This window comes from Chengkuizengella axinellae, from assembly GCF_030730905.1.
Taxonomy (GTDB): Bacteria; Bacillota; Bacilli; order Paenibacillales; family KCTC-33759; genus Chengkuizengella; species Chengkuizengella axinellae.
In genome coordinates, this window is the sequence record NZ_JAVAMP010000004.1 from 230,687 (window position 1) to 287,225 (window position 56,539).

Annotated in this window: 51 protein-coding genes and 2 pseudogenes (1 of these 53 only partly in view); 15 read left to right on the forward strand and 38 right to left on the reverse strand. The window is 33.4% G+C overall.

Annotation, left to right across the window (positions count from 1 at the left end; translation table 11 throughout):
• The 7 genes from Q5Y73_RS11915 to Q5Y73_RS11945 form a co-directional block, all read right to left on the reverse strand.
• Nucleotides 1-1,366: the 5' end (the start) of an S-layer homology domain-containing protein gene (locus Q5Y73_RS11915; RefSeq protein ID WP_305992120.1), read on the reverse strand. 5,351 nt of this gene lie to the left of the window's left edge; 1,366 of the gene's 6,717 nt are visible here — the first part of the coding sequence; the start codon lies at nt 1,364-1,366; its stop codon lies beyond the left edge, outside the window.
• Nucleotides 1,367-1,606: 240 nt separating this feature from the next.
• The gene (locus Q5Y73_RS11920) at nt 1,607-3,166 is read right to left on the reverse strand and encodes a sulfatase family protein (protein WP_305992121.1); all 1,560 of its coding nucleotides are present in this window, start codon (nt 3,164-3,166) and stop codon (nt 1,607-1,609) included.
• 76 nt (nt 3,167-3,242) lie between these two features.
• Complete coding sequence (locus Q5Y73_RS11925) at nt 3,243-4,238, reverse strand: formylglycine-generating enzyme family protein (RefSeq protein ID WP_503366721.1); 996 nt, start codon at nt 4,236-4,238, stop codon at nt 3,243-3,245.
• Nucleotides 4,235-4,771, reverse strand: coding sequence for a chromate transporter (locus Q5Y73_RS11930; protein WP_305992176.1), 537 nt, complete (start codon nt 4,769-4,771; stop codon nt 4,235-4,237). Before Q5Y73_RS11930 ends, Q5Y73_RS11925 begins: the two co-directional genes overlap by 4 nt.
• A gap of 18 nt (nt 4,772-4,789) precedes the next feature.
• Complete coding sequence (locus Q5Y73_RS11935) at nt 4,790-5,425, reverse strand: chromate transporter (RefSeq protein WP_305992123.1); 636 nt, start codon at nt 5,423-5,425, stop codon at nt 4,790-4,792.
• Between the two features lie 54 nt (nt 5,426-5,479).
• Nucleotides 5,480-6,715, reverse strand: coding sequence for an anaerobic sulfatase maturase (locus tag Q5Y73_RS11940; protein WP_305992124.1), 1,236 nt, complete (start codon nt 6,713-6,715; stop codon nt 5,480-5,482).
• A 19-nt stretch (nt 6,716-6,734) separates the two neighbouring features.
• Nucleotides 6,735-7,853, reverse strand: a complete 1,119-nt coding sequence (locus Q5Y73_RS11945) for an ROK family protein (protein ID WP_305992125.1) — start codon at nt 7,851-7,853, stop codon at nt 6,735-6,737.
• 443 nt (nt 7,854-8,296) lie between these two features.
• On the opposite strand from Q5Y73_RS11945, the gene Q5Y73_RS11950 reads away from it, so the two are divergent.
• From Q5Y73_RS11950 to Q5Y73_RS11960, 3 genes and pseudogenes are all read left to right on the forward strand, one after another.
• Nucleotides 8,297-8,632, forward strand: a complete 336-nt coding sequence (locus Q5Y73_RS11950; RefSeq protein ID WP_305992126.1) for a PadR family transcriptional regulator — start codon at nt 8,297-8,299, stop codon at nt 8,630-8,632.
• A 125-nt stretch (nt 8,633-8,757) separates the two neighbouring features.
• Nucleotides 8,758-9,171: pseudogene (locus tag Q5Y73_RS11955) on the forward strand (permease); the annotation flags it as partial.
• Nucleotides 9,172-9,301: 130 nt separating this feature from the next.
• A complete protein-coding gene (locus Q5Y73_RS11960; RefSeq protein ID WP_305992127.1) occupies nt 9,302-9,664 on the forward strand; it encodes a nuclear transport factor 2-like protein in 363 nt (120 codons plus the stop codon).
• 104 nt (nt 9,665-9,768) lie between these two features.
• Here Q5Y73_RS11960 and Q5Y73_RS11965 read toward each other — a convergent pair whose 3' ends face one another.
• Nucleotides 9,769-10,842: a M42 family metallopeptidase gene (locus Q5Y73_RS11965; protein ID WP_305992128.1), complete on the reverse strand. Its 1,074-nt coding sequence runs from the start codon at nt 10,840-10,842 to the stop codon at nt 9,769-9,771.
• Between the two features lie 184 nt (nt 10,843-11,026).
• On the opposite strand from Q5Y73_RS11965, the gene Q5Y73_RS11970 reads away from it, so the two are divergent.
• From Q5Y73_RS11970 to Q5Y73_RS11985, 4 genes are all read left to right on the forward strand, one after another.
• On the forward strand, nt 11,027-11,602 hold the full coding sequence (locus tag Q5Y73_RS11970; protein WP_305992129.1) for a TetR/AcrR family transcriptional regulator: 576 nt from the start codon (nt 11,027-11,029) through the stop codon (nt 11,600-11,602).
• Between the two features lie 136 nt (nt 11,603-11,738).
• A complete protein-coding gene (locus tag Q5Y73_RS11975) occupies nt 11,739-12,734 on the forward strand; it encodes an aldo/keto reductase (protein ID WP_305992130.1) in 996 nt (331 codons plus the stop codon).
• A 143-nt stretch (nt 12,735-12,877) separates the two neighbouring features.
• The gene (locus tag Q5Y73_RS11980; protein ID WP_305992131.1) at nt 12,878-13,567 is read left to right on the forward strand and encodes a response regulator transcription factor; all 690 of its coding nucleotides are present in this window, start codon (nt 12,878-12,880) and stop codon (nt 13,565-13,567) included.
• A 261-nt stretch (nt 13,568-13,828) separates the two neighbouring features.
• Nucleotides 13,829-15,112: an L-lactate MFS transporter gene (locus Q5Y73_RS11985; RefSeq protein ID WP_305992132.1), complete on the forward strand. Its 1,284-nt coding sequence runs from the start codon at nt 13,829-13,831 to the stop codon at nt 15,110-15,112.
• An 85-nt stretch (nt 15,113-15,197) separates the two neighbouring features.
• Here Q5Y73_RS11985 and Q5Y73_RS11990 read toward each other — a convergent pair whose 3' ends face one another.
• Complete coding sequence (locus Q5Y73_RS11990) at nt 15,198-16,106, reverse strand: AraC family transcriptional regulator (protein ID WP_305992133.1); 909 nt, start codon at nt 16,104-16,106, stop codon at nt 15,198-15,200.
• 196 nt (nt 16,107-16,302) lie between these two features.
• Between Q5Y73_RS11990 and Q5Y73_RS11995 the strand changes: the two genes are divergently transcribed.
• The gene (locus tag Q5Y73_RS11995) at nt 16,303-17,148 is read left to right on the forward strand and encodes a sugar phosphate isomerase/epimerase family protein (protein WP_305992134.1); all 846 of its coding nucleotides are present in this window, start codon (nt 16,303-16,305) and stop codon (nt 17,146-17,148) included.
• A 34-nt stretch (nt 17,149-17,182) separates the two neighbouring features.
• The gene (locus Q5Y73_RS12000) at nt 17,183-18,205 is read left to right on the forward strand and encodes a Gfo/Idh/MocA family protein (protein ID WP_305992135.1); all 1,023 of its coding nucleotides are present in this window, start codon (nt 17,183-17,185) and stop codon (nt 18,203-18,205) included.
• Between the two features lie 124 nt (nt 18,206-18,329).
• Here the strand turns inward: Q5Y73_RS12000 and Q5Y73_RS12005 are convergent, their stop codons facing one another.
• The 4 genes from Q5Y73_RS12005 to Q5Y73_RS12020 form a co-directional block, all read right to left on the reverse strand.
• Nucleotides 18,330-19,040, reverse strand: a complete 711-nt coding sequence (locus Q5Y73_RS12005) for a GntR family transcriptional regulator (protein WP_305992136.1) — start codon at nt 19,038-19,040, stop codon at nt 18,330-18,332.
• A 60-nt stretch (nt 19,041-19,100) separates the two neighbouring features.
• Nucleotides 19,101-19,952: a Cof-type HAD-IIB family hydrolase gene (locus tag Q5Y73_RS12010; RefSeq protein WP_305992137.1), complete on the reverse strand. Its 852-nt coding sequence runs from the start codon at nt 19,950-19,952 to the stop codon at nt 19,101-19,103.
• Nucleotides 19,953-20,876 carry an MBL fold metallo-hydrolase gene (locus Q5Y73_RS12015; RefSeq protein ID WP_305992138.1) on the reverse strand — a complete coding sequence of 308 codons (924 nt, stop codon included), beginning with the start codon at nt 20,874-20,876 and terminating at the stop codon, nt 19,953-19,955. It abuts the gene before it with no gap.
• 761 nt (nt 20,877-21,637) lie between these two features.
• Complete coding sequence (locus tag Q5Y73_RS12020) at nt 21,638-22,183, reverse strand: hypothetical protein (protein WP_371320197.1); 546 nt, start codon at nt 22,181-22,183, stop codon at nt 21,638-21,640.
• Nucleotides 22,184-22,348: 165 nt separating this feature from the next.
• Between Q5Y73_RS12020 and Q5Y73_RS12025 the strand changes: the two genes are divergently transcribed.
• Nucleotides 22,349-23,869, forward strand: coding sequence for an AraC family transcriptional regulator (locus Q5Y73_RS12025; RefSeq protein ID WP_305992139.1), 1,521 nt, complete (start codon nt 22,349-22,351; stop codon nt 23,867-23,869).
• Nucleotides 23,870-24,306: 437 nt separating this feature from the next.
• Here Q5Y73_RS12025 and Q5Y73_RS12030 read toward each other — a convergent pair whose 3' ends face one another.
• The 24 genes and pseudogenes from Q5Y73_RS12030 to Q5Y73_RS12140 form a co-directional block, all read right to left on the reverse strand.
• Nucleotides 24,307-25,545 carry a tetratricopeptide repeat protein gene (locus Q5Y73_RS12030; RefSeq protein ID WP_305992140.1) on the reverse strand — a complete coding sequence of 413 codons (1,239 nt, stop codon included), beginning with the start codon at nt 25,543-25,545 and terminating at the stop codon, nt 24,307-24,309.
• A 224-nt stretch (nt 25,546-25,769) separates the two neighbouring features.
• On the reverse strand, nt 25,770-26,411 hold the full coding sequence (locus Q5Y73_RS12035) for a class I SAM-dependent methyltransferase (RefSeq protein WP_305992141.1): 642 nt from the start codon (nt 26,409-26,411) through the stop codon (nt 25,770-25,772).
• A gap of 128 nt (nt 26,412-26,539) precedes the next feature.
• Nucleotides 26,540-27,883: a hypothetical protein gene (locus tag Q5Y73_RS12040; RefSeq protein WP_305992142.1), complete on the reverse strand. Its 1,344-nt coding sequence runs from the start codon at nt 27,881-27,883 to the stop codon at nt 26,540-26,542.
• Nucleotides 27,883-28,692 carry a hypothetical protein gene (locus tag Q5Y73_RS12045; RefSeq protein WP_305992143.1) on the reverse strand — a complete coding sequence of 270 codons (810 nt, stop codon included), beginning with the start codon at nt 28,690-28,692 and terminating at the stop codon, nt 27,883-27,885. Before Q5Y73_RS12045 ends, Q5Y73_RS12040 begins: the two co-directional genes overlap by 1 nt.
• Nucleotides 28,673-29,455 carry a hypothetical protein gene (locus Q5Y73_RS12050; RefSeq protein ID WP_305992144.1) on the reverse strand — a complete coding sequence of 261 codons (783 nt, stop codon included), beginning with the start codon at nt 29,453-29,455 and terminating at the stop codon, nt 28,673-28,675. The genes Q5Y73_RS12045 and Q5Y73_RS12050 overlap by 20 nt, the downstream gene beginning before the upstream one ends.
• Nucleotide 29,456: 1 nt before the next feature.
• Nucleotides 29,457-30,203, reverse strand: a complete 747-nt coding sequence (locus Q5Y73_RS12055; protein ID WP_305992145.1) for an ATP-binding cassette domain-containing protein — start codon at nt 30,201-30,203, stop codon at nt 29,457-29,459.
• Between the two features lie 15 nt (nt 30,204-30,218).
• Nucleotides 30,219-32,033: a hypothetical protein gene (locus Q5Y73_RS12060; RefSeq protein WP_305992146.1), complete on the reverse strand. Its 1,815-nt coding sequence runs from the start codon at nt 32,031-32,033 to the stop codon at nt 30,219-30,221.
• A 698-nt stretch (nt 32,034-32,731) separates the two neighbouring features.
• Nucleotides 32,732-32,887: a hypothetical protein gene (locus tag Q5Y73_RS12065; protein ID WP_305992147.1), complete on the reverse strand. Its 156-nt coding sequence runs from the start codon at nt 32,885-32,887 to the stop codon at nt 32,732-32,734.
• A 36-nt stretch (nt 32,888-32,923) separates the two neighbouring features.
• A complete protein-coding gene (locus Q5Y73_RS12070; RefSeq protein WP_305992148.1) occupies nt 32,924-34,738 on the reverse strand; it encodes a WD40 repeat domain-containing protein in 1,815 nt (604 codons plus the stop codon).
• 5 nt (nt 34,739-34,743) lie between these two features.
• Nucleotides 34,744-35,364, reverse strand: coding sequence for an FAD-dependent oxidoreductase (locus Q5Y73_RS12075; protein WP_305992149.1), 621 nt, complete (start codon nt 35,362-35,364; stop codon nt 34,744-34,746).
• A 46-nt stretch (nt 35,365-35,410) separates the two neighbouring features.
• Nucleotides 35,411-36,184, reverse strand: a complete 774-nt coding sequence (locus tag Q5Y73_RS12080; RefSeq protein WP_305992150.1) for a formylglycine-generating enzyme family protein — start codon at nt 36,182-36,184, stop codon at nt 35,411-35,413.
• A 29-nt stretch (nt 36,185-36,213) separates the two neighbouring features.
• Nucleotides 36,214-36,936 (reverse strand): GTP cyclohydrolase II, encoded by a 723-nt coding sequence (locus tag Q5Y73_RS12085; RefSeq protein WP_305992151.1) that lies wholly within the window; start codon nt 36,934-36,936, stop codon nt 36,214-36,216.
• A gap of 44 nt (nt 36,937-36,980) precedes the next feature.
• Nucleotides 36,981-37,607, reverse strand: a complete 627-nt coding sequence (locus tag Q5Y73_RS12090; protein WP_305992152.1) for a hypothetical protein — start codon at nt 37,605-37,607, stop codon at nt 36,981-36,983.
• A gap of 361 nt (nt 37,608-37,968) precedes the next feature.
• Complete coding sequence (locus Q5Y73_RS12095; protein WP_305992153.1) at nt 37,969-39,171, reverse strand: ATP-grasp domain-containing protein; 1,203 nt, start codon at nt 39,169-39,171, stop codon at nt 37,969-37,971.
• Complete coding sequence (locus tag Q5Y73_RS12100; RefSeq protein WP_305992154.1) at nt 39,164-40,396, reverse strand: ATP-grasp domain-containing protein; 1,233 nt, start codon at nt 40,394-40,396, stop codon at nt 39,164-39,166. Before Q5Y73_RS12100 ends, Q5Y73_RS12095 begins: the two co-directional genes overlap by 8 nt.
• A 49-nt stretch (nt 40,397-40,445) precedes the next feature.
• Nucleotides 40,446-41,603 (reverse strand): MFS transporter, encoded by a 1,158-nt coding sequence (locus Q5Y73_RS12105; protein WP_305992155.1) that lies wholly within the window; start codon nt 41,601-41,603, stop codon nt 40,446-40,448.
• Nucleotides 41,596-42,654, reverse strand: a complete 1,059-nt coding sequence (locus Q5Y73_RS12110; RefSeq protein WP_305992156.1) for a threonine aldolase family protein — start codon at nt 42,652-42,654, stop codon at nt 41,596-41,598. Before Q5Y73_RS12110 ends, Q5Y73_RS12105 begins: the two co-directional genes overlap by 8 nt.
• Before the next feature lie 234 nt (nt 42,655-42,888).
• On the reverse strand, nt 42,889-43,878 hold the full coding sequence (locus Q5Y73_RS12115) for a tetratricopeptide repeat protein (protein ID WP_305992178.1): 990 nt from the start codon (nt 43,876-43,878) through the stop codon (nt 42,889-42,891).
• 123 nt (nt 43,879-44,001) lie between these two features.
• Nucleotides 44,002-44,184, reverse strand: a pseudogene (locus tag Q5Y73_RS24860) (helix-turn-helix domain-containing protein); the annotation flags it as partial.
• A 45-nt stretch (nt 44,185-44,229) separates the two neighbouring features.
• Nucleotides 44,230-45,360: a bifunctional diaminohydroxyphosphoribosylaminopyrimidine deaminase/5-amino-6-(5-phosphoribosylamino)uracil reductase RibD gene (ribD, locus tag Q5Y73_RS12120; RefSeq protein WP_371320198.1), complete on the reverse strand. Its 1,131-nt coding sequence runs from the start codon at nt 45,358-45,360 to the stop codon at nt 44,230-44,232.
• Nucleotides 45,361-45,374: 14 nt separating this feature from the next.
• The gene (locus Q5Y73_RS12125) at nt 45,375-46,502 is read right to left on the reverse strand and encodes an alanine/ornithine racemase family PLP-dependent enzyme (protein ID WP_305992157.1); all 1,128 of its coding nucleotides are present in this window, start codon (nt 46,500-46,502) and stop codon (nt 45,375-45,377) included.
• Nucleotides 46,453-47,022 carry a GNAT family N-acetyltransferase gene (locus Q5Y73_RS12130; protein WP_305992158.1) on the reverse strand — a complete coding sequence of 190 codons (570 nt, stop codon included), beginning with the start codon at nt 47,020-47,022 and terminating at the stop codon, nt 46,453-46,455. The genes Q5Y73_RS12125 and Q5Y73_RS12130 overlap by 50 nt, the downstream gene beginning before the upstream one ends.
• Before the next feature lie 28 nt (nt 47,023-47,050).
• Nucleotides 47,051-48,241: an ATP-grasp domain-containing protein gene (locus Q5Y73_RS12135; RefSeq protein ID WP_305992159.1), complete on the reverse strand. Its 1,191-nt coding sequence runs from the start codon at nt 48,239-48,241 to the stop codon at nt 47,051-47,053.
• The gene (locus tag Q5Y73_RS12140) at nt 48,238-49,461 is read right to left on the reverse strand and encodes an MFS transporter (protein WP_305992160.1); all 1,224 of its coding nucleotides are present in this window, start codon (nt 49,459-49,461) and stop codon (nt 48,238-48,240) included. Before Q5Y73_RS12140 ends, Q5Y73_RS12135 begins: the two co-directional genes overlap by 4 nt.
• Nucleotides 49,462-50,012: 551 nt before the next feature.
• Between Q5Y73_RS12140 and Q5Y73_RS12145 the strand changes: the two genes are divergently transcribed.
• The 5 genes from Q5Y73_RS12145 to Q5Y73_RS12165 are packed head-to-tail and all read left to right on the forward strand — an operon-like array spanning nt 50,013 to nt 55,548.
• Nucleotides 50,013-50,930 (forward strand): GHMP family kinase ATP-binding protein, encoded by a 918-nt coding sequence (locus Q5Y73_RS12145; RefSeq protein ID WP_305992161.1) that lies wholly within the window; start codon nt 50,013-50,015, stop codon nt 50,928-50,930.
• Nucleotides 50,920-51,984, forward strand: a complete 1,065-nt coding sequence (locus Q5Y73_RS12150) for a PLP-dependent cysteine synthase family protein (protein ID WP_305992162.1) — start codon at nt 50,920-50,922, stop codon at nt 51,982-51,984. Before Q5Y73_RS12145 ends, Q5Y73_RS12150 begins: the two co-directional genes overlap by 11 nt.
• A gap of 45 nt (nt 51,985-52,029) precedes the next feature.
• Nucleotides 52,030-53,031 carry an ATP-grasp domain-containing protein gene (locus tag Q5Y73_RS12155; RefSeq protein ID WP_305992163.1) on the forward strand — a complete coding sequence of 334 codons (1,002 nt, stop codon included), beginning with the start codon at nt 52,030-52,032 and terminating at the stop codon, nt 53,029-53,031.
• A gap of 29 nt (nt 53,032-53,060) precedes the next feature.
• Complete coding sequence (locus Q5Y73_RS12160; RefSeq protein ID WP_305992164.1) at nt 53,061-54,326, forward strand: ATP-grasp domain-containing protein; 1,266 nt, start codon at nt 53,061-53,063, stop codon at nt 54,324-54,326.
• Nucleotide 54,327: 1 nt separating this feature from the next.
• Entirely contained in the window at nt 54,328-55,548 is a 1,221-nt protein-coding gene (locus Q5Y73_RS12165; protein ID WP_305992165.1) for an ATP-grasp domain-containing protein, read from the forward strand.
• Nucleotides 55,549-55,605: 57 nt separating this feature from the next.
• On the opposite strand, the gene Q5Y73_RS12170 is transcribed toward Q5Y73_RS12165, so the two are convergent.
• Nucleotides 55,606-56,109 (reverse strand): GNAT family N-acetyltransferase, encoded by a 504-nt coding sequence (locus Q5Y73_RS12170; protein ID WP_305992166.1) that lies wholly within the window; start codon nt 56,107-56,109, stop codon nt 55,606-55,608.
• Nucleotides 56,110-56,539 lie beyond the last annotated feature (430 nt).

Below are 56,539 nucleotides of genomic sequence, written 5' to 3' on the forward strand. Positions count from 1 at the left end.
TCTCAGAGTTTTCTCCATACATATAATAAAAGTTATAATCAGTTTCAAGGTATCCATACTCCGTAGGGATAGCAAAATAAACAGATGGATCTGTATCCTCTAAATTGATTTGTGTCTGCATCTTTTTCACATTATCTGAGTAATCAATATTGTCTAAAGTCAATATTTCATTTCCAATTAAAACATCTGTAAAGTAATACGTAATAAATGATTCATCATTCGTGTTTTTGAGTTGAAGAAGCATATCTAAGTAGTAGGTTTCTTCACTCTGTAACCCATCTAAGTTTAATAAATCTTCAAAGGAGTAAATCAATTCGAAGATGTCATCATTGTTTGTTGATCCAACTGACCCCTTTATTAGTTGTACAAACTCGTATCCAACAGGTAATCCACGCACATATGACTCATTATCACCAATTTCAGATTCTTTAAGGTTTACAAGTAAAGTATCTTCAAAATTAAAGGTAATCATTTCAGGTTCATTAGGATCTAAGTCGTTTGCATTTACTTCACTCACAACATGAAAAGCTTGTCCTGCATCTTCATCTATGTAACCCTCATATATGAAGTGAAAACGCTGAATTTGATTGGATACCCAAAATTGCATTTCTGAGCTATCAACATCACCAATGAATGAAACATAATCAGTATCATCAGTAAAAGAGAGTTTACCATCTTCTCCAAATTCAGTATAAACTATTACTTTATTAACAGTAGATTCATATAAATTTATATACTCTATTACATGAGACTCAGACTCAGAAAAATCCTGTTTATACACATATATTATGCTATCTCCTGAATCGTTAATTAATTTAAAGGAAAGATTTAGCTGAAATGGTTCATTTGCAGCCCATTCTAAATCATTTAACTCTGAAAGTTCTATTTCATTCCATGCTGAAAGCCCAGACATTTTTATCATTCCATCAATAAAACTCACATCATAACCAACTGGAAATATAACTTCAATACCATCAATAATTTGACCCTGATATTCTTCTTTCTCACTTAATAATTCAAACTCTTCTGTACCAGGAGCATTTCCTTGTACTTCTTGATCTTCTTTACCATTCGGATCATCAACAATTTCTAATTCAGTTTCTACTATCTCTTTTGCATATTCTGTATCAGAGGATTCTATCTCTGTTTCAGAATTCCCATTTCCCTTTAGATCTTCCTCAATCGGAATCTCCTCTTGAATTGGCTCATCATTTTCTCCATCATCTACATTTATGATTTCCGTTTGTAAGCTTTGTACATTCTCCTCATTCTCAGCTTGTACTACTGCTGTAGGAAATGCAGAAGTAAAAATAAGCACCATCACTAATAAGGACATCAAAAACATCTTATAACTAGAATTAGCCATGAACTCAACTCCATCTTATTTTTTCATATATTAAAACATATAATACAATATACTTCAAAAAAAATCCTTAGTTTTTAGTATATTCCTTCTATAGGACACAAGTACTACTAAAGTTAAATATTGGAATTTGATTTTTGCTACTCAAAAAAAGGTATATGCTTTCATTATAAAAGCAATATACCTTTATTAGGTTAGACTCTTATTTCATTAAAGATGATAAGCTACTTTAACAAATTAAACTCAAGCATGAGAAATCCGCGGCATAGGCATCGATTCTTTTCCTAACTCTGCCCAAATATACTTCATAAACAGCTCTCTTTTTAATGTTTCGTACTCAGGGTCATTCCATAAGTTATTAAACTCATTCGGATCTTCTTCCAGATCAAACAGTTCACCATACGTTTGGTTATAATACACGGTCATTTTATATCTTTCATTTACATACGTCTTTTGATGAATTGTAGTAGGTTCATGACGAAACTCACAGATGACATGATCTCTAGCTGATGACTTTTTGCCCAGCCAAACCTCTTTTTGATTTACTCCTGTCATTGCATAAGGTACAGGAAGTTCAGCAAAGTTTAAGAACGTTGGTGCAAGATCAACCAGCGAAACTAAAGCCTCAGAAACTTCACCTGCTGAAACTTTTCCAGGGTAACGTACAACAAATGGCAGTTTAATTAAATCCTCATAATGGAATCCACCTTTATACTGCAAGCCATGTTGACCAAAGAAATGACCGTGATCACTCGTAAACACAACCAATGTTTCGTCTGCAATCCCTAATTCATCTAACTTGTCTAGAATTTTACCGATGTATTTATCCATCATACTAACCATACCGTAGTAGGTAGAAGTAAGTTTTTTATGATCCTCTTCATTCACATCCAAATGACTATGATAACCATGAATTCCTTTGCCTGTTTCCATATAAGATGAAAAGTCAGGATTTTTCTGTTGTGTTTTTTGAAAGTGAGGTGGATTTTTATCATGTTCACCGGGTTTACCCTTAGGAATGGTCAGCTTATCAGGATCATACATCGTATCCCAAGGCTCCGACACATAATAAGGTGGGTGTGGGTCCGGAAAACTTGCCCACAAAAAGAAATTTTCATCATTCTCTACATACTCTTCTAATAGCGCATTTGTACGCTCTGAAATCCATGTATTATAGTGATATTTTTCTGGAAGCTGCCACTTATATTTGATAATATCTTCATCCCCATCATCTCCATCAGATTGCACCTCTGGCGGTAATGGGGTCTTCATATTCCCTGTTGGCTTTGCGAAATAATCACGCCAGTTATGACATCCATTTTCCTCTAACCATAATACATAATGCTGTCCAACTAATGGATCATTCGTATGATTTCGAGCAAGCTCAACATGTTCAAAACCATAAAAGGTTTCATCGTAATTTTTCCAAAAATCTAAATCTGCATTTTTTCCATACGATTCAAGAGATGGAAACTCCTCCGTATCATGGATAGGATGGAAATGTGCCTTCCCAACTAATGCTGTTCGATAACCAATTTTTAAAAAGTCTTCACCTACGGTATGACGATCCTCTAAAAGTTTAGTGCCTAATGTCCAAGCTCCGTGCTGACTTGGATACATGCCTGTTATAATAGATGATCTTGATGGTGTACAAGTTGGATTAGGACAATAAGCTCGTTTGAACATTGTGCCTTCATTTACTAAACGATCCAAGTTAGGTGTTTTGATTTCAGCATTAAAGGCACCGATCGTATTAAAATGCTGCTGGTCACTAGTAATAAATAAAATGTTAGGTTTTTTCATTCTAATTCTCCTCCTACTTGATTTCTCACTTAAATTCATCATTTATTTCCCGCGGAATAAAATGAACCTAAGACCATCACTTTTGAAGACAGTCTGCTGCGATACGAAATCCACAATTGCTTGTTGAGCTGTCAGGTGTATTGGAGCTTCTAGCCGCAACGCGATAGCGATTACAATAAGATCGATGACACAAAAACGAACCACCACGCATAGATCTTTTCCCTGTTACTTTCATATATTGTGGATTAATATGATTCGTTGTGTGATGATAATTTTGAGAAAACCAATCACTACACCATTCCCACACATTACCGGACATATTGTAAAGTCCATATCCATTCGGTTTATAAACATCTACAGGGGATGTACCGATATAACCATCACTAGCATGATTTACCTTTGGGAATTTTCCCTGCCAAATATTACATTGATGCTCTCCATTTGGTTTAAGCTGATCCCCCCAAGGATATGTCCTCTGTTCTAAGCCCCCTCGGGCAGCATATTCCCATTCTGCCTCTGTAGGCAGCCTAGTTCCTGACCAACTGCAATATGCTTTCGCATCATGCCAGGATATATGCACTACTGGATGATGAAGACGATGTTCAACAGAGCTTCTTGGTCCTTCAGGTTCCTTCCAACAAGCACCCTCTACTGGCAACCACCAGGGTGTGTCTTGCGAAGTGGCTTTGATTCCACTTTTTATTTCATCAGAAGCTAATAAATGAAACACATAAGACCAACCAAACTTTTCAGCCTCAGTTACATACCCTGTTGATTTAACAAAGATAGCAAACTCATCATTTGTTACCGCATATGGAGAAATATAAAAGGATTTTAAAGATACATTCCGCACAGGGCCTTCCCCATCCTCAGGGAATCCTTCGCGACTATCCGTTCCCATTAAAAACGAACCACCTTCTATATAAATTAGTGAGTTATTGATCTGCTCATTTGATTTAGTAGATTGCTGATTATTTGTTATTTGAGACGAGATATTCTCATTCGTAATTCTGCTCGCTGCACAACATGTTTTGATTCCCTTTTCCGTGGACACTCTATCCCCTACCTTCATCCATATACTGCAATACCGATTAATCCTGAAATTAAAATCACATATACAGGGTGAATTTTAAAATATATTAAAGCAACAAGGGAAGCCCCATAGATAACAAGCAAACTCATTGTATAAAAAGAGAAGGAAGTTACCAAACCATTATTTACAGCAAATAAGATAGCCGCATAAACAATTAAACCGGTAATAATAGCACGTAAGCCATAAAGTGCGGACTTCACCATGATGTTCTTTTGAACTTTATAAAAAATGGCTCCGACCATTAAAATAATGATCAACGAAGGTAAGATCATGCCAACTGCTGAGACTACGGCTCCCCATACCCCCATTTGGTTATAACCTATAAAAATTGCACTGTTTGTTGCGATTGGACCAGGAGACATCCCTGCAACTGCGATCACATCCGTGAACTCCTGTATAGACATCCACTGATGTTGGACGACGATCTCCTCTTGTATGAGTGGAATCATCGCATATCCTCCACCGAAGGAAACTATGCCAATCGTAAAAAATGTCACAAATAATTCCCACATCAATTAACATCGCCCCTCCTAAATTCCGTCACCTATATAATAATCTGTATACTTGTATCTCTGCTGTTCTTCTTTTTCAAAATGAATCCTTTTTCCTCTTTTTTGCTTGATTAGTATGATGCCAATACCAATAATGCCTCCAAATAGGATGAGTGCAATGGGATGAATATGCACAAAATACATCGTGACGACCGTCAATATAGCTAATACCACCGTAGATTTATCAATGATGGATATTTTGCCGATTTTAATGGCTGCATAAGTAATCAGAGCTACAATGGTCGCTCGAATGGCAATAAAAGCAGCTTCCACCTTGGGATGGTTTTGAACCCGCAAAAAGAAAATGCTTAACACAATTACAATCATAAAAGTAGGCAGCATCACCCCTGCCATGGCAGCAATCGCACCGGGTATTCCTGCTAGTCTGTAACCGATAAAGGTCGCGGTATTAATCGCTATGGCTCCAGGAACGGATTCTGCTACCGCAAAAATATCTGTAATATCTTGAGTTTTAACCCATTTTCGTCTTTCTACAACCTCTCTTTCTATAAGAGGGATCATGGCGTAACCCCCACCAAAGGTAACGGGTCCTATTTTTAGAAATGTAATAAAAATTTGTGCTATTAATTTCATTTTATTTGAATGAAAAAACATGAAATCACTTCCATCTCATAATGGTAAGCATCTGATGAAACTTCGCTGTCAATCCTATCTTCCACAGCATTTTTTAAACTTAAGACCACTCCCACAAAAACAAGACTCATTGCGGGCTGGAAGTGAATGTCCTGATTCAACCCAATCATGTTTCCATTCCTGACGTATCTTTTGTGCTAGCGATGATAGCTTTTCTTGGCTGTGTGCATAAAGCTGTCTATAACTAGTACAAAAATAATCAGGATTTGTGATCTTTCCACTAATCCAGCGGCGATTCCTTGGACATCCACCATGACATAAAGATAAATACTCACATGATCGACATGTTTCTGGCAGTGTACTCTTCAAGTCCAAAAATTCTGCATACTTAGGGTGTGTTAAAATCGCAGAAAGCGAATCCTCATCCACATTGCCTAATTTAAAAGATTCATGCATATAAAAATCACACGGATACACATCACCATTACTTTCTATAACTAGGGTTTTAGGACAAGACTCTTGATGTATACATAACTCTGGTGGATGATTCATGTGATGTGTTAATAAGTTGTCAAAAACCCTTATGGACGTCTTTGGTTGCCCTTCTTTAATCCATATATCAAATGCATCACACAAGAAATTCCCATAAGATGCTGGAGAAATAAAATAGTCAACTGTATTACTGTTATCCTGAGCTTTAAAATTCATGGCAGGAATCCATTGAACATAAGTGAAATGTTCTTGTTCATAAAACTGCATAAGTTGATCTGCTAGCTGAACATTTTCTTCATGTATTACTGTTAAAATATTAAAGTCCACCTCGTATTTACGAAGCCAATCTATTCCTCTCATAACAGCTTCGTAGCTTCCAGCACCAGAGCTGTAAGTTCTATGACGATCATGGATTTCAGGGGGACCGTCTATGCTCACACCAACCAAGAAGTTATATTGTTTAAAAAACCTCGCCCACTGTTCATTAATTAAAGTACCATTCGTTTGAATCACATTATTAATAGAGGTATGAGGAGGAGCAAATGCGACCTGCATTTCAACTACATCATAGAAAAAATCGAGACCTGCTAATAAAGGTTCTCCCCCTTGCCACGCAAAAGATGCAACTTTGTTAACACCTTTCATATATTGCTTTATGAACTTCTGTAATAGATGGGTTTGAATTTTAACCTCTTCTGCCTTCATTCCATTGCAGCCATTAAAGTAACAATAATCACATGCTAAGTTGCAGTAGTTAGAAACTGTTTTCCACATCACATTTAATCCATGACGTTCGTTTACTGTTAAGTCACAACTCATCTATACACACCTCTTTTACTTAAAAAGTGTAAATGTTCTTTTTGAATGCAATACTTGCCGCAGCAATCACTCCAGCATCATCTCTAAAAGATGATCTAACTACAGAAGTTTGACGATTTGTTAATTTAGATTGATCCACGTATTTTTGGGTTTCAGTTAAAATCGGAGAGTTATCAAATATAAGCTGCCCTCCTAAAATGACTTTTTCCACATAGATCATATGAATAAAGGAAGAAATTACAGTTCCTAAATATTGCCCATATTTAGTTAATACATGAATGCAATCCTCATCATTATTTTTTAATTTTTCAATAATAGCTGCAATGGATGAACAATTCAGCTCTTCTAAAGCTAGTTTTTCAGATACATATTGTTCAATGCATCCCCTTTGACCACATTTGCACGGTTTTCCATTAGGCATATAAACCATGTGACCTAATTGATTTCCTAAACTAGCTTCATTACTATACACTTGACCATTGATCGTAAGTCCTGAACCAATGCCTTGACCTATATAAACTACAAGAAAATGCTTGCTGTCCTTATAAGAACCAAACATTCTCTCAGCAATGGTCATCGCTCTTACATGATGATCCATATACACTGGCAAATGAAATTGTCGTTCTAACTGTTTAACTAATGCTAACCTTCTATCATCCTTCATTAAGCCATAAGTAACAACACCAATGGATACAGCAGTTATCTCTGCATTTTTTTGTATATATTCCATGATTTTATTTATTTTAAAATCTAATAATTGATTGCCGGCCATATTTGCTGAGAATGGAATATTTTCTACTTTCACTGCTTTTCCTTTTAGGTTTGCAAATCCAATCTCCATTCTATCCATTCGAATGTGTATACCAAGGGTCCAATGAGTAGGGTTTAGATCAAGAATAATCGACTTAGGTCCTTTTCTAACCACTTTGCTTTCTGCAGTCCCTACTTCAACAATTAATTGTTCATTTATTAGCTCATTTGTTAAATTCGTAATGGTTGCCGCCGTTAAATTTGTTAAAGCAGCTAGCTTTTTTCTAGTTGTCTGACCATTTGTTAAGAGTAAATTTAAAATTAGAGATTTGTTTGATTGTTTCATTTTGAATTGAACTGAATTGTTGTTTAAAATTTTTCCAATCACCTACCTAATAATTAATTTATTGGTTTAATTAATTATTGATCGTGGCTATGCTTATATCTTAGTGTATATAAACCGATTACATAAGACGAAAATTTTATACCCCTTACTACACCCAAAAAAGTGATACAAATTTAATAGGATTCTAATGGTTTCTTAACACATTTGTTACAAATAAGTTTTAAGTCATGTAGATTTAGATATTAAACGAGTTATTTTAGTTTTTTAGGTAAAGTGTTTTTCGTCAAAAATTATATGACTTTTTTAAATCCCTGTCTTAATTTTAGGATAGGGTTATTTGAGGTTTTAAAGTTGACATGAAATTATATCGACAATATAATGTTAATAACACATTACTGTTAATGACAGTTTAATGTTATTAACATCTATTCTATTAACGTTATGATCAAAGTATTTTAAGTTTAACTAAGGAGGTACGATGTTTAATGAAACATACAGGAAGACATACAGGTGCATTCCTTTTGTTGTTTTTAACAGAGGGAGATAGCTATGGAGGGAAACTTCTACAGAAATGTGAGGAAGAGCTTCCCGTCAATCCGATTGATAGTGCAATTATTTATCGCACACTAAAAAAATTAGAGATAGAAGGTGCTGTCGAGTCTTATTTGGATACATCTGATCAAGATAAGCTGATAAAGATGTACAAGATTACTGAAGTTGGAAAAAGAAAATTAGAAGATTTTCACGTAGATATTGAAGCGAAGATAAAAAATTTATCATTCTTTTCAAACAAATATAATGAATGGAAAAAGGAGTACTAATCATGATTAATGGTGCTATTCTTTATATTATAGCTATCATTTTACTAGTATTTCTTTTATAAAAAATAAAAATAAAACAAAAGCTGCTTTATTAAAGTCATGGAAGATGTTTAGAAATATTATGTATATTGGATATGCTGTTTCTACTCCCTCCAGTCTTAATATTCGTAGGTTTATTAGACAAATGGGTGGAGAAAGACACAATAATTAAATATATGGGAAAAAATTCTGGCTTCTATGGTACCTTGTTCGCTTTATTATTAGGAGTAATTGCAGCTGGTCCCCTATACGTAGCGTTTCCCATTGCAGTACTTTTTCTAAAAAAAGGAGTAAGTTTGCGGTATATTGTATTTTTTTTAGGAGTTTGGTCAACTGCAAAATTACCAGTTGTTGTATATGAATTGTCTTCATTCGGTGTTAAGTTTACGCTTATTCATATTTGTTTTGGTCTACTTTTTTCCTATTTTTTGGGTGTTATTTTTGAAAAAATTTATGATCAACGGCAATTGTTGAAATATGATATAACAGAAGAAATTTAAATGAAGAAAATAATAGTTTTATCCTTTTAATTCAGAGTTAAATAGAATTTATAGTATTTTTCTAAATTATAGGTGGCATATATAAAAGAGTCTTATTAAAATGATCTTGATGATTGGGAGGAATTGAACTATGACTTCAGAAAACCATGTTCTCACGCAAAAACAAATAGCAGAGTCATTTTCTAATGGTAATTTCGAGCCTACTTTTCCATTTCTAGCAAAAATAATTGAATGGAATATCATTGGTGACAAAACCTTAGTAGGTAGGGAAGCTGTAATAGAAGAATGCAAGCAAACTTCAAATTATTTCAAAACTATAACCACTAATTTCACTACATTGAATGTAATTTCCGAAAAGAATTGCGTTGCTGTAAATGGAACAGCTGAATTTATTCGCAATGGTGAACAATTATCTTTTGTTTCAGCCTGTGATGTCTATATTTTTAATGATAAAAATGAACTTCAAAGAATTGATTCTTATTGTATCAAATAATACACTTTGCTCTCTCCTGAATGAACCACCGAAATAATGTGCGCATATGTTCATACAACAAAATCACCAGTCCATAAATGAACTGGTGTTGATTGTGACTTAAACTACCCATTTGCAATAATATGCTCATAATTGGTTTTATCTGTTGTTTTCACTAACTTAACTAGCAGTTCTTTAGCCGCTTCGTAATCATCTATATGTAGAATAGAAGAAGATGTATGAACATACCTTGAACATACTCCAATAACTGCTGATGGAACCCCGATCCCATGCAACTGAATTTTTTCTGCATCCGTAGTTCCTGGTGCTACAAAATATTGGTAAGGAATATGGTTAGACTCCGCTGTGTCTAGTATAAATTCCTTTATGCCTTGGTGTGTGATCATATGTTTTCCTAAAATACGTAACAATGTACCTTTTCCAAGCTGACCAAACTGGCTTTTATCTCCTGTTGTGTCGTTTGCAGGACTGGCATCTAACCCATAACAAATATCAGGCTGAATCAAGTTAGCAGACGCCACTGCCCCAGCTTTTCTACGTTCCTCTTGGACAACTGCGCCTGAAAATAAAATATTTGGCAATTGTTCTGTATGTACTTCTTTTAGTAATTCAACAGCTAAACCTACACCATATCGATTGTCCCATGCTTTTGCTAATATTTTTTTCGGATTGGATAACACTTCAAACGATCCCACAGGTACAATTTGTAGTCCAGGTTGAATCCCCATATTTTCTGCATCTTGACGATCATCGGCACCTATATCAATAAACATTTGACTTATCTCTGCTGGTTTAACACGCTGTGCTTCACTTAACAAATGAGGAGGTGTGGAACCTATAACACCGATGATAGGTCCTTTTTTTGTTATAATCTGTACACGTTGGGCTAGCAGTACTTGACTCCACCATTTCCCTAACGGTTCAAAACGGATCATTCCATTATCCGTTATTTTGGTCACCATAAAACCCACCTCATCTAAATGTCCAGTCACCATTACTCTTGGACCTTGCTCATCTCCTCTTACAACCCCAAAAATACTGCCAAAACGATCCTGAATAATTTCATTTGTATATTTCTCCAGCTCAGATCTAACGAATTTGCCTATATCTTTTTCAAACCCTGGTGCTGCTGGTATTTCCGTTAATGTTTTAAACAGCTTTAAAGTATCTTCATTCATTTTTATCACTCCTAAACTTTATTACTTGTATTCTATTTTATCTTAAGTTAAGCGCTTTCTCCATTGAAAATTACTTATACACACGATAAGTATTCTAATTTTGGTGAATTCTTGTTGCAATATATATTTAAAACTGATAAAATACTACCAAACGGTAGGTAGTAAACAAGGGAGTTATTCAATCATGAGAAAAAATAAAATATTGCAAGAGTCATTAGCTTTATTTGCCAACAAGGGTTATTTTGAAACAAGTATGGAAGATATTGCAAAAGCTGTGGGAATAAAAAAAGCTTCTTTATACTCTCACTTTTCTGGGAAGGAGGACATATTCTCAGCCGTATTTAACCATATTTTGATCGATTATTCAACCTTTATAAACGAATTAACAACTTTTAAAGAAAATGTGGATGTACAAGAGAAACTAAATATCATTTTTACTCGTTATATTAAAAACTGTAGAAATAATGCTCAGATGGATTTTTGGGATCGATACTTCTATTACCCACCAGAATATCTTAAAGAGTATATTCATGAAAAGACAGATGAAACAGAAAAGGAACTTACAAAAAAGGTTGCAGCAATCATTGAAGAAGGCATTGAAAAAAAACAATTTAAAAACAAAGATGCTTCTGAAGTTGCATTAGCTTATTACTACATGATGATTGGTTTTGCAATGAGCATCAAGTTTTACGATGAAAGAGACATTGAACGTGATTTATCAAGCTGCTTTAATGCATTTTTAGATGGGATCAAAATTTAAACCTTAATCAATATGACTACTACAATACTTGCATTCCATACTATCGGAACACTATATTCCAGTGTGGATTTATTTTCACCCTTTCCCTACCGATCGTTAGGTTGTTTATTAAAACAATGAATTATGGAGGAGAACAATGATGCAAAAACAATTAAAAAGAACATTAGGAAAATCGGAAATCGAAGTGAGTGCGTTAGGACTTGGTTGTTGGGCTATAGGCGGACCATTTTTGCTTGATGGAAAACAAGATGGTTGGGGCGATGTAAACGACACCGTTTCTGAGCAAGCGATTCATGCAGCATTGGAACATGGAGTTAACTTTTTTGATACTTCGGATGCCTATGGTACAGGGCATAGCGAAAAAATTCTTGGCAAAGCATTAAAAGGACAGAGAGAAAAAGTCGTTATTGCGTCCAAATTTGGGTTCACCTATAACGAAGAAACACGTGAACTTACAGGGCAAGACACCTCTGCACATTACATTAGAAAAGCATGTGAATTATCATTATCACGTCTGCAAACAGACTATATAGACCTGTACCAATTACACTTATGGTCACTTCCCGAGCAAGAAATAGACTCAGTGATTGAAACCCTAGAAAAACTTCAAAAAGATGGATATATACGAGATTATGGTTGGAGCACTGGTGATACGGAGTGTGCCCGTTATTTTGCGGAACATTCTAATGGCACCTCAATTTTACACCCAGTGAATGTGTTTGGATATAACAAAGAAATGATAGAAATATGTGAAAAGCACAACTTAGCCAGCATTAACAGTAACCCTTTAGCAATGGGTTTGTTAAGCGGAAAATTCAATTCAGAATCAAAGCTTTCTTCAGATGATGTAAGAGGCAGCGGGCATGATTGGGTAACCTATTTCAAAAACGGAAAACCTGATGAATTACTATTAGAAAAGTTGGATGCGATAAGAGAAATCCTAAGAAGTGATGGAAGAACTTTAGTACAAGGTGCTCTAGCTTGGATATGGGCTAAAAGTGAACAGAATATCCCTATCCCAGGGTTTAAAACACCAGAGCAAGTCATTGAAAATGCAAAAGCAATGACCTTTGGTCCATTAAGTCAAAATCAGATAGAAGAAATAGATGAATTATTTAAAGCTCCCCTTTAAGGGGGGCTTTTTATTTTTGAAGCGCTTCCATTTATTTACCTTCCATTGAGAAAGAGTAATAGTCTATAATAGAAAATACAATATATATCTTGAAAATTATCGATAGTATTTTTTAATACTTAAAACGGGATGGAGGGTGAAACTTGGAAAATGATAAAATTCGCATTTTAATTGCAGATGATATGGAAGCGCATCGTCGTCGTTTAGAACGTTTTATTACACGAGAGAACGAAATGATTTTAATTGATTCTGTTGAAAGCGGATACCAAGCGGTTGCATGTGCCGTGAAGGAAAAACCGGATGTCATTCTTATGGATATTGAAATGGAAAACAACATGGCGGGCATCAATGCAGCCACCGAGATTCACAAAACCGTTCCAGAGGCTAAAATTATTATATTAACCGTCCATCATGATAATAGCTTCGTCTTTGCAGCTTTCCAAACCGGCATAGTGGATTATATGATCAAATCAGCTTCAAAGGAAGAAATTATGGATGCCATCCGATCAGCAGCAGATAATCGTTCTCCTATCCGTCCTATTATCGCTGAAAAAATTCGTGAAGAATTTAAAAGAATTAAACGATCAGAAGCCAGTCTGACTCAAGTGTTTAATATCATTGCAACATTAACTCCAGCAGAGCTAGAAATCTTAAAGATGCTGTGTGATGGAAAAAAGAGAAAACACATTGCTGAAGAGCGTTCAGTTGAATTGGAAACGATCAAAAAACAAATCAGCGGCATATTAAAAAAATTCAACAAACGTACTACTCGTGAAGTTATTCGCATGATGAATGAGGTTGAATTCTTTGAATTGATGAACAAAATATCCTGAATCCGCTTTTCTATCAAGTATCGGATTCTTTTTTTATTTTTTTGTTTGTGAAAAAAATCACAGACATAGGTCGTTGTTGGTTATATACTTTAATTAAAGCGTTACCCAATCCATAAAAGTGATGGACGAAAACTCCCTGAAATCCACCCCAATCCCATGATTTCATTTGTTAGATAGAATAGAGAGAACATACTATAACCATTCATCACTTTTGTGGAACACCAACATGAAACATTCAAACTTAGAAGGAGTGAGAGTGCCATGAAACAAAAAAATCGTTGGCTCATCGCATTATCCGCTGTAGCAATCCACATCTCCATCGGTTCGGTTTATGCTTACAGCGTTTATAAAAATCCACTTTCTGAACAGCTTGGTTGGAGCAGTACACAAACCGCGCTTGCTTTTACAATTGCAATTTTCTGTTTAGGAACGTCTGCTGCTTTTTTTGGTAGATTAGTAGAAAAAAAAGGTCCTCGTTATTCCGCAACTGTAGCTGCTATTTTATTTGCTACAGGATTAATTGCAACTGGGATCGCCATACATTATGAATCTTTAACTGGTTTTTATTTATCTTATGGGTTGATCAGTGGTATGGGACTAGGTATTGGTTATATTTCACCTGTTTCTACTTTAGTCAAATGGTTTCCAGACCGTCGCGGGTTAGCAACTGGGATGGCCGTGATGGGCTTTGGTGCAGGTGCATTAATCTGTAGTCCTATTGCCAATTATTTAATAGAAAATGTTGGTCTGTCTGAAACGTTTTACATTTTAGGTGTTTCCTATTTTATCCTCATGTTGTCAGGAGCAGCCTATATCGCCAAACCTGAAGAAGGCTGGATGCCAGCAGGAATGAAGGAGAAAGCAGAAAAAGGAACAATGCGGCTAAAAGAAGACTTAGCACAGCTTACAGCTAATGAAGCCATTAAAACAAAAAGATTCTGGATGTTGTGGGTGATGATGTTTGTTAATATTTCATCTGGTATTATGCTTATCTCTGTTGCTTCACCCATGGCCCAAGAAAAAGTAGGGATGACAGCTGTAGCTGCAGCAAGTATGGTTGGATTAATGGGATTTTTCAATGGTGGCGGTCGCATTGGCTGGGCTTCCGCATCTGATTATCTAGGTCGTACAAATGTATTTACAACCTTCTTCATCATCCAGCTCATTGCATTTTTATTGTTACCTTCTATTTCTAATCAAATCCTGTTTGTAATTCTAATCTTTACAATTTTAACGATTTACGGCGGCGGATTTGCTTCTTTACCAGCTTTTATTGGGGATATGTTTGGTACAAAACAATTAGGCGCTATTCATGGTTACTTGTTAACCTCATGGTCAATGGCAGGTGTTTTCGGACCAATGCTCGTGGCTTATATCAGAGATACCACAAACAGTTATAACGCCACATTTTATGTATTTGCTTTCTTTTTAACCATAGCACTGATCACTTCTATCTACATCCGCAAGGATATACAAAAGGTGAAAAATGAACAACAACCTTCTTTAAAGCAAAACAAGAAATTGCAGCAACGAATTGCTCATTAAGTATAATCTCTTTCCTTTTACCGCTTATGCTCTGTCATAAGTGGTTTTTTTATGCACAAAAAGCTGATGCAGCTTGCTAATGGAATCATAAAGAAGACTTGTCTATTCGTGCAAAAACCGATTTTGCATATTCAGTAGGAGACATTCCTGTTGTTTTTTTAAAATCTCTTGAAAAATAATGAATACTTGCATAACCAAGCTTCTCTGCTATCATCGTATAACTATACTGTTTTTCCCTTATCAAAGTTTTTGCGTTTTCAATTTTTATTGCTTTGAAATACTCAAGTACACCCGATCTTTTATGGGACTGGAACAACTCCTTCAATCTAGTTTTTCCTAAATGAAATTGCTTGCACAATTGATCAATGGATAACGAATCGTACATGTGTGTATTCATATAATCTATGATGTCTTCTATGAGCTCTTTTTCAACATTTTCCTTTTGTACCGTTGATTGTTGTTGAGGTTCACGAACATCATTTTTTTTAATATTTCTGATCAGCTGTATAAGCAATATTTCTAAATAAGATTTAACTAATTGCTCTCCTGCAAAAGGGGCATGTTCACTTTTAGTTATCAAATGGTCATCTGGGTCATCAAAAGGAGGATTGAAAGTCATAAACCCTTCCTCAAGCATATTGGAAAGTAAGTTCCTCTCTACATCTCTTAAGGACAGAATTTGATTCTGAAAATGAAACATGGCAGGTGAAGAACATTCAAAGGAAAGGACAACAAGGTTAGGAGGTTTATGACAATCACGTACACAAACTGTGTGAAACTCATCAGGTTTATGGAACATCATTTGTCCTTGTTTCAGTTCTACTTTTCTATCATCCGCTTGAACCTCCACTTCCCCTTTATCTACATATACAAATTCCCAAAAATCATGCCGCTCCCCTTCAAATACATACCCTCTCGCATATTCAAAATAATGAAAAGATATCAGTTTAGGAATCGATATTTCCTCATGCAGCTGTTTACTAGGAAATTTCATGATTTTCACCTCGTTATTGTTGATCTATTTTTAAACTATCTTAACACCCTTTTTTCAAAAAGTGCAAAAAGTATGGCTTATTTGATAAATCCTTTCCCGCTCCCTTCTTTTATACTGAAAGAACAGCAATGAATTAAATTTGAAATAAACGAGAGCTCCTAAATTTTCAAAAATAATCATTTTGGAGGTGCTTAAATTGAAAAAAGGGATTAATATTTGGGCTTTCCCAGAAGGAATGAAGATTTCAGAATGCATGACGATTGCAAAGGATGCAGGATTTGAAGGAATTGAACTAGCCTTAAATGAGATTGGGGAGCTTAGCTTAGAAAGTAATGAAACTGAAATGTTTGCAATTCGAAAACAAGCAAAGGATATGCAATTAGAAATTACAAGTCTTGCGACCGGATTGTACTGGAATTATTCTCTTACAAGCAATCAAGAGCATATTCGAAATAAAGCAAAGGACATCATGAAAAAGCAACTACAGTTTGCTTCTATTTTAGGTGTAGACACCATCCTAGTTGTTCCTGGGGCTGTTGGTGTTGATTTTATTCCAGATAGTGAGGTTGTTCCTTATGATCAGGCCTATGATTATGCTTTGGAAGCATTAACGGAATGTGCTAGCGAAGCTGAGCATTTAAAGGTATCAATTGGAATTGAAAATGTGTGGAATAAGTTCTTATTGTCTCCTCTTGAGATGAAAGGTTTTATTGACAAAATCAATTCTGATTATGTTGGTGCCTATTTTGATGTGGGCAACGTTCTGTATTCTGGTTACTCTGAACAATGGATTCATATTTTAAATACACGAATTAAGAAGGTGCACTTTAAAGACTACAGACGTGATGCAGGCGGTTTACACGGTTTCGTTGATTTATTAGCGGGTGATGTGGATTATCCTGTAGTCATTGCTGCTTTGCAAAACATAGGTTATAACGGTTATGTAACAGCGGAAATGATACCGCCTTACAAACATCATTCCACTCAAATCATATACAATACCTCTCAATCCATGAGCAGGATTTTAAAAGATAACATATAAAATCTGAGTTAGATAAAGAAAGGAAGAAACAGGCATGTTAAAAATCGGACTAATTGGATTAGGTTTTATGGGTCGAACACATTTGGAAATCTATGAAAGGCTTCAAAAAGAAGGTCTTCCAATTCAACTGGTTGCCATTTGTGATAGCAATGAAGAAAGTTTAAACGGAATTAGCTCAGGTGGCAATATAGAGGCCGGCATTTCTGAAATCAATTTAGATCGATATCATAAATATACAAGTGTGGAACACATGCTTGCTCAAGAAAATTTAGATGCTGTAGATATTACGTTACCCACTTTTTTGCATAAAGACATCACAGTATCATGTCTCAATCATGGTTTGCATGTATTGTGTGAAAAACCAATGGCACTGAATGAAATGGAATGTAAAGAAATGATTTCTGCTGCTGAAGCTGCACAAAAACAACTTATGATTGGGCAATGTCTACGTTTCTGGCCTGCCTATGTATATTTAAAAGAAATGGTAGAATCGAAAACTTATGGAGAAGCAATCAGTGCGTACTTCTTTAGAGGGGGAGGCACACCTAATTGGTCTGCTTGGCTGACCCAAAATGAAAAGAGCCGTGGTGCGATGGTAGATATGCACGTACATGATACAGATATGATTCACTGGTTGTTTGGAAAACCCGAACAAGTTTCAAGTCAAGCTCGCCATGTCATTGCAGGCAGCGGATATGATGTGGTCTCCACTCATTATCAATATACAGATGGAAAGGTCATCAATGCACAAGCGGATTGGACTTTACAAGGTGACTATGGATTTGATATGAATTATCGAGTCAATTTTGAACGTGGAAACATCATTTTTCAAAATGGAATTGTGAAGGTAAACCCTAATGAGGAAAAAGGTTTTGTTCCAGAACTATCTGAAAAAATAGGATATTATTTCCAGCTAAAATATTTTGTGGATGCATTAATTGATAACAAACAAATCGCTCAAGTCACTCCTGAGAGTGCTATGGGGAGCATGCAAATCATTGAAGCTGAAATTCAATCTGCTAACCAACAAGGAAAATGGGTTGAGGTGAAGGATTGAGCAATCAAGTAGTTTCTATTCTAGGTATTCATTGTAAATATGTATAATCCTGTTTTCCGTCACCGCTTATGAATCACCATAAGCGGTGTTTTTTTTGGAATATAATAGCCCTTTAAGGTGGCTATCACATTCTTTGCACCCAGAACTTAAAAATATCATTGCGATAATAATCTATCGAATACATGATAGGTCTATTTGATTCATCAAAATGCTGTTGTTCCAGAAGTAAAACCGTTGTTTCAGGTTTAATGAGGAGTTTATCGCAATATGGATCAGTAGGGGGCGGAACTATAATTTCTGTATTTGAACGAACGATTCTTATTCCTGATGCCGCTTCTAATACTTTAAATAATGGCTCCGATAGTCCTCTCTCTTCAAATATGCCCCCAAAATATTGCTCTGGTAAAATATTAATAGAAATGACAACAGGTTCGTTATGCACTATTCTTGTCCGTTCATGAATGTACACGAAATCATCTGGTGTTAAATTTAAAGGTGCAGCGTATTTCTCAGGACAATGTGTGTTCTTTATGGATTCATGACGTTCTGTGTCTTTTAATCCTGCCAGCTTCATCATCGCTGTAATGCTTGTTAGTTTTTCAAGGTTGTTCGGCACTTCGGGTAGAGGATTCATTATAAAGGTGCCTACTCCATGTTTTACATGTACTTTCCCTTCCTGCTCTAAAAGCCTTACAGCCGAACGGAACGTCTCTCTGCTGACTTCAAATTTCATAGCCATTTCATACTCTGATCCAAATTGATCTCCAGGCTGATATTCACCTGCTTCAATCATATTTTCTATCTTTTCTTTTATTGTGATATATTTAGGTTTCATTGAATCCCATCCAATACTGTTTATTCCCTATAGTTATTGCTATCATTCTAGCATATTGTATCACCCATTTCCGTCTTTAATTTCATTTTTTCTCATGACAAGCAGATCAAATAATAAGTCCTTCTGATATATAAAATCAGCAAGTGCATCATCATCGTGATGTCTCCCACTATAAGAGGCAATTCTCTTTAATTGATCATGTGCATTCTCAACCGCTATACCAATATCTGTGCTAGCCAATAATGTCATATCATTTAGATTGTCTCCAAAACCAACGGTATAAATTTGTGATAAATTCAAGTGTTGTTTTAGTTTATTCAATCCATTGCCCTTATTCACATTTTTAGCTAATACTTCTAAAAACTGCGGCTCTGACCTTACCCAATCCACACCTTTGGCATACTGTTTTAAATATGATTCTACTTCGTTTAGTCGCGAAGGTTCCCAAACGAGCATCACTTTTTGCCAAACATCCTGAAGCTGTTCTAGGGAATGGATATTATTGTCAAACCCTTCTTTTGCACAATGTTTTTCAGTTTCTTCGTTATGTGCTACAAAACATACATTTTGATCTTGGTAGATCTCTACCCCAATACCAGGAAAAGAAGCTATTATTTTTTCTAGCAACGGTTTAAAATCATCTGGTAGAACCTGACTCCATATCCGTTTTTGGTTTTGAAAATCATATAAAACGCCCCCATTATATAAAACACCAGGCACATTAATCGGCAAATCAGAAAGGTAAGGCATCACTGATTTTTCCATTCTTCCTGTTGCAACAGTAAACATACCGCCTTCTTTTACAAATAACTCCAATGCACGTTTGTTATAATCACTCACTTTGTTTTCTGAATTTAAAAGCGTCCCATCCATATCTGTCACTAACAATATATTTTTATAGTAATTTCTCATTTATCTCTCCCTAATTGGTATTTTTGGTAATTGTGAAGTGATCCATTTTGTATTTGGATCATCACATGTGACTAACAGCTTACAATCCACTTTTTCCATGAGCTCTATCCACTCATCTTTAAACATCTGATACTCTTTATCCTGATTTGTAATCAAAGCCCATGTCGGAGCCAATTGCTTTAACAAAACCTCATCCATTGCATCCTTCATCCCATGATGAGAAATTTTAAATCCTTGTGGAGATAGCTCATATCGATCTACTAGCTTTCTCCAAATTGGAAGCAACGCATCTCCACCTAGCAACAATAATTGCTCTTTATCCTCATTTTCCAGCATCCAGACACTGCTGTCCGAGTTCGATACAACATCAAATTTCGCTAGCTTTTCATTTTTTTCATGTAAAGACATATGATTCTGCTTTATATCCTCAATAATTTCAAATGCAGGCAATGGATCACCAGTTTCAGGGTAAATATGATTTAAAGTAAATTCACCAAAGCTCCATTTCTTTTGTAATCCAAATGGAGGTCTAATTTGAATCTGAGTATCTTGGTTTTCTAATTTATACAGCAGCTGCTGATACAGTTCTATCACTTCTTTAGACTGCTTTGCTATCTTATTTGTCATCTCCTCGATATTAAAATGACAAGATGGATACGGAACAACGGCTTGTTTAATGTTAATTTCATCTGCTAATCTCAGTAATCCAACCACATGATCATGATGCAGATGTGTTAGAATCAACAAATCGATCTGACTCCATTTTTTTTCATTTATAAAATCAGTAGGTGTAATCTTATTTTCTGAGAGATCATCCCCTCCATCAACAACTACAATATATGGGGTTTCATTTACGGTCATGATCTCTAGTACAAATGCATCCCCACGACCTACATTTAAAGCATGAAAATTAACATAACTCAATATAAAAGTCCTCTCCTCTTGAACTACGATTTTGGAAACAAACATTTATCTTTAGGCTGGTGAACCTGCCTACACAACGTTACCTTCATTCATCAATACGACTTGATCTGCCATCGTAAACGCTTCTTCCTGATCATGTGTAACATAACCGCTGTAATTCCCAAATCTTTTTGCAACCTTCGAATTTTGATTCTTAAACGTTGTCTTTCATCTAAGGCAATTCTTTTTTGCTGTACATGCACTCAGTAATAATGCAAAAATAATGAATACCAAACTACCTGCTTAATTGAAAATTTCATTTGATTCTTTTCCTACCTATAATTTATTTAGACATCATTTATAGATGTATAAACATTTATATTTCTCCACATGATTATTCATAAAATATGTAAATGGTAGATGAATACAATGTAATTTATAAAAATTTAATTGAGATGTTTATTTCGGATCTTCGTTATGTATTTGTTAAGATGATCTGTTTTATATTTGCATCACCACCGATATGTAAGCGTATTCAGTTTATGTTGAGAAAAAATTACTCTCAAGCATTATTTATAAATCCTTCCCTCCTTAAGTACTTATTTAGACATTAATATTAAATGTATAGACATCTTATTAATGTATCTTAAATTAATTCTATGATAATTACAAGAAGTTTTTACAAAACATATGAGAATGAAAACCACAAATTTATTAAACACAAAAAGAGCACCTTTTAATAAAAGGCACTTCTTTGTTTGACCATTATATTTTTCATATCTCTATTTGTTATTTTTCAGTTTCCTACTAGTCAAAAATATAATCAAAGCAGAAACGAGTATGAATGAAGCTATAAAGATTATGCTTTTTAATATAGCTGTATTATCCTCTTGATCCTGATCTGTGTTTTGTTGTTCATATATTTTTTCTTTTGTTTCTAACATGATCAAATCTTCATCTGCATTAGAAATCAAATCTGTTCTAGAGCATATATTGGTTGTTAACTCTCCGTCTTCTCCTTGAAATGCATAAACGATATATTCTTTACTTTCTTCAAATAGAATCCCACATGAAGCACCTACTCCAGTGGATGTAAATAGAGTTTGATCTTTCTCCTCTACTCCCTTCCAGCTTGCACTTACTTCCATTTCTACTCTATAGTTGTTGTTTTCAACACTAACTTCCAACACTTTACCTAGAAATACAGCATCTGCATTTTCAAAAGCTTCTTCTGAGGTAATTCCGATACAAGAACAAGCAAGAACCTGAAAAGGAATCATAAAGCTTATTAAAACAAAAATGGTTGATATCATAAGCATTTTCTTCAATGAAAGACACCTCCATTCTCCTTTGTTATATTTGTAAACGGATGTAGTATCAAAAAGGTTGCGGAACTGCAAGTACAAATTGAATTTATGAATTAACTCGAAAACGAAGATTAGAAAAGTTTATAATAAGAGTTGAATCACTGTTTATATGAAAGAGGGATTAATGTGAAAATATGTCTATGTGTTAAAGACGAGTTAGAGAGGAATGGAATGAAGTGGCTGCTTTCTTCTCATCATATACCATATAAACATCTCATTGAAGCAGCAGACAGCGATCATTGTTTCAGCTTATTGTCTAAGCATAAGGTTGATCTGCTTATTTTTGAGTTGGATTTATTTTCATCAGAAGAATTAGCTAAACTCCGGCTACTTTTGAAGCAAAATCACACACAAACCGTCATTCATACCGTACATAAAACGTTTGATGCTGCAAATGAAGCCCTTTTATGTAAAGCAGAGGCTTTATTTGTTAAACCATATGATACAGAGGCATGGGTCAAAACCATAAGACAAGTGGTTAAAAACTTTAAGAACCCTACTGTATCAATTCATAAATCAATTCCGAAGCACTATATTGCTTATGATTTATTATTTTTGGAAAACCCTGAAAGTAATCAAACTATAAATATTCCAAGATTAATTGCTGTCATTGAATTAGATCAAAATTATAAAAGTGAGATCAGCTTCAATGATTTCTTGCATTTTGTAAAACAAGAATTAAGTGAATATCAATTATTAGTCATTCCTGTAGAAAATCACCTGGTGCTATTCTTTGATGAAACCATCTTAGCGGGTACATCAACCCCGATCATCACATTAGAGCAGATTTTGATTCGTCTTTGTTTTCAAGCTAAAGAGCAGGGTTTTTCCTTTTCAGCAGGAATCGGACAGTCAAGTCAAACGAAAAGTATAAAACACACCTATCATGAAACAAAAAATAGCTTAACTAGGCGATTTTATTTTGGAGGGAATCAAGTATTTAGTCCCATTCAAGCTTACGTGAATAAGCAAATAGAATCCTTTTTGTCTCCAGAAGAAAGTAAAGAACTAGTCAAAGTATTAGACAGTTGTAATCATGAAGAAATAAAAACGTGGCTGTATGATCAATTCACTGGATTTCCTGATGACAGCGGTTTATATCCAAATCCTGAAACAATGCGAATTCGTTTAACTAGTGTGTTGGCACACATTCATCGTTACTTGCTTAAACAGGATGTTGAACATACATTAGAGTATGAGTATCAGGACTTATTTCAACAGATCTTATTTGGGGAGGTATTGTTTGATATCATTCAGCAAATGTTATCTTTCTGTTATGAGCTTTTTGACATCATTAAGCTTAATCAACGTCCAACTTATTCACTCATTGTGAATCAATTGCAATTGTATATTGAAGAAAACTATACCAAATCCATTACACTATCTGATGCTGCAAAACATGTAAATCGAAATAGCTATTATGTAAGTCATTTGTTTAAACAAGAGACGGGAATTTCTTTCATAGAAAGTTTACAGAAAAAGAGAATCGAGGAAGCTAAAAAGCTACTTGAAGACTCTGATTTGAGCTTGAGTACTATTTCAGTAAGAGTAGGTTTTTCTGATGCTAATTATTTTAGTAGAGTGTTTAAGAAGATAACAGGGGATTCTCCTCGTAGTTGGGTTAATAAAAGAAATGAGGATAAATGAGGTTATGATTCATAGGTAGAAATTTAGCAATCTGTAATTCTTTAGGTTTGATAAAAAGAAAATTATACTTCTTGGCTCTCTTGGAATTGGATTTTTAATAGTCATTTTTGTTGATAATTATTGGATTTTTATTCCTTTTATATTATTTAACTAAAATACTTTAGGTGGGACAAGGAGAAAAGGAAGCTTCAATCATAGAAGTTTCCTTTTCTTAAATGAAATATAAATATAATCTTAACTGATACAGTTATTTTAAATTTATTGTTTTACCGACTACTTTATTTCATTAAACAAAAAGTGTTGAGTTTATATTGGTGGATTAATTACGTCATTAAATTCATTTATAGATCCAAGATAGATTTGTGGGTCTGCTGAAGCAGCTAATAAGCCTATAAATAAAACATAAAACAATATCTTTTTCATACTTCTACTCCTTTTTATGTATATTTACTCTTATACAATCTATTTACTAGTTCCAAATACTTTATCTGATTTTGCATATCTTTTTTATCTCTATAAAACGAAATTAAAGCTTCGGAATATAATATGACATCGTTAAGAAGTTCAAAGTTTAATAAGGTATCCATTTGAATGGCGGTAAAAAAGTTCGCAAATTCTTCAAGTGTACTTGTATAAAACTTATTTTTAATGTAGTACTGCTTTTCTATTTGTTTATTTTTTTCTTGTCTAGCCAATTGCAATATTTGATTATATAGTTCAAAAAACTTTTCCTTATCGCCGATCAATAAATATACTTCTGCTAGATCACATAAAGATTGTAAATATGAAGTTTCTGATTTCCTAAAATATTTTATACTATTTTCAAATAAATCTATTGCTTCTTTGTAATTATTACTTACTTTCTTTAAATGTGCGATATTATGATAAGTTATAGCTATTGTAGGGTCATTCTTTAAACGAATTGCATTTTTCAGAAGTATATTGTAATGTTCCTCAGAATCTTTTACAGCACCAATTTTCTGATAGTTATTAGCTATTAACATCTGTGTATGCATTTTTTTCTTAAAGTTATTATGGGTATTAAAAATTTCTAAAGCTTTATTACAATATAAAATTGAAGCTCCATAATTTTTTAAAAGCTTCATAGTATAAGCATAATGATAATAAAGTTCACCATAATGATTAAAGTTCTTATCTATTAACTTATTTAATATGACATGCGCTGGATCTACATCTCCTCCTTTTAAATAATATATCCCATTATAATAGGTGAATAAGGCAAATTCATATTGGGAAAATTTTTTTGTTTTTTTTAGTAATATTTTTCTTATATATTTATACTTTACTTTATCATTCAACGATAAAAAATAACGATATTCAACAATGGAGTAATAATTATATAAATGAATTGAAGTCACAATCTGTTGATTTTCTTTAAGAAAATTGTACTTATTTTTGGCATCTTCAAAGTCTTCATAAACAATCGCTTGATACCAATCATCTATTAGTTGCAGAAAATATTTATATTCTTCCTTATACTGAGATATATGTATATTAAGCTTGTCCAGTAATAATTTAATCGTTTCTTCATTACCTTCCCTGCTTCCATTTTCAATTTTACTAAGGTGTGAAATAGAACAGATGCCATGAGCTAGTTCCTCTTGCGTTATTCTTTTACTAATTCTAGCAGTTCTAATTATTGATCCAATTTCCAAATTTATTCACCTTCCAAACTCTTATCTTTTTCTTATTATAATATAGTACACAATTTCGACATAATTCTACATACTTTTTTTCCCAACATTTAAAAAATAAATTTCTATATATGATAAAAATAACAATTAAAGTTTATAATTTACAATTTAAAAACAAAAAAAGTCAAATTCCAGTGAAAAATATCGAAATTTGACATGTTGTTTTTTATAGTATTTTATTAAAATTAAGATAATTTCAAGCAAGCCCTACAAATGAATTGTATTTGTTTTCTCTTAGTTGATGATAGAAATTCATATACATCTATAACATCAAACCCTTTTTCTTCTAATCGTTTCACCATGTTGTCCACTGAGAAGTATGAATGAATTCGGCCATATCCATCGATATTTCCCTCAATAAAGGCTTCTCCCCAAACCACTAAACTAAATAAACTATCAACTTTGAGCTTATTAAGTACTAACTCGAAATATTTATCATGCAAATTTGGGTGCTGATGATGAAAACAACCATTGTCTATAATTAAATGAAATTTCTGATTTGAACCTTGAGACCATTCGAATACATCTCCTTCTACAAATGTAATACATTTATTCTCAAGGTACTTAACCCATTCTTTATTTTTAATTAGATCTATTCCTATATATGATTGCAAATTGTCTATTTGATGGATTCTACATCCATTACCACATCCAATATCAAGTACATCTATACAGATATTTGAATATAATTTATTAAATATCCGTATGCTTCTTTGTATCGTTAAAGACAATGATTCATCGTGAGACCACTCATCGCTTCCCTCCTCATAGTGCTTGAGAAAGGCATTTTTCAACGTAGTTTTATAAGTGTCTTTATTATATAACATCTTTCTTAAACCACATCCTTACATATTGTTTACTATATTTAATGATTTTGATGATGATTATTTACTTTTTACTATTATTTTCACAACCTTTATCCACTATGAATTAGAAAATGATTAGAATCATATTATTAATCCCATTTAACAAAACTCAGTATTTTATTCCAATCCTCTATGTCCGCTCCAGCAGGTAATGATAAAACACTGTTAATTCTTTCCATAGAACTGACACTACCGTTTTTTAAAATCTCAAATAATTCTAATGCTAATACACCTCCAAAAACATAACACATCCCTTCATTAATATGAGACCATACTAATCGATTACCGCACCACAAATAATTGTTTTCTTCTAAGTAATCACCAAAAGTAAACTTACACACATCCATCCAGATTTCTTGTATATAATCGGGATGATCTGGAGCATTGTCAATCAGTTTAAATATGAACTCCGTTATGGCAAACTGAAAAAGAACGGTTGAGATCACTCTTTGACTAAAACCACTTTGTCCCTCTAACCTATATGAAGTGTACAAATCCACACTTGTCGGAAAAATTTCAAGAACTGAAGTATCTGGAAGAATATAGTTTCTATTTGTTTCTTTATATTTATAAAAATGCAATCCATGTGCAAGCTCATGAGTTAGTCCAAAAAAACTAGCTCTATTTGTTACTGAGTGTATAAAACATAAAGGATCTTTATTATAAGAAACAGGCATAGTAAATGCTTTTTTTTCTTTTGTTTTTTTACAACTAGCTTCAACACATCCAGAATCAAATAAATATTGAATTGTCTCTGACCATTCAGGATTAAGATCTTTCATTAAATGAATAATGTTATTCTTACCAATATCATAATTCATTTCATGAAGCTTACTCTCTTCATTAAAATTTAAATCAACCCAACTTAGTTTCCCTTCTGATTTCATCGAAACTTGCTTTTCTAAAAGTTCATGGAAATAAGATATTTTACTAACTAACTTATCCCTTACTTTAAAATAATAACTTGGTATTTCTTCTTTTTTTTGAATCTCTATCCACTTTAATAGTAAAGTTGAGAGTTGATTTTTATTTGTTTCGTAAAATTTATTTGCATAATTAAAGTACTGATTTCTAATTTTACTATCAGTAGAAGTTGCAGCCTGAAAAGAAGTAAGCCCACCAAAATCGTGGTTTTTTAATGGAGATAAAATTTGATTTACTTTATCTTGAATTTGACAACTCTTGAAATCCATATCGTCTTCTTCATAAAAATCTTTCAAAGTATTTTCAAGTACAAAAATATTATTCTCCCAATAACTTCTATTGTCATCTATTGATACTTTTGCATAAGCATATGTCCATAAATAAGATTCTAACTCCTCCGCTTTGTCAAAATCTGCACTTTTGTATAGATCTGAAAGGACTTGTAAATCTTTATGCCACATTTGTTCTGACATTTCACTTTTATAAAACCGATCAAGATTCCACCTCATTATCCCTGACGCTCCTTACAAGTTTTTTTTATAATGAAATTTAATCCAGCCATCCACAACCCAATGCATATAACACCAACCACATAAACATATAACAGGCTCCATTCTATAACTCCACTAAAATTTGTAGTGACTATTGATGGTAAGGAGGTGATGAAGTAAGCAGGATACAAGGTGGACATGACTGAAAAAGCAATTCCTCCAGTTAAAAAAAGATGCATTGGTTTTGTATATAATCTAGAAGCTGGACTACCTAGATGAATGGGCATTCTTGGATCATAATAAGCTTGTATAATGTGAAAGGCTCCAGTCAAAACAATATGTGCCATAATTCCAACGATCAATGTAATTGAAATATAAATTGGCGAAACATGATAGTAAAATCCACCTATCATATTAGCTGCAACAAAAAAAATAATTCCTAATATCAACATTGGGAAATCCCATCGATAAAATAAAACTTTAAACAATGTTAAACCTGGTGTCAAAATATAATATAAAGTCTGACCTCGTCGAATATTTTTTATATACTCTTGTATCCCTTTAAATAGTAGTGCGTCCCCAATGGAATCAATTGCGATCATAATAACAAAAAAAGTAACTAATTCCATTTTATCCACTATATTTCCATCAATTACACTAAACATTGCAAAAACAACGACAAATTGTGCAGCATAGAACAAAAGTTGAGGTATCAATTCAACTATTCCAACCATAAATCTATTCTTTACACCAAACTTACTAACTTGATATGCAGACTTAAACAAGTTGACATTTGCAACAATATAATCAAGAATAAAACTTTTCACGTTGACTATTTTCCGCCCCCCTACATAGTTTAAAAAATAAGAAAAACCAAACGATTGATCCTACTAAAACGTATAATATCAATTGATCACGTCCCTCTACCATAGTAGGATCCAAAACAGATAAAGGAACTGAAATACTAGCTCCGAATGGATTTAAAATATAAAATAAAAATGAATTTGAAATCATACCTAACGGGAATACTGCCCCAGAAAAAATCCAAGTCAAGCTATAAAACATTGAACTTAATATATTTGAATAGCCCTTGGGCGAATAATATCTAGTCAAAATTCCAGCAAGTATTAAATTACAAGAACCAATCATAATACATAAGAGAGCTAAAAGGATCGTTATTAATCCATATCCATGACTTACAGATAGAAAAACATAAACAGTAACCCAGCAGTAAAACCATTTGTCTTTATATACTTTTCCAAGATAGTGTATTAAGAATACATTGGTGACACCTGAAGGAAATAAATCCACTGCATGCCATTTGGAAGATTCAAAAAGATCAATCTGTTCTTTCCCTAACCCTTTAAGAGAAATAATAATCCACAAAGGATAGGACATTAGTGAATACACAACTAAAAATTTCCAGTCATATCCATTTAAACTTCCTGCATTGTACCAAATGAAGCAATCGGTTATTAAAATGAGTAGCATGTAATAAAATAGTACCTTCCAGTGCATATACCCAGAAGGAGTATCCTTCATTATTTTAAAAGTTAGACCGATTCCTTTATATATTTTACCAGTCTCCAACTTAGTTACCTCCATACAAATGAATATATTGATTTTCAATATCATTTGCATATTTATCCTGATTCTGATCCATCCCAACAAATGTATTTTTATGTAAAAAAGCATATTGTTTTGAAATTTCAACAATGTCATTTAAGTTATGTGAGGTCAGAATTCCACATACATCTGGAAAATCAGATAAATACTCATTAATGATTTGCCTTATTTCTTTAATGGCAAGCGGATCTAATCCTACTGTTGGTTCATCAAGGATTAAAACTTTAGGGAAATAGGCTAGTGTAATTGCAATTTCAAACTTTATTCTTTCCCCAAATGAAATCGAAGTAGGCAGTTGATCTAACCTAGGTATAAGATTAAACTCTTCAATTTTTTCCATAAACCACGACTCATTAAAGTCTTCATAGAGGTTTCTGTATAAAACAACGTGCTCATTTAAAGTAATCGTAGAAAACAACCTTGAATTTGCTCCTGAAATCCACCCTATTAACTTCTTCCATTTTGGATTTTTAAGAGAAGGTGAGAAAGTGTTATCATATACAATTTCCCCCTCATTTGGTTGATAAACCCCCATAAGCAGCTTAGTAAATGTCGTTTTACCTGAACCATTAGGTCCAATAAGACCAAACAACTCTCCCTTATTTATGGTTATATTAACACCTTTTAAAATTGGAATTTGCTCAACTTTTGTTTTTAAAAAAGATCGATTTTTTTTAATATATGAAAACCGTACATTAGAAACTTCTATCATATTGCTCTCCTTTAGTTATTGTAAAATTAACTCTCTAACCTTTTGAGGAATACCATTTACTAGCCTGTAAGCATTAATATAAGGACCTCTTCCTCCAACCAATAACACTGAAGTTCCATCTTTCCCCTTTTGAATCACCATACCTTTTGGATAATCAGAAACATTTTGAATATCAAGAAAATTCGAACTAATTGAATCATGATAGTTGTAAGATATTAATGCGGAACTATAAGTTATACCATACACATAATTTCCATCAACAATTGCATTTTCACATGTCGTGGTTACCCATTCCGCCCATCTCTTTTCAACCTTCCATGTTGAAGCATTCAACTCTACTATCCCTTCTGGACCATTTACAAGAATATTGCCATTGTTCAATACTCTAAATCTCTTTATATTATCTAGTAATTCAATGTTAGTAATTAATTCTTTTGTATTTGCATCAAGAACACGAATCATTTTTCTACGCATTCCTAATATTAAGTTCCCTTTAAGATCGTAACAAACAGCCCATACCGGTAATTCAAGAGAAAATTCGGCTATCATCTCACCTGAGTCTAATGACATTTCCATCGCATAATTATCCTCAGTTCCTACAAGCACTCTGTTTTCAAAATAGGCTACATCTCTACAAATCCCTTTTAGCTGCTTATGCCATAATATGTCCCCACTAGCATCAGCTCTAAACACTGTTCCGTTAGTAGAAATAGCTATAAATCCACTATCCTTGAGCGGAATAGACCTTCTAATCCTTCCAAAAGAATAATGGAATCGCTCAACCTCTTTTATTTTTATACTATTATAACGGTCACTTTCATAACATACGACAGACACGCTTCCATCTTCTAGGGCACAGTACACCTTCTCTGGGTGATCTGGATGTTCATCCATTCCCCATATACAATTTCCATTTCCAATAGAACTCATAATATTTCCTGTAGTCCCATTTACTTGATATACTTCTCCTGACTCTAGTACCACATAAATTGTTTCATCATTTACATAACAAACTTGATTTAATTGAAATTTAAAAGGTCCTATTTTATTTTTTAGTTGAATTTGTTTATTTTTATTTGAATATATGTATAAGTAGTGATCAAAGCATGCAACATAAGCTAAAGAATAGTCTTTGTTAAAAGTAATCCATTCAACATCATCATTAGTAATACTATAATGTTCAGCATTCTCCAAATTGCCATCAACAATTGTTATTCCATAACGATTATCGGTAGTCCCCCAAAAACGATCATGTTTTTTGTCATACTTAACACAATGTACAGGTCCATCATCAATCCTAATTGCTTTTTCAAAAATACCAGTATCTAAACTTCCTTTATATAACCATCCACGAAAGTCAGATAGAACATGTACATCCTTTTTATCTGAACAAATATATTCAGTAAATGATTCTTTATTTGGATCTAAAATTCTCTCTACCGACAACTCTTCTAAATCCAACTCTAGAATTTGACCGTAGCCATTTGATGAGTATAATTTATTATTGTAAATTTCTAATGCATGATTTGGTGAAGAGACGGCCAAGTCATCTTCATGTAATCCACTTTCATCTTTATATTCACTTGATATTAAGATGTCTAAAGGTTCTAATGAATCGATATCCCATTTAACAATATTTCCAGCATTATCTTTTGTGAAGATAAAATCTGAAGTAGAAACAATTTTATAAATTGGATTGTTAAGATCAATGTTCCTTGATTGTTTAACAATATTAAGATTTGAGTCTAACAAATATATTTGTCCTTTTCTCCCTCCAGCAACAATATAATTTTCATTAACGATATGAATATTCTGTATTCTTTCTCTCATTACAACCCTCTCCTTATATTTAATCTTACAATTCTAAATACACATTACCTGAATTTTGAGTACAGTATGAAATTTGGAGAAAACGTCACGTTACACTTTATGATTCTAAGTAGTTCATAACACGTTTGACGTCTTCTCTTTCATACTTTACTAATGAAAACTAGCTTTTATTTTTATTAATAACCTTCTGCATTCTTTCCAGCTGTTCGCTTTACTGGCTTTTTTTTCTCGGACATCTTCTTGCACCTCCTTGACTAGAAATATTTATGTTAGGTTTTTATTACACTCCTACGGGTACGTTCTTACCTGCAATTCGCTTTACTGGCTTCTTTTTCTCAGACATCTTCTTGCACCTCCTTAACTAGTCTTAATTTATGTTAGGTTTATTACACTCCTACGGGTACGTTCTTACCTGCAATTCGCTTTACTGGCTTCTTTTTCTCAGACATCTTCTTGCACCTCCTTAACTAGTCCTAATTTATATTAGGTTTTATTAAACTCCTACGGGTACATTCTTACCTGCAATTCGCTTTACTGGCTTCTTTTTCTCAGACATCTTCTTACACCTCCTCAACTAGTCCTATTTATATTAGGTTTTATTAAACTCCTATCGCTACGCTATTTCCTGCAATTCGCTTTACTGGCTTCTTTCTCTTGGACATCTTCTAACACCTCCATAGTTAGTAAAAAAATATATATTAACCTACGTGAACTTTCATAGATTCTTTTTCGTTGGTATATAACAAAGAATTCTTACCATCTTCAATATTTGTATACTTCACATTTTGTTCTACTCTGCAAGAAAAACATGCACGTTTACAAAAATCTTTACATCCCATTTTCTTCTTTTGCATTATTTTTAACCTCTCTTCCATCTCTTTAGTTATTAATTAAACAGCTTTATCTAGACGCTGAAGCATTTCCTTTTTAACTTGAAGCAAATGAAGTACTGTAGGGTCTACACAATAAATACATCCGTCGTAAGATGCAGCAAGTACTACATTTTCGTTGCTTGCAACACTGCTAATTCCATTGTTAGCTATTTTTTTGGAAATCACTTTTCCATTTGTTAAGTTAACAGTATATAAATTGCCCCAATAATCACCTACAACAGCCATTGCCTCACCTACAAAACAAACGGATTTCAATGAACGTTTACCTAAACAAAATGAATGTAATAACTTTCCTGTAGAAAACTCAAATATTTTCAAAGTAAAATCTCTACTTACACTTGCAATTAATTGACCAGAAGGTGAGAAGTCTACATCATTAATAATGGCAGTATGACCAAGAAATTGATTCATTACTTCACCTTTGAAATTCCATGTTTTTATTTCTCCTCCAGCTGAACAACTAAGACCATAATCTTCCACTGGATGTAAGCGTAAAGATTTTACAGCCCCTTCGTGTACGTTTAATAATTTGCTTAAAACCTCCCCTTCAGAGTTCATATGAACGATTGCACCACTATAACATCCTACAAATAACTGATTGTTTTTAGAAAATCTAATTGTATTAATAGGCCCTTCTCCTAAAAACATTTCTTTTTTCTTGAAAAGTTGACTATTTTTAAAATGAAATAAATGTACTTTTTGATTATGAGCTCCTGTCGCTAAAATATTACTCTGCTCATTTAACGCTACAGCATTCATTAAGAACCTACCAGATTGAGGTTCTACTATATGAAAGGGTTGGTTAGGATATAGATTCATCTCTCCCATTCTAATAAACCCATCATCACTAACTAATGCCATCTTCTGATTAGATATTGCAATTTCGTTAAAACAAACATTCCCTACTTCATATTGATTGTCCCCAATTTCCTTTATAAACTGACCAGATTGTGCTTCCCAAACAAGTACGGTTCCATCAAACGTACCAGCTAAAACGTTCTTCCCATCTTGTGACCAGACTAATGACCTCTCCCACTTTGTAGGAATATTCTCCAAAGCAACTTTTGAAGTAAAATCATCGCTATTCCAAATAATGATATTTTGATCGTATGCCGCTGATAAGATATCTCCAGTTTCTGGAGAAATAGCAACTTTTTTAATCCCTGATTGATGGGCGTTAATTTCTTTTACTAACTCTCCATTTTCTATACTAAATACCCGAATGAATCCATCATCACAACCTAATACCACTCTTTTTTTGTTAATATCTATCGCACAAGTATCTGTCTCAACTTCAAATGGACCCCATTTATGAATTAATTTTCCTGTGTCAATGTCCCAAACACGTAAGGTTTTATCATCTCCAGATGAGAAGATCTTTTGGTCAAAGTAAGCTAAAGACAGTACATCTTTTTCATGACCATCTATTACTGTTTTCACTGCTCCAGTAGTTAAATCCCAAACAAGTATTCTATGATCTCTTGATGCAGAAACCCCAAGCTCATCATTAATAAACATAAAATCTTCTACATCATCACTGTGCCCTAACAAGGTAATTTGAACTTTACCACGAACTATATCCCAAACTTTGATTGTGTAATCGGAAGAACAAGACGCTGCTTTAGTTCCTTCTTGATTAGATACAATTTTATTTACTAAATGATCATGATAACCCAATAATGTTACTTGATTATCTACTAAATTGAACTTAGCAACGGCTCCATCATATGCTGAAGTAACAACTTCATTCCCACCAAGATGTGCTACACTTGTTACAGGTCCACGATGTTTTCTAAATTCATGATTTTTCATGTCATTCACCCTCCAGATTCTACTTTTTGTAGTTCTTCTTGGTATCCAATATTTTTATGGAATGTTATTCTCTCACCATGAAGATCGCTTAGTACATTTAATGCCGTTTGGGCACCATGTCCTGCTGCAATAATAGCTTGAGACGAGACACCTGCTGCTGTACCTGTTGCATAAACATTAGGAATTGATGTTTTACAATTTTCATCAATTGTTATCTTCTTCTGAGTATATGGCTCATTATGTTCTTCCAAATTTACTCCTGAGATTTCAGCACATTTCATTCCAGCACCTTGTCCACAAGCAAGAATCAATTTATTAGCTATATAACTTCCTTCTCCACAAATGACTTCAATGTGAGAATCATAATATTTAATTTCAGATATCTTATCTTCATATATTTGTACATCGCGTTGTTTGATTTGTTCTAATCCTAGTTCTAATAGTTCTGGCCCATCAAAACCTTCAGGAAAACCCAAGTAATTATCCACAAATGCTGCATACATCTGAGAACGTTGTTCACCAATCATTAATGTTCTAAGCCCACCATCAGCTAGATACATTCCTGCACTTAAAGCCGATGGTCCTAAACCTATAATCATTGCATCATATTTGACTTCACTACTCATAAATACAACCTCCTATTATTAATCTAAATATTTATATACTGAATATTCAAAATTTTCTAATTATTCTAAAGCCAGTGTATTTAAAAACTTCATCAGGATGCCTTCCATGACGTCTAGCTACACGACACAAGTCTCCTCCGCGAGCAAAAGATCCTCCTTTTAGTACGGGATATTTTTCCCCTAGTGTTTCAATGAGATCATCTTCAATAAAATCTCCACCTTTGTAAGGTTCATATATGGTGCTTGTCCACTCTTCTACATTTCCTCCCATATCATATACTCCAAAATAGGAACGTCCACTTCCATATTTTCGAACAGGTGTTGTAGAACCTACACCAGCTTCAATGGAATTACATACACTATCGTCAAATTCATTCCCCCAAGGGTATTGTGTCTTTAATGGACCTCTAGCTGCATATTCCCACTGATGTTCTGAAGGGATTGAGATGATCATATCCATTTCCTTAGAAATCCATAAACAAAAACTTAATGCCTCATCATAACTCATACCCCATACAGGATGGTCATCTTTACCTGGCTGCTTCAATATACTTTCAGGATAAGGTATATCAGTACTGTCACAAAATTGTTTATACAGCTGATTAGTAACGAGTATATCTGAGATTTCAAAAGCTTCTATATGAACCTGATGTTTAGGATATTCTTTCATTAACCAGTCTTTAAAATCTCTTTCATACCTTGGCTCTAGCAACTTATCTTTCCAATATTCGTGCGCCTCTTCAATTTCCTCCCTACTACTTCCTATAAATGCTTCCCCTTCAGGGATTTTAATCCACTGAAAATCTACTTCCAAAGTCATATTGATCCTCCTCATCCTGACTAACTTTTTTATATAATGTGTTTACATTTATTAATTTTGGTATGAATATATCTATAATTGTACTGAGAAGAATTTCCCCATATTGAAACTCGTTTAGATATATTTACACCCATTAATCGCAATGCATTTACCTTTAAAGGATTATTCGTCATCAATGAAACTGATTTCTTTCTGAGATGATTCAATACGATGCTTGCCTCTTCATAATTACGTTGATCCTCCTGAAATCCAAGAGAAGTATTTGCTTCAAGTGTGTCATATCCATTTTCTTGCAATATATAAGTCAGTGATTTATTTAATAACCCTATCCCTCTTCCTTCCTGATTCGCAATATAGAACAGTGCCCCACATTGATTTTCCACAATCTTTTGAATCGATTTTTGTAATTGAAACCCACAGTCACATTTTTTACTTCCAAATATATCTCCTGTGTGGCAAATACTATGCATTCTTATCCAAGCATCCTCGCTCTCTTCAAAGTTACCAAAAGTTAAAACAGAAGACTGTTGTAAATTTGCAAGATCTAAACTAGGGAGCGATTGAATAAATTGCCTCTTATCTTTTATGTGTAGATCAGTTACATCCATCCATGTATACCATTGAAAAAATACTGTACTCTCATGTAATGTTATCGGCATTTGTACTGGTCCAACCAAACAAATTTTTTGCTCATGATGCTCAATAATTTGTATTTTATCTTTAATCAATTCAATTGAAACTTCATTTATCATTTTATCCACCTTCCATTTAAACTTGTTTAAAAGATTACTTTTCTTCAACTTAATGTGTTTTTTAAAATCCATTGCACCATATAAATAGGATTTATATTACTGTCATGAATTTGAATTGAATCAAATAATTTATCAGATGAGATGTGGCAATAATCATCCAACTCACCATGAAGCTTCAACATTTCTCTCAATTGATCCGTCATTATACTAAAATCATCTGTGACTTCTTCTGAAAGTGAATGTATTTCCTCTCCCCATGTTGTATAACCAATTAGCAAATGAGATTGGATGTTATTTTCTTGTTTTATTTGTTCAATTTTCTTATTTTGAACATTCACATCAACACTCTTTAGTTTGATAAAACTTTGCTTATAAGGATGGAATACATAGAATCCTTTTTCTTCAAGTTCAGTAATTACAAAGTCTTCTAAAATAATTACAATAGGTAGAAGGTTGTTCTCCATTCCTACATTTGAACTTGTTTTAAATGATTCGTATAATAATTGTCCTAGCACATTTTTATGCATCATTGGTATCGGTGGCGCTATTACTGAGTACCCTTCCTGTTCTTTTTGGATTATACAAGGAATTTCTTTAATCAAATTTATATTTTCTTGAGCTATGTCATGTAAATAATCAATTATGGTTTTTCTTGCATCAATTCTGTTCATTTTCTTTACCCCAATTTCGTAATGTTAATATTAAACCCTCCCGGTTGCTGCTCTTCAACAAGATAATCATTATTCGATACTATGAATGTGTTACTTAAAAGAACCGTTAAGCTTAATCCTAAAATTAAAGAAACTATATATTTTTTCATTTATTTTTTTCCTCTCTGTCATTTGTTAATCAAATTGTAATACATGCAAAATGTTAAATGTAAGAAGTAAAGTTTCACTTTATTTTCTTGCATTTAACTATGTGTTTTTCAATCAAATTTAACAAAATATACAAAGGAAAAATGCTGAAACACAAAAAAACTCCCACGCTGCTTAAATAAAGGCAGAATGAAAGCTATTTTTAATCTAGTATTCATTTTTTTAATTTAATATCTAAGTTATCCTCAAAAAAAACAATGGATTGCTCATTTAATTTTTTAGAATTCGATTTTACAATGACATGCCCAGCTCGAGTATGAGAATCAACGGCTTTCTTAATTTTGTCACCGACATTATAATATATAGACCATTGATGAATATTATCATCCGTAATCTCATCTAAAAAACCTTTACTTAATAGTGTTCCTTCTTCAAATGACAAAAACTTAATTGAAGTACACTGAGTATGTTGAGGAATTTGCAGCTTCAAAACAGATGAATCATAGTGTGACTTTATACCCAGCTCATACTGATCAAAACCAGTTGATAGATTATGTAAATATGGTATATAGTCCCCTCCAGGTCTTGTATGCATTTCAATAACAACTATTTTATTGTCTTTAATATTCCTTTTAACTTCAATATGACTAGGTCCATACTCAACACCTATCGTTGTTAATGCTTCCTTCGTTATATGTACAATATTTTCATATAGTTCTTGACTTATTGCTGCCGGTGTAGTATGGCCTATTTCAATAAAATGTGGGTTTTCAGATGTGGTTTTCTCAGTAATCCCTAGTATAAAATGATCTCCATTTGATGAAACTATTTCAACACTATATTCAGGTCCCTCAATAAAAGGTTCAAATATCCATTTGTTATAATCCTTATTGCTATGCTTTAAGAACCATTCAGTCCATTTCTCCTGATTATCTATAAAGAATATATTTTTACTTCCCACACCATCAAAAGGCTTTATAATAAAAGGAACTGGAATGGGCAAAATATTTTTTTCAAATTCATGAATATATCCCAGTTTATAATTAAGCTTTAATAAATGATTGTCAGAAAATATTTCTCTCATTCTTGATTTATCTCTAGTAGATTTAACTACTTTACACTGATTAGTTGGCAATCCAAGTTGTTCACTAAGAATGGCTGCTGATTCTAATCCCATTTCAGTAAAGCTAGTAACTAAATCAATCTTAGTATAACGTTTTGTTATGTCTATTAATTTTTGGTGAATTTCATCTGTATCCTCTAAACTATTTACTAAAATAATACTATCGACTCGCTCTGACACAACATTAGGTATTTCTGAAGATCTTGGACTTATTACAATACATTTAAAACCTAATTTTATTGCTGCAAGCACCCCATATTCACTTGGTCCTAAAATAACTATTAATTTATCCATTTACTACACTCCATTCTAATAAATTTATTGCCTCTTTCGCTTTTTTTTGAGCTTCTTCTTTCGAATCTCCTTTTGTAATAATGTAACCTAAGCGATTATAACTACTTCTTATATTAGTAGAGTGATATGGGAGTTTATTAATACTCATTCTTATGAAGCCTGCCATATTTTTTATTCTTCTCTTCTCTTTTACTGCTACATATTTCCCAGAAGTTAATGGCAGGGCAAACTGAATAGATGCATACTTTCGCTTCTTATTTTGTATACCAATATCTATCGCGATTGATTGATTCACAACATGTTCTATCATATTAACTCCTGTTGAAATTTCTACTAATTCTGGAATACAATCTCCTGCTAACCTAGGATTAATTTCTACTAAATAGACATCATTTTCATCAATAAAAAATTCGATATGAGCAGATCCAAAATCAAGTTCAAATAAATGAAGAAGGTTAGCTAATTTATCCTGTAGATTATTTACAGGGATGTTTAAAGACCCAGTCACATGACCACACTCCACAGAATGACTACCATATGTTTCTTTCTCTGTAATTGAAATAAGGTTCCATTTTGAGTTAGAAAATATCATTTCAGCAGAAAATTCTTTTCCAACAATAAGTTCTTCAATAAGCCACTCTTTTTCAAGTTGATAACCCCTTTCATTTATTTCCCTTTTCATTTCTTTTCGTAATGAGTTTCTTAACTGCTCTTCAGACTTGCAGATTGTTACTCCATTACTTCCACTATCATCTACTGGTTTAATAACACATGGATATTTTAAACTCATCTTTTCTATATCTTCCATTGAAGAAACTACACTATACTTTGGTTGTGATATCTGTTTAAATTTATTCTTTCTGATGTGGTCACGCATCTTCCTTTTGTTCCTTACTTTTTCTAAAGAAGGAATTTGATGTCCTGGTAAATGTAAATGCTCTGCTAACACTGCAGCAGGTATAAGATGGTAATCATCAAATGCTAAAATTCCAGAATAATTCAAATGATTCTTTTTTATAAATTCCTTCATTTTATCAACATCATAAGTATCGATAACAAGGCTTTCATCAGCAAGTTTTTGAGGATGATTATCTTCCATTGTTTTATATTGATCAAAGTCGGAAGTCCAAAAGTGAACTTCATAACCTTTCTCCTTCGCAATCTTCATTGCTTCTGATCCAGTTCCTGTAGTATTTGTCTCTATAAATAAAATTTTATTGCTCATATACTCTCTCTCCTTCATTATTGTTATTGTATTTATTACAATTATGGAATTAATAATTTACTTTTAATTTGGAGGTTATAAGATATAGTGTTAAAATGCAGGTTGAAAGTAAAGATAATAATAAAAACGTATGACTATTGAAGTAATTATAAATATTTAAACCTATAAAACCTCCCAGAGATTCACCTAATCCCCAAACAACTCCTGCTATTCCAAATGCCCATGAAGAACTTAATCCACCTCTGTTAGAAACTAAATCACTATCAATTGTAGGAACCCATATTACTTCACTAATACTAAACAAAATAATAGCAACTACTACATAAGTAATGTTAGGTGCAAACCAAAGAATGAAGAAAGAAATGGTTATTAATATAAAAGCAATGGAATACCACATTTTTTTAGAAAGGTAAGATTGAATTCTAGGAAATATTCCCTGAGTGCAAATTACAGTTACAGCATTTACTGTAAATAGAATTCCGATCGTTTTTCCTGTAAAACCATCCGAAAATACAATAGGAAATGTAGTAAATATTTGAATATATAAAAACCAAAAGATAGAAGTAAATAATGTAAAATTAATAAATACCTTCAAACTGCTATTATCTTTTCCATATCTAATAAACTCAATAAAGCTTATACTTTTCCCGCGATTTAATTGAACTTTAGGTAGTAATAAGGAAATGATTCCTGCAAAAATATAATTATACATTCCAATCATTAACAAGTAGTTAGGATTCCAATCTAATATGATCCCACCCAGTAAAGGACCAATTGCTGAACCCACATTTACTGCGATGTTAAGCAATGCATATGAACTTAACCGTTTAGATTCCTCATACATTGAGATATGTGTCTTTAAGGAAATATTATACAAGGAAATAAAGATTCCTAAGGTAATGACTAATAACATTAACATTAAATAGTTATTAGAATATGTCATTAGAAGGAGTATAAGTGCAGATCCAAATAATCCAACAATTAAGCTGTTCTTTAATCCGAGCTTGTTAATGATTCCACCTACAAATGCACTTCCAGCCTTGGACATAAAAGTAAATGATGCAACAATGATACTTGCTTTTCCTATGTCTAAATCTTTAACATCAATTAGCCAAATGGATAACAGTGGAATAATGATAAAAAAACCAATGGAATTAAAAGCTCTGATGAAAAAATTGAGCAATCCTTCATTTTTTACTTTAAGCATAAGCCGGCTCCTTTGTTAAATTTCTTACTGATTTTTTTATAATTTCTGCTGCTATATATATATCTGCTGCTGTTATTTCTCTATTGATAACAATCCTTACAATCCCAGGCAACCAATCGAAAACTAATAATCCATAATCTTTACACTTTTTTATAAAGTTACTAGTATCCAGAGTTAAATTGTTTAAATCTAAAAAAATCATATTCGTTTCTATATTTTCAATATCTATACATATCTCAGGAATCTGATTTAATAATATAGCCAATTCCTTTGTAAGTTGGTGATCACGGTGTATATCAAGCAAATGATAATCTAATGCATGTTGAGCAGCAGCTGCGTATATACCTATTTGATGTAAGCCTCCACCAAATTGTTTTCTAATTGCCCTAGCATCTTTTATGAATTCTTGATTTCCCATCAGCATAGATCCGTAAGGTGCACCAAGACCTTTAGCAAAACAAACACTCAAACTATCAACGTTTCTAGCATATTCTTTTAATGGAATTCCTGTTGCAATATGTGCATTAAATAATCTAGCTCCATCCAAATGAAGAGATATACCAATCTCCCTAGTATAATGATATAAAGATCTGATAGTTTCGATTGGAAACGTCTTTCCTTGATAATAATTTATTGTATTTTCAATACTAACTAACTGAGGTTTTGAGTATAATGCACCTCTAGGTTTTGAGTTTATAAGCTCTTCAACATCATGTTTAGTAATGATTCCGTCTTTTTTTCTCACACAATTCAAAACAGCTCTACTAAGTATCGCAGTAGAAGCACTTTCATAAAAATTAATATGATAATTTGCTTCAGTTATGATCTCATTTCCCTCATCTACATGAGCTTTTATAGCCACTTGATTTGCCATTGTTCCACTTGGAATAAATAACGCACCTTCAACTTCAAATAAATCTTTACAATATTCTTCTAAATCATTTACACTTTTATCTTCACCATAACAATCATCACCTACAATAGCAGTCTTCATTACTTCACGCATTTCCTCTGATGGTTTGGTTAACGTATCACTTCTCATATCAATCATTTCCTAAGAACACCTCACATAAATTATTTAAATGTTATTTGTTAATTAAATTGTAATTTACACAAATTGTTTAATGTAAGAAGTAAAGTTTTGTATTATTTTAATGAATTAAAACAATGTATTTTTCTAAGGATTTAACAAACTCAATGTATAAAGCTAAGTAAATAAAAAAGCTCTCATTCTGCTCAATAATAAATACAGAATGAAAGCTTATGATGTTAAATTCTTTATTTGTTATTCTATAATTCCATTTGATATACGATAATAGTCAGATGCTTTTTTATAGAATCTATATTCATAATAATAATTTGCCAACTCTTCGGCCAGGGATGTAACCAAGGAAGTTTGACTTTCTTGTAATGCTAAATCAATTGTCTTTTTCATTTGTTTCTCGTAATAAAGTTCGTCTCCTCTACTTTTATAAATTTGTGCTTTTATTCCATTTAACTCCACATAAAGATAAGATAAATTATTAATATTAGCAATTTCTAACGCTATAGATAAATAATGATCTACCTTTTCCCAATTTTTCTTTTTGAGATAGATTTCTAACATGGCATTATAAGAATATATTTTATCCTTTTTCACTTCTAGACTATCGATAATGTCAATCGCTTTCTCAAAATGAAAAATAGCTAGTTCATCATCTTCCATTTTTTGATAGACTCTACCAATGTTATATTCAATAGATGATTGTAGTTGAAAATCAATTCGTTCTTTTTCTTCAAGTCGTTCTTGAGCAGTGTTTAGGTATTTTAAAGATTCTTCTAAGCGATCCATCAAATGATACTGAACCGCTATTGTAATCATGGTTTTTATAATTCCCATTGTGAAATTATTCATTTCAAATATATGCAATGCTTTCTTAGAGTAAATTAGACTTAAACTTTTATCTTCTAAAATACGCTGCTTTACTATACTAATATTATAATAAAATTTTGCACTTTCCATAGAAAATTCATCTTCAATAAGTCTCTCAGCTTTTGTTAAATAGTAGTTTGCCTTTTCATAAAGCTGTTTTGTAAAAAAGTAATTGCCATATTTTCGATATAAATAAATAAAATCTTTATGATAATGATCATGAATTGAATCCTCATTTATGACTCTCTTAGAAACATCATATAGTTTGTCTGTTTCCTCTACATTATGATTAGTGTAATGACCGATTAATACCCCAAAAATTTTAGCCAAAAGATGTTGAGTATGTACTTCAATAGAATTCATGTGCAAGAATGTAAGGTCTTGATCATCGATTGTTGTCTCATTATCTACATACTTATTTACAATCTCTTCTATTTTTTCTTCTTTGTGTGCTTGACTATAATTTCCTGTTATATCTTCGATTGTAATAGATAATCTTTGACAAATATCATTTAAAAATGAATTCGATGGTTTAATCTTCCCATTCTCAATTCTACTTAAATAGGTTATAGAAGAAATCCCTTCTACTAATTCTCCTTGAGTCAGTTTTTTATGTATACGAATTTGTCTTATTTTTTCTCCAATATCTATATCAGACCCCTCCCAAATATGAAAATCTTCACGTTCTTTTAGATTTTATTTTAATAGGTAAAATCAATCACTAATATAATTAGGATAACCTATAATACATATATCATTATTAAAATTATGAGTCACTAAATTTTCTAAGACTATCGATTCACTCATTTTTTCAAAACCTTTGAAATGAAAGTTAGCAGGTGCGACTTCTCCACCTATAATTTTAGGTGCATACATCAATATAATTTTATCAATTAATTTAGCCTCTAACATCGCTCCATTTAACCTGCCCCCACCTTCTAATAAGATGGATCCAACTCCTTGCTCAGCTAATTGTTGCATTGCTATTACTAAATCAACGTGTTTATTATTTCCACATATTATGACACTGATACCTTGTTGTTTAAAATGGTCTATTGTATTACAAGGTGCATTTTCAGTAGTTAATAAAATGGTCTTTGCACTTTTATCCTGTATCGCTTTTGAATCAAGTGGAGTTCGTAAATTCGAATCCACAATAATCCGAATAGGATGTAGACCTATAACAGGAAGTCTTGTCGTAAGAGATGGATCATCTGCAATCACGGTCTCAACTCCAACCATTATAGCTTGATGCTGATGTCTCAACGTGTGAATATACTCACGTGAAGTTTCATTCGTAATCCATCTACTGTCTCCCGTTTTTGAAGCAATTTTACCATCTAAAGTAGATGCGGTTTTTAATGTTACAAAAGGCATCTTTTTTGTAATGAATTTACTGAACATTTCATTCAACCTAATAGCATGTTTTTCTAGTACACCTACTTCTACCTCTATACCTGCATCTTTTAATATTTGAATTCCATGACCAGAGACTTGAGGGTTGGCATCTTGACATGCAATCACAACTCTACTTACTTTTTCTTTTACTAATCGTTCTGCACAAGCTGGAGTTTTCCCATAATAACTACATGGTTCCAATGTTACATAGGCTGTGCTACCTTCTGCATCTTTTCCAGCCATCTGTAAAGCCTGCACCTCAGCATGCTCCGTACCCATCTTCAAGTGTGCACCCATCCCAATAATTCTTCCTTTTTTTACGATGATACAACCCACAACAGGATTTAAAGTAGTTTGTCCTTTTGTTGCTTCTGCTAGTTGTAAAGCTAGTCTCATATAAGTTTCATCGTTCAATTGCTGCAATATATCACCTCTTGTCACTATCAAAATATAAATATTTCCTATACTATTTTTTGCTGGATAAATGAAGAAGCCATAGCTGTTATAATACTCGAATATGTGACAACATCAAATTTAATCATTTGTCCTACTCTATAATGATGCTTACTATCTGTTATGTCTATAATTAAATGATCACTACTAGCTCCTTCAACTGAAATATTTGGATCGATTGGATGTAATCCATTCATATCCATATCCTGTCTACCAATTGCTAAAATAACTCTTGTTCTAATTCCTTTATCTTTAAACGACTGAATATTACCAAAAGCATTCATTTTAGCACGATTTCCTCTTGGATACGAAGGTTTCTTATGAATCTCTATAATTTCTGCCTCTAATGTAACAATATTTGATTCCCAACCAGATAATTTTTTCCCATGACCAATTTCAAAACCTAAAAAGACAGATTGATTTATACGTAGATGAGTAATGCCTTTAGGTAACCTTCCTTCATAAATCATCTGAAGGCTGCTGGAATTACCCCCAGATACAATTGGCAGTAAAAGATTATATCGACGCCGGAGTTCTTCCGCTAAAGTTACTAGCATCCCATAATTTTTTTCTGTTGGCATGATTCCTCCAAAGCAAGTAAGGTTTGTTCCAATGCCTTCAAGTTGTACACCTTCAATATTAAGGATAGATTCAACGGTATGGAAGATATCGTTAATATCCTCACACCAGATACCTTCACGTAAATCCCCTACATCAATCATAAGGATGATAGAATGTACTTCATTCATTCTAGCTGCTGAATTTCCTAAAGCTCTAATGACCTTAATTTCTGAATTCAAACTATAGTCAGCGTATTTTACCACCTCATTTGTTTCACTCAATTTAGGTGATCGAAGCAGCATTTTTTTTATGTTAAGATGTTCTAGTTTCATTAAATTCTCAATACGTGAATCTGCTAAAAAATCTACTCCTGCTTCTATTTGAGCTTTAGCAAACTCTTCATTTCCACAACAACCTTTAGTAATCCCTGCCACACTAATACCATATTGACCTGCAAGTCTAACGATCTGACTCGTATTATGTTTTACTTTCATCAAATCCATATTTAGAATTGGTTTCATAGCTTTATCTCTCTTCCCATTCTTCTCGTAATACTCCCATTTTAATTGAGTCATAGTATTTTCCTTTAACGATCCTAGCTTTACGAATACATCCTTCTTCAACCATGCCCACTTTTCTTGCTAGTCTGATCATCCGTTCGTTGCCTGACCATGTAGAGATACCTACTCGAGCCACATTCATATTCTCAAAAATAAAATTTGTCCACATCTCGAAGGCATCAGTACCATATCCTCCTGACCAGTAATTTGAATCAAATATCACTAGACCATTGCAAAGCCAATTTGTCGTCTCGTCCACCCAATACCAACCAACTCGGCCAATCAGTTTGCCATCAGCTTCGATCACTAACTTGTTTCGTACTCGTTCAGTATTAACTCGATTGAGATGCTCCTGCTCCTGTATCAAAAATTGCTCATAACTCATAGGTTTTACATCATGATAAGGAGCATTCCATTTAAGATGTTCACGATCTTTAGCAAGATAGGTCCAATCATAGATGGATTTTATATCATTTAAGGTTAAATCACGCAAGATTACTTTACTTCCAACAAGGTAAATCTCGTTTTGAGACATAGAATCATCCTTTCTTTATCTTCATCTGTTAAACAATTCCAATATCTTCCCACATTAACTGGTCACGATACCATTTATCTAAAAACTTAAGTTTCTCTAATAGTCCATGACTGGTATTATCCGTAATTACGAATCCAGCCACTCGTTCTATGCTCCGATTAGGATTATCATAGGACATTCCTTCTTTTCCTGATTTTACATATTTTTTCACCCAATTGAAGGGAATGCTCTCAGGTAGAAAAATTAATTTTGCTTTTTGAGGTGGAATTAGAAGCCACCCACTCAATTCTTTAGGAACTGGAGTCCCTCTTGATTCATTCAATTCACATAAATGACGCAGCCAATACCTGCTCATGTCCACATCAAAAGCATGTTGAACCGTCTCAAGAATATATCCTCCTCCAATGCGGCTTGCAATTTCACAAAAAACGAATTCATCCTGAGTTGTATGGTAGACTTCTAAATGATATGCAGTTATGTTTGGTGTAGGATAAAAGCTCAACACCTTATAAAAATAATCACTGAGACGTTGATACATAATTTCATCGGGATGAAGTTGATAGCTTCCCAAACTCTTACTTTCTGTAAAGGCTAAGCAACCATTTATATATTTGGATATGGAAAGAATAACTGTTTCATCATTTTTTATAAGTGCATCAACATGATACATCTCACCTGCAATGTATGATTCAACCATTAGATTGTGTTCCCACGGTTTTTTAGCAAATTCAATTAATTCTTCCTTGTTATGTAAGATATTAAGGTTAACAGAAGCAGCTCCATCCCTTGGCTTAACTACGACTGGATAGCCGTGCTGTTCAATGAACTCTAACAATTCATAAAAGGTTGCAAGCGGTCGATAAAAAGGAAGTATTAGTTCATCTTTAAGGTAATTTTTCATCAACACTTTATCTCGAAAAGCGATTGCACTAGCCTCAGATTGACCCGGAATACCTAAGTGGTCTCGTAAACGACCTGCAAGTACTAGGTCAAATTCATCTTCTGCCACTATTGAAGTAAAAAAATAGGTCTGATGTAGTTCTATTGCACGAAGTTCTGCATAAAAAGCATTTGACATATCTTCTATAAGTTCAAAATATAAAAATTGATCAGAGTCAGGTAGTGGATGGGAGCTTAACACAACCAATTTGTCTACTACCTCAGGAAACAGTTCAGAATATAAATATTTCTTATAGTTATTAATTATCAAAATACTCACACTATTACCTCCATTTCTATCTTTCTTACATTTCTTGTTTGATATGCCACCATATAGCATCCTGCACTAATCAAAAAAACGAGAGAACAAATAATTAACATAATAGCAGCAGAATAATTGTCCAATAAAAACATACCGAAGGCTGGCCCCAGTGAAATTCCCAAAGAAGTTACACTTCGAAAACCAAAATAAGTACTTTTCGTTTGTTCAGAGGATAAGTCTAAAGTGCTTTGTTGAACACCAATGAACGAAATTAGTTCACCAAAGGTTAGTACAATAATTGCTATAACATAGATCCAGATAGATTCAATTTGAAAAATGGTATAAGCCAGCGCTCCAAAGAGTGATGCTATTGTTAGGAGTATGTATGGATTCCTATTTTCCAACACTTTTGTTAATTTAATTTGCAGACCAATAACCATGATGGTATTAATGATGATTAAAAATGAGTACAATCGAATACCATTTGACTCCCAATTGTATTCCATAAAGATAGGAAAGGTTGTGGTAAGTTGAAAAAATGCCATGTTAAATAGAATTCCTCCTAGTGTAATCCACAATAAGACACGGTCACGATAAATAAGCGCAAAGGATTGTCCAAGTCCAAGTTTCTCTTTAACATCTAATGTACTAAAAGTTCTAGCAAACCCAGCAGGTTTTTGAATACAAAAAAATATAAGAAGAAATAAAATTCCAGTCATAGTAGCAGTGAAATATAATGGGGCTGGACTGTTAAGTTCAATCAATAAGGACCCTAATAGCATTCCCAGTACATAACCTGAATTAAAAGCAGTCTGATCATAGCTGAGTATTTTCATCCTTATTTCAGATTTGACAAGATCAGTTAATATAGATCTGGCTACTGGATTAAATGCAATTCGAGAAAAACCACATATTGCATTAATCATAATTAATACCCAAAAATGGGTAGTGAGAGTTAGTCCGATAGTAGATACAATTGTGACCAAAAGTGTTATTAGCATAATCTCTTTCTTTCCATATCGATCAGCCAAATACCCTCCAATAATTCCCCCAAAAATACCCATAAAAGGAGAAATTCCTACAATGATTCCAATTTCCGATAATGAAAGATTGCTATTTCTACTCAAAAATATACTTAAAAAAGGGATCATTGCAGAGTTTGCGGCTCCTACAAGAAAGCTACCAAAAATTAAAATAAATATTGGTGAAAAAAAATTCAATTTAGGAATGAATTTCATATTAACCTCTCCTTCCTTATAATGTGTTAAATGTTACAATAAGCTCTTTCCATCTCACTTTTTTAAATAATTTATTCCATTGTATTACATGAATAAGGTAAAAACATATTGGGAAAATTCTATTACATTTCCGAAATACGTTTATTCATTTATTTCTATTAAGATATAAATTCATTTTTATTTAAGTTTATAAATTCCCTTTCTCTTTTTGACTTTCATTTACTAATATTAAATCCCAACAAACCTCTCTACCTGATACTTCTTGGGTAAAGTATTCATTATCTTTGTATATTTGGATCATCTCGCTTTATTTCATTTATCAAATCACATTCATTTAATTTATTTGTATATTTATGGATATTTATTATTATTTTTACATTATAATTTACATTTTTTTATCCCAATACATAATGATGTTTAGATAAGTTAATATATTTCTGCAGGAGGTTCTAAAATTAAGCACAATGTTTTTTTAGAAAAAAACTCTAATAAAGATATTTATAAATACTATAAACCTATGGATATATTATAAATATGGTGGAGGGATCACTTTGTTAATAACAAAAACACAAATAAAAACGGTTCGGATTGGGGTCGGGAAGTCATTTGGAACCTTTGGAGAATTATTGCAGGGGGCTCTTCCAGGTCAGGTTGATTTCCTCGTAACTTTTCCTATCAAATGTTACTCTTTTGCTAAATTTGTCTCTGATCCTGAGTTAAATGTGATTACCGTCTTTCCTGCTTCAAAACGCAAATCACAAAGATTGGTAAAAATGATATTGGATTATTATCATCTCCCCCTTGGTGGACGGTTAGAATTAGAAAGTAATATTCCAGTAGGGAAAGGATTAGCCAGCTCTTCTGCAGACTTGGTGGCAACAGCTCGTGCTATTTCCAATTGCTTTAATCTCAATTTATCCAACAATTTACTACAACAATTTTTAATGAAGCTGGAACCGACAGATGGTGTCATGTATCAAGGGATTTGCAGCTTTAAGCATAAAAAAGTAGAGTTAATAGAATTTTATAGAAGCTCATTACCACTTACTGTTGTAGGAATAGATGAAGGAGGTATTGTGGATACAATCCAATTTAATAAGCTACCAAAGAAATACAACATACATAAGCAATTAGAATATGAACAATTACTTTCTAATATGAAAATTGCTTTGAAACATAGAGACTTAAAAACTATTGGAAGAATTGCTACTCGAAGTACAGTGCTAAATCAAGAGATACGGCCTAAAAAATACCTTAATGAATGCTTGGAGATAAGTAATAAATTTGGTGGACTTGGTATAATCACATCTCACAGTGGGACTTGCATAGGGATATTACTCGATTCTACAGATAAGTTGTTTAATAACAAGGTCAATAAAATATCTAAGTCACTTCAAAATCTAACAGATGAAGTTATGATATATCATTCTTGGCAAGAAAAAGAGGAGGTCCCATGGCATGATTTCTAATTCAATAGTAGATACAATTGGACGTACCCCACTGGTTAGATTACGTGGAGACAACAAAATCGTTGGACAGCTCTATGCCAAGATGGAAATGTTAAATCCTTTTGGCATGAAGGATCGTGTAGCCAAAAAAATAATACTCGAAGCGAAGAAAACAGGTATTTTAAAAGAGGGAACCCCAATCATAGAGAGTTCATCGGGAACAATGGCATGTGGAGTAGCACTTGTTGGAACTCTACTTGGACATGAGGTTCATATTGTTACTGACCCTAGAATTGATCCTATTACTATGGCTAAGTTAAAATCTCTCGGTTGTCATGTTCATGTGGTCGATAAAATGGGGCATCAGGGTTGGCAAAGTGCAAGATTAGAACTTCTTTCTCAATTAATGGATGAGCTCCCCAACGCCTTTTGCCCTCGGCAGTATGAAAATCCTAATAACCCCAAAGCTTATGAAGAACTGTCCAATGAATTAATTCATGATTTGGGGGATGTTGATATACTCATAGGGGCTGTAGGAAGTGGTGGTTCTTTGTCTGGAAGTGCCAAAGCCTTAAAGAAATATAATGCCGATTTGAAAGTAATTGCGGTAGATAGTACCGGTAGTGTCATTTTCGGACAACCCGATAGAGCAAATCGTTTACAAGGGGGGCTTGGCAATAGTTTAATAGCTCCTAACGTACAATATTCTGTTATGGATGAGATTCACTGGCTTAATGATCAAGAGGCATTCACTGCCACATTGGAATTAGCTTGTAAAGAAAAAATATTTGCTGGCAATAGCTCCGGTTCCGTTTACGCTGTAGCACGTTGGATTGCAAGACAGGTTTCAGCTGAAACAAAAATTGTAGCCATATTCCCAGATCGAGGTGATCGCTACACGAATACAATCTACAATGAAGCCTATCGTAAATCGAACGGTATTAGAAGACAGCTTCCATCCGCACCCATCCGTATTGAAGCTCCTAGCGTTGTTGAATCCTGGTCTTACCTAACTATCTCAGATGTCATAGAACATCAACAGCTTGTAGTTAAAGATGTAGTACATGCTTTATAATAATCAATTTTTTTAATATTAATAAACATAATAGGGGGAATTGAAGTGAATATTCTTATCGTTGTTAGCTCATTTCGTGAGGTAGATCAGGCATATATTATAAATGGTTTTTTAAATAAAGGTGTTAAAGTAGATCTTGTTGGTGTAAATTCTTTAACAACTCGAGAATATAAAGTGTTTGGAGATGTTTTGGAAATCACAGATAAAATGGATCAGCCATATGGAAATCCCAAAGGGGAAGTTGCTCATAAATCATTAGAAACCTATGATCTAATTTGGGTAATGAACCAACCCCATCATAATATCGCTCAAGATGTTTGGCAAATTCTTTGGATGCTCTCAAAACGTGTACCGTTTGTCAATAGTGTTGAAGGAATGCTCTTTTTAAACAATAAAAATAATTTAGGTGCTATCGTACCGAAGGAACATTTAATCGAAAACTACGCTGCTAACTCCTATGATCAGCTATGGTCAATTTATGAGAAGAAAAGTAAGGAGAAATGGGTACTCAAGCCAACTAATGCTGGCTGCGGAGAAGATGTATACACTCTCTTTCCAAATGAATCTAACGTAAAAACCATTATGCAATCAATGACAGGTAATGCAATGTCTCAATCTATTATAACGAAAGATGTTGGTCTGATTGGCCTTCAGAACAAATATTGCTTAATTCAGAAATATATTCCAGAAGTAAAAGAGCTTGGAGACAAACGAGTTATTTTAGCAGGAGGAAAAGTAATTTGCCAGTACAGAAGAATCATGCCAGAAAATGATCATCGTTCCCACGATTTCCATGGTGGCAGCATAGCAGAATACACCCTCACTTCCGAAGAACAATCCTTTTGTGAAATGTTGGCAAAGAGATTACTAGATAATGGAATATCTTTTGTTGGGATCGATATGTCTTATCCATATTTGTTGGAATTCAATATCGTAAATCCAGGTGGAGTAGAGAGTGTCGAAAGTGTGACAGGTATTGACCATACTGATGAGGTCATCGAAGCAATTCTTAATGCTTGCTTAAATAAATCTAACTCTATTTTATAAAAACACATTGGAGAAAGGAAGAAATCAATATGAGTAAACATATTGTTATCGTTGAGGCTACTACATCTGGTTCAGGTTTAGAAGTTGTGAAAAGTGCATGTGAAACAGGGCTTTACGTAAGTTTTGTGTCCAAAGACCCTCAGCGATACATGAAAGGTGAAGAGGAATCAAGTATTTTAAAAAAAGTGGAGAACTTGATTACTGCTGATTCAAATAGTGTGAGTGCTTTAAAAGTAACGATAAAACAATTAAACGAATTGCATACTGTAGATGGTATTATTTGTTTGACAGATGGTCATATCGAAACGGTCTCTCGAGTTGCTCGTGATTTAAGTTTGAATTTCATGAATCCTGAGGCGGTCTCTATTGCTAGGAATAAAGATCAGACTCGTTTAGTGTGTGAAGAAAATCGTATTCCAATTCCAAAATTCCAAATCGTTGATGATGTTGAAACAGCATGTGAAATCGCTAAAAAATGGGGTTATCCATGCATAATAAAATCATCACGAGGAACAGGTAGTGCACAAGTATTCTTATGCCGTAATCAAGAGGAACTTTTATCTAAATTTTCGATTATCCATGAGAAGAAAGAGCTTACAAGCGGGTTAATACTTCTTGAAGAATTTGTTTGTGGGCCACTCTATAGTATAGAAGGAATTACATACGATGGTAAAACGACTTTCCTTGGCATTACTGATCGAATGATGGGAGCTCTCCCTCACTTTGTAGAAATAGCTGACTCCTTTCCAGTACAATTAGAACCAAATATGTTTGAAAAGGTAAAGAAAGTTATTGGTAAACTACATGAAGCAATCGGTGTTGATTATGGTATGACTCATACTGAATTTATATTGACTGAAAATGGACCAGTAATTGTTGAAATGAATCCACGTTTGGGAGGTGGGATGATTGGTCCTATGATCTCGGAAAGTTACGATATTGATATTTACAAACAAATTATTAATATTGCCATTGGAAAAGCCCCTATCATCCCTGACAATCCTATTGCTGGTGCCTCTGAATATTTCATATATTCCACTCGTGAAGGAGTAGTCAGTCAAATCAAAGGAGAAGAACTAGCTAAAAAGTATCCAGGGGTGCAAAAAGTAGTAATTACCGCAAAATCTGGTGACATGATCACCTCGCCAACTGATTTCCGCGGTGAAATTGGCTATCTATGGACAGTCGGATCTAATGCAGAAATGGCTGCAGCTAATTGTCGTTCTGCAGCAGGAGCAATATCAGTTGATTTTGTTGTAAGTAATGACATAAGAGTACAGGAAGGTACAAGCTAAAATGCCATCAATTATTATTTTAAATAAATCAACAAACAGCATCTTCCCCTATGATCAGTGGCTGAATACATCTGATAAAGAACTTATTTTACTGAATGCAGAAGAATCTGTTGCCGATTACCAAGACAAGGAATACCTCAAGATCGAAACATTCAAAGATTATAATAATAATGATGAAGTCGAGAACCGAGTACTAGATCTAGCTAAAGAACATAACATTGAAAGACTTATCTCTGTCTCAGAATACGATTTAGTGCGAGCAGGACGTTTACGTGATCAATTATGTCTTCAAGAAGGACAAACTGAGAAAAGCGCTCTTGCCTTTCGTGATAAAACGGTGATGAAAAGAATAGCACATGAGGGAGGAGTAGCTGTTCCACCATTCCAACTTATCACTTCTTGGGAGGATATAAATAAATTTATTCTGGAGTACGGTTATCCTGTAGTATTGAAGCCTGTTGATGGTAGTGGGGCAGAGTTTGTCAACTTTATTGATAATGAAGATGATTTGTCCAGTTTCAAAACAAAGTATAAACAGCTATCATCTAATTATGAAATTGAAAAGTATATATCTGGTGATCTATATCACGTTGATGGCATGGTACTAAATGGAGAAATAATACTCTGTTGGTCCTTTCGTTATATCGATGGGTGCTCACTTCGTTCTAGAGTGATTGGAAGCTATATGTTGGACATTAATGATCCATTAAAACACCGTTTAGTTGAGTTTGTTACCCATATACTAAATGTGTTGCCTACCTCAGAATATACACCCTTTCACGCGGAAGTGTTCCACACACCAGAGGATAAATTGATTTTCTGTGAAATTGCAAGTCGGATTGGTGGTGGAAGGATTGGTGAAATGATCCACCAATCCTTTGGAATCAACCCTCGTGAATTTTGGGTAAAATTACAAGGTGGAGTACCAATAGAGAAAACCTTTAAGCAAAAACCTACTAAATATTCTGGTCAAATAATGATAAAAAGTAAAGAAGGCCGGTGCACCTGCTTGCCACAAAAAAAAGCACCAAGCTGGGTAGTAGAGTCAACTATTAAAGTTCAGTTAGGAAAGGTGTACAAGGAGGCAAAACACACCATGGATTATATTGCTACATTTGTTGTTTGTGGAGAAACAGTTCAACAAGTTATTGATCGACTAGATGAAGTAAAAATATGGTTTGAAAATGAATGTAGTTGGGAGCTCACTGAAAGAAACTTATGATAGATAACAATTCTTCAATCATTTTATTGTAAATTGACCGTTGCACCAAAAATATATTTATATAAGCAACCTCCTATGTTTATATTCTTGGTGCAACTCAAGCTCCCAACGCTCCTCAATCAAATCTTGATTAGATAAATTCTGAACCCGTGTTTCTTTCAATATAAAACCATATTTTTCATAAAGATGTTTAGCCGCTACATGTTTACTGCTTGTCCAAAGCATAATAGAATGATATCCAGCTTCCCTACAAAAATGGATCGCTTCTTGAACTAGTTTACCGCCTAGACCTGTTCCTCTTAAGGAGGGTTCTATTAAAAACAATCCTAACTGAGCAACTTCATCATTTACTTTAGTAATACCAATAGAACCCTTAGGTTTTCCATCCATTTCAACGATCCATATTCTTTCCTTTTCACTATTAGACCTATATATTATTCCTTCTACTTTTTCCTTTACAAATTGTTTAAACGTAAAATCATACTGATATTCTTTATTGTAAATTTCGTAGTGAGAATTGATAATATATTCTGCATCGTCTTTTTTAAAGGTTCGTATCATGATCACATTACTCCAATTTTTTTATTACTTATCATTCCATTGATAAAACTCTTTTCATGATATTAATAAAAAGAGTTTGGAACAATTTTGTAGGTTGATTATAACATATAAAAAATCACGTACTGATGATTCTATGGCTAAGAATAATGTGATATTTGTCGTTCTAAATATGAACTTTATCCATTAATGTTCATATTTTCAGTACAAAAAAAATAATAGTTTATCCTCTTTGGTACAAGAGATAAACTATTATTCATAATCACACTTATTTGTCCTCTTTTTTTACTTCTACAATCTCAATGTTGCAGCAATCCTTTTTCTTCTTATTTCCCTTAAGAACTGAAAGTAATCCCATGAAATCCAACCTCCCTTTTCAATTTTTATCCTTCTTTACTTTAAAGATGTAGTTTGTTTTAAACTAGAGTCAGTT

Bases quoted from the DNA above. Each gene is read 5' to 3' on its own strand.
- Q5Y73_RS11935 (WP_305992123.1), bottom strand. From the start codon at position 5,425: ATGTTTTTTCATTCAAATAAAATGAAATTAATAGCACAAATTTTTATT.
- Q5Y73_RS11965 (WP_305992128.1), bottom strand. From the start codon at position 10,842: ATGAATGAAGATACTTTAAAGCTGTTTAAAACATTAACGGAAATACCA.
- Q5Y73_RS12140 (WP_305992160.1), bottom strand. From the start codon at position 49,461: ATGAAATTCATTCCTAAATTGAATTTTTTTTCACCAATATTTATTTTA.
- Q5Y73_RS12060 (WP_305992146.1), bottom strand. From the start codon at position 32,033: ATGAGAGAAAGAATACAGAATATTCATATCGTTAATGAAAATTATATT.
- Q5Y73_RS12115 (WP_305992178.1), bottom strand. From the start codon at position 43,878: ATGAATTCTATTGAAGTACATACTCAACATCTTTTGGCTAAAATTTTT.
- Q5Y73_RS12005 (WP_305992136.1), bottom strand. From the start codon at position 19,040: ATGAAACCTAAATATATCACAATAAAAGAAAAGATAGAAAATATGATT.
- Q5Y73_RS12085 (WP_305992151.1), bottom strand. From the start codon at position 36,936: ATGATAAATGAAGTTTCAATTGAATTGATTAAAGATAAAATACAAATT.
- Q5Y73_RS12150 (WP_305992162.1), top strand. From the start codon at position 50,920: ATGATTTCTAATTCAATAGTAGATACAATTGGACGTACCCCACTGGTT.
- Q5Y73_RS12040 (WP_305992142.1), bottom strand. From the start codon at position 27,883: ATGAGGTGGAATCTTGATCGGTTTTATAAAAGTGAAATGTCAGAACAA.
- Q5Y73_RS11970 (WP_305992129.1), top strand. From the start codon at position 11,027: ATGAGAAAAAATAAAATATTGCAAGAGTCATTAGCTTTATTTGCCAAC.
- Q5Y73_RS12160 (WP_305992164.1), top strand. From the start codon at position 53,061: ATGAGTAAACATATTGTTATCGTTGAGGCTACTACATCTGGTTCAGGT.
- Q5Y73_RS12100 (WP_305992154.1), bottom strand. From the start codon at position 40,396: ATGAGCAATAAAATTTTATTTATAGAGACAAATACTACAGGAACTGGA.
- Q5Y73_RS12080 (WP_305992150.1), bottom strand. From the start codon at position 36,184: ATGACTTTGGAAGTAGATTTTCAGTGGATTAAAATCCCTGAAGGGGAA.
- Q5Y73_RS12075 (WP_305992149.1), bottom strand. From the start codon at position 35,364: ATGAGTAGTGAAGTCAAATATGATGCAATGATTATAGGTTTAGGACCA.
- Q5Y73_RS11950 (WP_305992126.1), top strand. From the start codon at position 8,297: ATGAAACATACAGGAAGACATACAGGTGCATTCCTTTTGTTGTTTTTA.
- Q5Y73_RS12125 (WP_305992157.1), bottom strand. From the start codon at position 46,502: ATGACTCAATTAAAATGGGAGTATTACGAGAAGAATGGGAAGAGAGAT.
- Q5Y73_RS12165 (WP_305992165.1), top strand. From the start codon at position 54,328: ATGCCATCAATTATTATTTTAAATAAATCAACAAACAGCATCTTCCCC.
- Q5Y73_RS11975 (WP_305992130.1), top strand. From the start codon at position 11,739: ATGATGCAAAAACAATTAAAAAGAACATTAGGAAAATCGGAAATCGAA.
- Q5Y73_RS12110 (WP_305992156.1), bottom strand. From the start codon at position 42,654: ATGATTGATATGAGAAGTGATACGTTAACCAAACCATCAGAGGAAATG.
- Q5Y73_RS11990 (WP_305992133.1), bottom strand. From the start codon at position 16,106: ATGAAATTTCCTAGTAAACAGCTGCATGAGGAAATATCGATTCCTAAA.
- Q5Y73_RS11925 (WP_503366721.1), bottom strand. From the start codon at position 4,238: ATGAAGGTAGGGGATAGAGTGTCCACGGAAAAGGGAATCAAAACATGT.
- Q5Y73_RS11985 (WP_305992132.1), top strand. From the start codon at position 13,829: ATGAAACAAAAAAATCGTTGGCTCATCGCATTATCCGCTGTAGCAATC.
- Q5Y73_RS12055 (WP_305992145.1), bottom strand. From the start codon at position 30,203: ATGATAGAAGTTTCTAATGTACGGTTTTCATATATTAAAAAAAATCGA.
- Q5Y73_RS11940 (WP_305992124.1), bottom strand. From the start codon at position 6,715: ATGAGTTGTGACTTAACAGTAAACGAACGTCATGGATTAAATGTGATG.
- Q5Y73_RS12095 (WP_305992153.1), bottom strand. From the start codon at position 39,171: ATGGATAAATTAATAGTTATTTTAGGACCAAGTGAATATGGGGTGCTT.
- Q5Y73_RS12070 (WP_305992148.1), bottom strand. From the start codon at position 34,738: ATGAAAAATCATGAATTTAGAAAACATCGTGGACCTGTAACAAGTGTA.
- Q5Y73_RS12035 (WP_305992141.1), bottom strand. From the start codon at position 26,411: ATGTTATATAATAAAGACACTTATAAAACTACGTTGAAAAATGCCTTT.
- Q5Y73_RS12130 (WP_305992158.1), bottom strand. From the start codon at position 47,022: ATGTCTCAAAACGAGATTTACCTTGTTGGAAGTAAAGTAATCTTGCGT.
- Q5Y73_RS12170 (WP_305992166.1), bottom strand. From the start codon at position 56,109: ATGATACGAACCTTTAAAAAAGACGATGCAGAATATATTATCAATTCT.
- Q5Y73_RS11960 (WP_305992127.1), top strand. From the start codon at position 9,302: ATGACTTCAGAAAACCATGTTCTCACGCAAAAACAAATAGCAGAGTCA.
- Q5Y73_RS11920 (WP_305992121.1), bottom strand. From the start codon at position 3,166: ATGAAAAAACCTAACATTTTATTTATTACTAGTGACCAGCAGCATTTT.
- Q5Y73_RS12105 (WP_305992155.1), bottom strand. From the start codon at position 41,603: ATGCTTAAAGTAAAAAATGAAGGATTGCTCAATTTTTTCATCAGAGCT.
- Q5Y73_RS12090 (WP_305992152.1), bottom strand. From the start codon at position 37,607: ATGAACAGAATTGATGCAAGAAAAACCATAATTGATTATTTACATGAC.
- Q5Y73_RS12010 (WP_305992137.1), bottom strand. From the start codon at position 19,952: ATGAGAAATTACTATAAAAATATATTGTTAGTGACAGATATGGATGGG.
- Q5Y73_RS12065 (WP_305992147.1), bottom strand. From the start codon at position 32,887: ATGCAAAAGAAGAAAATGGGATGTAAAGATTTTTGTAAACGTGCATGT.
- Q5Y73_RS12000 (WP_305992135.1), top strand. From the start codon at position 17,183: ATGTTAAAAATCGGACTAATTGGATTAGGTTTTATGGGTCGAACACAT.
- Q5Y73_RS11930 (WP_305992176.1), bottom strand. From the start codon at position 4,771: ATGTGGGAATTATTTGTGACATTTTTTACGATTGGCATAGTTTCCTTC.